This is a genomic window from Leifsonia sp. NPDC056665, from assembly GCF_042791795.1.
Classification (GTDB): domain Bacteria; phylum Actinomycetota; class Actinomycetes; order Actinomycetales; family Microbacteriaceae; genus Leifsonia.
In genome coordinates, this window is sequence record NZ_JBHTXK010000014.1 from 1 (window position 1) to 57153 (window position 57153).

Here is a 57153-nt window from a genome sequence, read left to right on the forward strand (position 1 = left end):
AAGGGCACGTAAACGCCCCTAAAACGCGGTTTTAGGGGCGTTTACGTGCCCTTCGAGGGCGCGGTGGAGGAGTGTGCCCGCGCCGACGGCGTCGCCTCCGTCGGCGCGGGCGGTGACGTCAGCGCGCGCTCTGAAGCACGCCGACGTCGGCCAGGCCGTCCCCCACGACCGTGGTCGGGACGTCGAACACCTGCACGTCGCGCTCCGGCAGCAGGTAGGCCGGCCATCCCGGGTCGCCCGCCGCGATGAACCGCACCGCCGCCCCGTGCACGTCGTCGGCGAGGGAGGCCGGCGGCTGCTCGCCCGCGATGTAGCCCACCCGCTCGCTGCCGAGGCAGTCGAAGAAGAACGGCACGTCGAGGCAGTGCACGGCCGCGCCGAAGGTCGGCGACGTCCACGCGAACCGGTAGACCCAGGCGGGGGCGCCGGCTGCTGCACGGGACTCCGCGATCTCGCGAGCCGGCGCCCGGAACATGGTGTCCGTGACGAACTGCCCGAGGGTTCCGGCGGCGTCCAGCCCCGGGTGGCCTGCGACGTAGGCTCCTGCCGCCACCTCCGGGACACCGATGGAGGCCAGCAGGCCGGCCGGGTCCGTCCTGGCCAGTGCTTCGCGCAGGTCGGCGACGGCCATGTTGAACTCGTTGTCGGTCGCGCCGAGCACCAGCGCCTTGTCCGCGCCGATCCCGTCCGCGATCGCTTCGGCGATGGGAGCGGGAACGAGGTCGCCGTCCACGACCGGAGCCCAGCGCAGCGCCGACCCGGAGGCCAGTGCCCGCAGTGGGGCCATCGGGTCCGCGGGCGCCTCCGGCGAGGTGACCGCGTCCTCCTCGCCCTGCAGCGCCAGGATGCGCTCCTCGGTGAGTGTGGACAGCCCGGCCCGGGTGGGCTCCACTCCCGCGGCGGCGGCGAGGGCGCGACCGTAGCGCTCGGCGTCCTCCAGCCTCACGCTCGCCGTGGTGCCGGAGATCGAGTAGACCCGCTGGAACAGACTCGCCGCGCGCGGCACCGTCAGGAGGGTGAGCACCGCCCCACCGCCGGCCGACTGGCCCGCGATCGTGACCGTCGCCGTGTCGCCGCCGAAGGCTGCGATGTTGTCGCGCACCCACTCCAGCGCCAGGATCCAGTCGAGCACGCCGCGGTTCGCCGGCGCGTCCTCGATCCAGCCGAAGCCGTCGAAGCCGAGTCGGTACGAGACGCTGACCGTGACGACCCCGTCGCGGTTGAAGGCGGCGCCGTCGTACCAGGGGCTGGCGGGCGACCCGGCGACGTAGCCGCCGCCGTGGATGTAGACCAGCACGGGCAGCTTGGCGTCGGCGTCACCGGGGCGCGGCGTGAAGACGTCCACGTTGAGCGTCGACCCTCCGGGGTAGGACGGCTCGGGGATGAGGGTGATCTCCGCGAGCGCCTTGCGCTGCGGGGTCGCGCCGTGCTCGCCGGCGTCGAGAACGCCGTCCCACGGGCGGTGCGGGGCCGGGGCGGCGAAGCGCAGGTCGCCGACCGGCGGCTCGGCGAACGGGATGCCGAGGAAGGCGGCCGAGCCGTCCCGCCAACGGCCGCGCACGCGGCCTCCCGTCGTGGTGACCTCTGGTCGGTCGAGGGTGCTGTCTGTCACGGGGTTCTCCTTCTCAGCGGACGGACTTGATGGGGATGAGGACGAGGGCGGCCAGCGCGACGCAGACCATCGCGAAGACGAACAGCGCGGGATAGCCGCCGACGGCGCCGATCAGCAGCGCAGCGATCGCGGGGCTCAGCGCCTGCGGGATGTTGGTCGCCACGTTGAGGATGCCGAGGTCCTTGGCGGCTGCGACGCCGCCGCCGGGCAGCACCTCGGTCATCAGGGCCGTGTCGCAGGCCATGTAGAGGCCGAAGCCGAAGCCGTTGATCGCGGACATGAGCAGCATCCCGGTGATCGTCGGCATGAGGAGCGGCATGGCGAGTCCGATGATCATCAGCACGGACGCGACGTAGATGAAGACCTTGCGGCGGCCGAGCTTGTCGCTCAGCCAGCCGGCGAGCGCCACCGAGACGACGGTGGTGACCAGCGATGCGATGCTGATCAGGCCGATCTGGGCGTTGGCCTGCTTCAGCGACATCCCGATGTAGTCGGTGAGGATGAAGAGCTGGTAGCTGAAGGCGACGAAGTAGCCGAGGATGAACAGGAACCGCGCCGCGAAGGCCCAGGCGAAGTCCGGGTGCTTGCGCGGGTCGATCCAGAACCCGGCGAAGAACGCCCTCCAGCGGAAGGGCGGCAGCTCGATGTTCTTGCTGGAGTAGTCGCGGTTGAACAGCACGAAGCCGAGCGTGACCAGGAGCACGACGATCCCGAAGGCCGAGTACGCGAGGCCCACGTTCGCGGCGAGGATGCCCGCCACGATGACGCCGATGGTGCTGCCGGCCATGGTGCCGACGCCGACCATGGCGGAGGCCACGCCGCGGCGGCTGCGCGGGAAGCGGTCGGGCGTGATGGCGCTGAGCGGTCCCTGCATCGCGTTGAGCGCCACCTGGATGACGACCCAGAAGACCGTGATCCAGAGGATGGACTGCAGCGAGCCGAGCCCGATCAGGAACGCGGCGGCGACGGCGGTGCCGATCACCATCCACGGCGCGCGGCGGCCCATCCTGGACCGCGTGCGGTCGCTGAACGCGCCCACGATCGGCTGCGCGAACAGCGTGAACACGAAGGAGGTCGTGGTCACGATCGCGAGGTTGGTCACCTTGTGCGCAGGGTCGATGTTCGTGACCTGGTTGGGCAGCAGCACGCTGATCAGGCCGGTGTAGGTCGCGAAGAGCACGAGGGAGGTGATCGCGAGCGAGGGGAGCAGGCCGCGGCGGGCGAGCGGGCTGACGGTGCCCGCGGTGTCCACCGCGTCGGGAGAGGTGTCTGCGCCGACGGCTGCGGAGAGGGGCGCGGGGTCTGGTGAGCTCGATGACATCGTCGTCACGGTCGGTCCTTTCGGGAGGTGATTACCCGCGTAAGCATGACGCATCGCCGCGATTAATTCAAGCGTCGAATCAAATCGTGACGGAAGTCGGACCGGTGGCCGCCAGAGCCAGGGGGTCATCGAGGAGCACGCCCCGGGCGACGCGCGCGGCGCCGATCAGGGCGGCGTCCTCGCCCAGGAGGCCGGGGACCACCGCGATCGGCGTGGCCGTCGAGGCGATCGCCGGGCCGTTCTGCGCGAAGGCCTCCGCAATGGACCCGGCCAACTGCGCCCAATAGCCGCCGAGGACGACGACCTCCGGGTCGACGGTCATCGAGACGATGCGCAGGGCGTGCGCGATCCACGGAAGAGCGGCCTCCCAGGCTGCGCTCGCCGCGGGCTCGCCGGCGTGGATGCGGTCGACCAGCTCGCGCAGCGCCTCCGTCAGCCCGCGCTCGGCGACCTCCGTCGTCAGCCCGGCCGCGGCCAGTACGACGTCGGGGCCGGCGACGGTGACCAGGCAGCCCCGCTGGCCGCACAGGCAGCGGGAACCATGCGGGTCGACCGCGATGTGGCCGAACGCCCCCGCGAACTCGTGGGCGCCCGCGACGAGCGCGCCCTCCGCGACGACCGCGCCGCCGATGCCCGAGTTGCTCTTGGCGTAGACCAGGTCGCGGACTCCCGTGCCCGCGGCCTCCAGCTCCGCGAGCTCGGCCAGCGCGGCGACCGTGCCGTCGCTCGCCAGCGTGGCGGGCGGCAGCTCGGGGACCCGCTGCCGGAGCCCGCCGAGCACGTCGACCTCGCCCCACTCGAAGTCGGTGTCGGCCACCACCACGGGAGGCGTGCCGCCGATCGGGGCGAACACCACCACGGTCAGGTCCACCACGCGCCGGCCGAGTCCGGCGGCGGCGTCGAGGGTGCGGGCCAGCACGCGGGCGAGCACGTCGAGCACCCGCCCGGGGTCGCCCATCGGCCTGCCGTGGTGCTCGGAGGCCCGGAACAGCGCGCGTCCGTCCACCGCCGTGAGCACGGCGGTCGCCTGGTCGGCGTCGAGCTGGAGGACGAGGAGGGCGACGTCGTCGGCCGCCAGGCGCAGCAGCGTGAGCGGGCGGCCACGGGAGGCGGACCCGCGCGGCGCGGCCTCCAGCTCCTCCGACTCGCGCACGACCCCCGCCTCCACCAGCGCGGCGACGAGCGCGGTCACCGAGCCGCGGGCGAGCCCGGTGGTGTCCGCGAGCTGGCTGCGCGACAGCGGGCCCTGCTGCGCGAGCCGGTGCGCCACGAGCGCCAGGTTGTGGCGGCGCACGTCGGCCGAGACGAGGGAGCCGGACGGGGAGGACGCCATGCCGACAGCTTCGCACACGGGGGAGCCGCCGAGTCCGCAGGGGCGCGCATCCCGCCTAGGCTGGAGGCATGCTCCTCGCCATCGACACCTCCGCGGGCACGAGCGTCGCCGTGGTCGACCGTGACGGCGGCATCCTCGCCGAAGTGACGGAGCCGGACACGATGCGGCACGCCGAGGTGATCGGCGACCTGATCGCCGCGGCGCTCGACGCCTCCGGCACGCGACCGGACGCGCTGTCCGGCGTCGTGGCGGGGATGGGGCCCGGTCCGTTCACCGGCCTCCGGGTCGGCATCGCGGCCGCGACCGCCTTCGCGTTCGGCGCCGGCCGCCCGCTCGTCCCCGTCGTCAGCCACGACGCGGTGGCGTTCGAGCGCTACCTGGCCGGTCACGCGGGTCCGCTCCTTGTCGTGACCGACGCGCGCCGCCGCGAGCGCTACTGGACGGCGTATTCGGGCGTGGACGAGCACGGCCTCCCGGTCCGCCTCGACGGCCCCGGCCTGGACAAGCCGGACGCGCTGCCGCATCCCGGCCTGCCGCGCGAGGAGGCCGCTACCGTCTCTGCGGGCCTGCTCGGGATGATCGCCGAACTGCGGTTCGCCGCCGGCCTCCCGTTCGACCGCGACGAGCCGCTGTACCTGCGCTCGCCGGATGTCACGCTCTCGGCGGGCCCGAAGCGGGTGAGCGCGTGAGCGAGCCGAGGCCGAGCGCGCCGTCGTGGCAGCTCCGCCGCGCCACCGAGGCGGACGTCGACGCGATCATGCTGCTGGAGCGCGCAACCTTCGTCACCGACGCCTGGTCGGAGCACTCGATGCGCTCCGAGGTGACCGGAGCGCATGGCTACTACCTGGTGGCCGTCGGGCTCGACGACCCGGATCGCATCGACGGCTACGCCGGCTTGCTCGCCCCGCGCGGCGCGGGCGAGGGCGACATCCAGACCATCGCGGTCGCCCCGCACGCCCGGCGGCACGGCCTCGGGCGCGCCCTCATGCACGCGCTCATCGGGGAGGCGCGCAACCGCGGCGCCCGCGAGGTGTTCCTGGAGGTGCGCGCCGACAACCCCGGCGCCCAGACCCTCTACCGCACGCTCGGCTTCGAGGAGATCGGCGTGCGCCCGCGCTACTACCAGCCGGACGGGGTGGACGCGATCGTCATGCGCCTGACCGTCCCGACCCCGGAGACCACGATCGCATGACCGACGCTCAGGACGCATCGCACGGCGAGGGGCCGCTCGTGCTCGGCATCGAGACCTCCTGCGACGAGACCGGCGTCGGCATCGTGCGCGGCACGACGCTGCTCTCCAACACGATCGCCTCCTCGATGGAGGAGCACGCCAGGTACGGCGGCGTCGTCCCGGAGGTCGCGGCCCGCGCCCACCTGGAGGCGCTCACCCCGACGCTGCGCACCGCGGTCGCGGACGCCGGGATCGAGCTCGCCGACGTCGACGCCATCGCCGTGACGAGCGGCCCGGGGCTGTCCGGCGCGCTCATGGTCGGCGTCGGCGCGGCGAAGGCGCTCGCGCTGTCGCTCGGCAAGCCGCTGTACGCCGTCAACCACCTGGTCGGGCACGTCGGGGCGGACGTCCTCGACGCGGCGGGCGGCCCGGGCCACCCGGTCGAGGTGCCGACCGTCGCGCTGCTGGTCTCCGGCGGCCACACCTCGCTGCTGCTCGTGCGCGACCTGGTCTCCGACGTGGAGCTGCTGGGCGAGACGATCGACGACGCTGCGGGCGAGGCGTTCGACAAGGTGGCCCGCGTGCTCGGCCTCCCGTACCCCGGCGGCCCGCAGATCGACCGCGTCGCCGTGGACGGGGACCCGCGAGCCATCCGGTTCCCGCGCGGCCTGACCAAGCCGAAGGACCTGGAGCGGCACCGCTACGACTTCTCTTTCTCGGGCCTGAAGACCGCGGTCGCGCGCTGGGTCGAGCAGCGCCAGGACGCCGGCGATGAGGTGCCCGTCGCCGATGTCGCCGCATCGTTCCGGGAGGCCGTGGCCGACGTGCTGATCACGAAGGCGATCGCCGCGTGCCTCGACCACGACGTGCCGCGCCTGCTGCTCGGCGGCGGCGTCGTCGCGAACGCGCGCGTACGCCAGCTCGCAGTGCAGCGGGCGGCGGAGGCGGGCGTGGCCCTGCGGATCCCGGCCCTCTCGCTGTGCACCGACAACGGTGCGATGATCGCGGCGCTCGGCGCGCAGCTCATCATGGCCGGCCGTGCGCCGAGCCGGCTGGATTTCGGCGCTGACTCCACGCTGCCGGTCACGGACATCCAGGTCGCGGAGGTCTGAGCCGGCCGGAGATGTGCATGCGTTGACACGCTGTCCCCCCACTGAGACGATGGATTCAGTACAGACATTTCTCAGGAACTCACCAGAGAGGGAGATGGGCAGCATGTCCGATCCGAACACCCCGTCCGGCGCCCCGGAGCCCGAAGGGACGGACGGCAGCACGCCGGCCCAGCCGGTTCCGCCGTCCTCCGACATCCCGCCCGCGGCGGCGCCCGACGGCGTCCCGCCGACGCCCCCGGTGGCGCCTCCCGCGCCGCCCGCGCCGCCGGTCGCGCCGGGGTACGGCGCGCCGCAGCAGCCGTACGGTCAGCAGCCTTATGGACAGCAGCCGCAGCAGCCTTATGGCCAGCAGCCGTACGGACAGCAGCCGCAGCAGCCCTACGGGCAGCAGCCGTACGGCCAGCAGCAGCCCTACGGTCAGCAGCCCGGCCAGCCCGGCTACGGTCAGCCGGCCTACGGCCAGCCCGCGCCCGGCTATGCGCAGCCCTACGCGACGGCGCCCGCGACCAAGTCGCCGATCCTCAGCATCCTGTCGCTCGTCGGCGGCATCCTGGGCATCGTCCTGAACCTCGCGTTCGGGATCGGCGCCCTGTTCGGCGTCGCCGCCATCGTCCTCGGCTTCATCGGCCGCACCAAGGAGCCGCGGGCCAAGGGGTTCTGGCTCACCGGGATCATCCTCGGGTTCGTGTCGGTCGCCATCGCGATCATCTTCTGGATCTTCTGGGGGATCTTCCTGGCCAGCTTCTCGAACACGTACCGGTACTGACCGGTCGGGCTCAGAGGCGCTCGGCGAGCAATGCCGTGTGACGTCCTGCGACCCTGGTCAGGATCAGGGTCGCGGGACGGTCGCCCGACAGCTTGAGGCGCGTCCGGAGCGCGGCAGGGTCGACGTCCACGCCGCGCTTCTTGATCTCCAGCGTGCCGATCCCGCGCGCCCGCAGCGCCTTCTTGAGGTCCTTCTCGGCGAACGGCAGGGTCTCCAGGATGCGGAAGCCCGCCGCGAACGGCGTCGGCGTGGGCTCGTCGGCGGTGATGTAGGCGATGCCGTCGCCGAGCATCCGTCCGTCGAGCCGCCGGGCGAGGTCCCCGATGAGGCGCGCGCGGATGACCGCGCCGTCCGGCTCGTAGAGGTACTCGCCGAGCTCGCCGGTCTCGGCGTCCTCGCTGTCGGCCTCCGCCGTGAGCTCGTTCGCCTCGTCGCCGCGCAGCACCAGGGCGGCACGCCGGATGCCCGTGCGGGCGAGCGCGCCGAACCAGAGCCCGAGCTCCACGACCTGCCCGTCGGCGGACACCCACTGGGCCTCCGCGGTCGACGGGATGAGGTCGCGGTCGAAGCCGGGGCCGAGCTTCAGCCCGACCGAACGGCCGGTCGCGAGTTCGTACGCGAAGCCGAGCGACGGTGTGTAGTCGTCGGGATCGGTCAGCCGGTCGGTGTCGGTGTGGCCGGGCGTCCGCCGCGCGGGATCGAGGAAGACGCCGTCGATCGCGCGCAGGCTCACGTCCTCCGCCCGGCGGTGCTCGACCGTCGCCGAGGGGAAGGGGGCGAGGTTGAAGGCGGCGATCGCGGCGGTCACCTCGTCGGCCTCCACGGCCGTGACCTCCAGCTCCAGCGCCGCGAGGGCGAGCGCGTCGCCGCCGATACCGCAGCCGAGGTCGGCGACGCGGGTCAGCCCAGCCGCCCGGAACCGGCCGGCGTGGCGCGCCGCGACCGACAGGCGCGTCGCCTGCTCCAGCCCCGCCTCGGTGAACAGCATCCGGGAGGCGAACTCGCCGAACTTGCCGACCGCCTTCTTGCGCAGCTTCGCCTGCGTCAGCACCGCCGCGACCAGCCCGGGGGAGTGGCCCTGCTTGCGGAGGTCGGTGACCATCGCCAGCACGTCCTTCTCGGACCGGTACGGGGGAAGGGAGTCGAGCAGCCGAAGGCCTTCGGCGCTCAGCAGCTCGACGAGTTCGGACCGGTCCATGTGGACCACGGTACCTTCTGGCACTCACGTTGCGGGACTGCTAACGCACCCCCTAGACTCGTGTTAGCACTCTCCGTGCGAGTTTGCTAACGCAAGCCGCGCAACGTATTGAGTTCGCAAAGACTGAGTTCACCAAAGAAAGAGGTCAACCGTGTCGGTCTCCATCAAGCCGCTCGAAGATCGCATCGTCATCAAGCAGGTCGAGGCTGAGCAGACCACTGCCTCCGGTCTGGTCATCCCCGACACCGCCAAGGAGAAGCCCCAGGAGGGCGAGGTCGTGGCCGTCGGACCGGGCCGCATCGACGACAACGGCAACCGGGTCCCGCTCGACGTCGCCGTCGGCGACAAGGTGATCTACTCCAAGTACGGGGGCACCGAGGTCAAGTTCGGCGGCGAGGACTACCTGGTCCTCTCGGCTCGCGACGTCCTCGCGGTCGTCGTCCGCTGACGCACCTCCTTTCGGCCGAGGCCCGGGCGCTGTTGCACCTGGGCCTTCGTCGTCCCTGCGGGCCGGCTCGCGCGGCCTCCACCGGATCCGTCCGTGTCCCCGGTTCGGAGTAGTGTCGTGGGAGTGCCGAAGCCCCTCTCCGAACACCGCAGGTCCGGCCTGACCTATGCGATCTCCGCCTACGTCCTCTGGGGCATCCTCCCCATCTACTTCCTGGCGCTCGCGCCGGCCAGTGCCTGGGAGATCGTCGCCTGGCGGGTGCTCTTCTCGCTGGTGTTCTGCGCGATCGCGCTCACCGTCACGCGGACGTGGCGCACGTTCGGCGCCCTCCTGAAGGACCGCAGGGTCCTGTTCACGATGGGCCTCGCCGGAGCGCTCATCTACGTCAACTGGCAGACCTACGTGCTGGCAACGGTCAGCGGTCACGTCGTGGAGGCCGCGCTCGGCTACTTCATCAACCCGATCGTGACCGTGTTCCTCGGCGTGATCGTCCAGCGCGAGCGGCTCCGCGTCGCGCAGTGGGTCGCGGTAGGCGTCAGCGTGATCGCCGTCGTCGTGCTCGCGATCGGCTACGGGCAGGTCCCGTGGATCGCGCTCATCCTCGCGTTCTCGTTCGGCTTCTACGGCCTCATCAAGAAGCGCGTCGGCGGCCGGGTCGACGCCGTCTCCGGGCTGACGCTGGAGACGATGTGGCTGACACCCGTCGCGATCGTGCAGCTCGTGGTCGTCAGCCTCACGGTGGGCCTGACGATCGGGAGCGACGGTCCGTGGCACACGGTGCTGCTCGTCGGCGCCGGCGTGATCACGGCCGTGCCGCTGCTGTTCTTCGCCGCGGCCTCCCGGCGCCTGCCGCTGGTGTACATGGGCTTCATCCAGTACTTCGCGCCGTTCATCCAGTTCATCGTCGGCGTCGCGGTACTGAACGAGGCGATGCCGCCCGAGCGCTGGATCGGCTTCGCGATCGTCTGGCTGGCCCTCGCGATCCTCAGCGTGGACATGATCGTGGCGGCCCGCCAGGGGAAGAAGCAGGCGGAGCTGGATCTCGCGACGGTGGAGTGAAGGGGGCTGCTAGCTCATAATGATCGGCGCGATTTTTATGAGCTAAGGCTTTAGCTCATAAAAGAGGCGCCATGACGTTCCACGCCCGGAATAACCGCCCAGCTTGTGCCGTTACGATGAATCATCCACAACTCGCGCGACCTTGATAGGGGTGAAATGGACCAGGCGGATCCGTTCGGATTCATCGGTTTGACCTACGACGACGTCATGCTCCTTCCCGGGCACACCGACGTCATCCCGAGCGAGGCGGACACCTCGACTCGCCTGACCAAGCGGATCAGCATGGCGACCCCGCTCCTCTCCAGCGCCATGGACACCGTGACCGAGTCGCGCATGGCCGTCGCCATGGCCCGACACGGCGGCATCGGCATCATCCACCGCAACCTCTCCATCGAGGATCAGGCCACCAACGTCGACAAGGTGAAGCGTTCCGAGTCGGGCATGATCACCAACCCGGTGACCACCACCGCGGACGCCACCGTCGAGGAGGTCGACCTGCTGTGCGGGCAGTTCCGCGTCTCCGGCCTCCCGGTCGTGGAGGGCGACGGCAAGCTGGTCGGTATCATCACCAACCGCGACATGCGCTTCGTCTCCCCGTTCGAGCGCTCCACCACGCTGGTGCGCGATGTGATGACCCGGATGCCGCTCATCACCGCGCCGGTCGGCATCGACCCGGACTCCGCGGTCGCCATCTTCGCTGAGCACAAGATCGAGAAGCTCCCGCTCGTGGACGCCGACGGCCGGCTGCGCGGGCTCATCACCGTCAAGGACTTCGACAAGAGCGAGAAGTACCCGAACGCCACCAAGGACGACGAGGGCCGCCTCCGCGTCGGCGCCGCGATCGGCTTCTTCGGCGATGCCTGGGACCGCGCGATGACCCTGGTCGACGCGGGTGTGGACGTCATCGTCGTGGACACCGCCAACGGCGACTCCGCCGGCGTGCTCGACATCATCCACCGTCTCAAGCACGAGCCGCGCGCCTCGCACGTGGACATCATCGGCGGCAACGTCGCCACCCGCTCCGGCGCGCAGGCGCTCATCGACGCGGGTGCGGACGCCATCAAGGTCGGCGTCGGACCGGGCTCCATCTGCACCACCCGCGTCGTCGCCGGCGTCGGCGTGCCGCAGGTGACCGCGGTCTACGAGGCATCGCTGGCCGCGCGCGCGGCGGACGTCCCGCTCATCGCCGACGGCGGCCTCCAGTACTCGGGCGACATTGCCAAGGCGCTGGTCGCGGGCGCGGAGAGCGTCATGCTCGGCTCGCTGCTGGCGGGCACGGCCGAGTCGCCCGGCGACCTCGTGTTCGTCAACGGCAAGCAGTTCAAGAACTACCGCGGCATGGGGTCGCTCGGCGCCCTCCAGACCCGCGGCAAGAAGACCTCGTACTCGCGCGACCGCTACTTCCAGGCGGACGTCCCGAGCGACGAGCAGCTCATCGCTGAGGGCATCGAAGGCCAGGTCCCGTACCGCGGACCGCTGTCGGCCGTGGCGTACCAGCTCGTCGGCGGCCTCCGCCAGTCGATGTTCTACGTCGGCGCCCGCACCATACCCGAGCTCAAGGAGCGCGGCCGGTTCGTCCGGATCACCGCCGCCGGCCTGAAGGAGTCGCACCCGCACGACATCCAGATGGTCGTGGAGGCCCCGAACTACCGCCGCTGATCCACTCCGCCGCCAACGGAGGAGATCCGGCCCACCCGGGCCCGGATCTCCTCCGTTGTCTGCTTTCCGGGGGTGCCCGGACGGTGATCTCCTCCGTTACCGACGCCGGTCGCCAACGGAGGACATCCGGTCGCTGGAGGCCGTGAGCGTCGGGTAACGGAGGAGATCCGGCCGTGGTGGGGTCGGTTGTCCTCCGTTGTCTGCGTTTCGGGGGTCGTGGACGGGGATGTCCTGCTTTGGTGACGGGGTTGGGCCTGGGCGGCGGTTTCGTCTAGGCTGGAAGGCTTTGGTCACGGGGAAGACAGGATTCCGGTCATGGGTCACATCGACGTCTCAGGCGTCTCGTACGCGCTCGCCGACGGGAGGCCGCTCCTGGACGACGTGTCGTTTCGGGTCGGGGACGGCAGCGTCTCCGCGCTGATCGGCGCGAACGGCGCGGGCAAGTCGACGCTGCTGCGCATCATCCGCGGCGAACTGCGGCCGGACGGCGGCGGCGTCGTGATCGACGGCGGTCTCGGCGTGATGGACCAGTTCGTGGGGCACGTCCGCGACGACCGGACGGTGCGCGACCTCCTCGTCCTCGTCGCGCCCCGGGCCGTCCGCAAGGCGTCGGAGGCGCTCGCCGCCGCCGAGGAGGCGATCATCGAGCGCGACGAGACGGACACCCAGCTCCGCTACGCGACGGCGTTGACCGACTACGCGGACGCGGGCGGCTACGACCAGGAGGTGGTCTGGGATCACTGCACGGTCGCCGCCCTCAGCGTCCCCTTCGAGCGCGCCCAGCATCGCGGCGTGCGGAGCCTGTCCGGCGGCGAGCAGAAGCGGCTCGTCCTGGAGGCGCTGCTGCGCGGTCCGGAGCAGGTGCTGCTGCTGGACGAACCGGACAACTATCTCGACGTCCCCGCCAAGCGCTGGCTGGAGGAGCAGCTCCGCTCGACGCCGAAGACCGTGCTCCTGGTCTCCCACGACCGGGAGCTGCTGGCCCGTGCCGCCGACCGCATCGTCACCCTCGAGCTCGGCGGCGCCGGCAACACCACCTGGACGCACGGCGGCGGCTTCGGCGGCTACCACGCCGCCCGCGAGGAGCGGATGGCGCGGCTGGAGGAGCTCCGGCGGCGCTGGGACGAGGAGCACGCCAAGCTGAAGGCCCTCGTGCTGCGGTTCAAGGAGAAGGCGAAGTACAACAGCGACCTCGCCTCCGCGTACCAGGCCGCGCAGACCCGGCTGGCCAAGTTCGAGCAGGCCGGGCCCCCGCAGGAGCGCCCGCGCGAGCAGAACGTGCGGATGCGCCTCACCGGAGCCCGCACCGGCCGCCGGGTGATCGAGTGCCACGGGCTGGAGCTGACCGGCCTGATGCGCCCGTTCGACCTGGAGGTGTGGTTCGGCGAGCGCATCGCGGTCCTCGGCTCGAACGGGTCGGGCAAGTCGCACTTCCTGCGCCTCCTCGCCGCCGGAGGCACCGACCCCGACCCCTCAGCTGGCCACCTCGCCTCTGCGGAGGTCGCGGGCGCGCCGGTGCCGCACTCCGGCGTCGCGAAGCTCGGCGCGCGGGTGGCTCCGGGACTGTTCGCGCAGGCGCACGAGCATCCCGAACTGGCCGGGAGGACGCTCCTCGACATCCTGCACCGCGGCGACGACCGCCGCGCGGGCATGCCCCGGGAAGCCGCCTCGCGCGTCCTCGACCGCTACGGCCTGGCGGCGTCGGCCGAGCAGACGTTCGAGTCGCTGTCCGGCGGCCAGCAGGCGCGCCTCCAGATCCTGCTGCTGGAGCTGTCCGGCGACACCCTCCTGCTGCTCGACGAGCCCACCGACAACCTCGACCTGGTCTCGGCCGAGGCCCTGGAGGACGGCCTCGCCGACTACGAGGGAACGGTCGTCGCGGTCACGCACGACCGCTGGTTCGCGCGCGGCTTCGACCGGTACCTCGTCTTCGGGGCGGACGGGAACGTGTACGAGGCGGACGAGCCCATGTGGGACGAGAAGCGGGTCGAGCGGGTGCGGTGAGCGTGCGCGCCTCCGCCGAGGGGCACGTAGTTGTCACTTTGCACGTCCCTAAGTGACAACAACGTGCCCTTCGGCGGAAGTGGACGGAGCCTCAGCGGAGGCGCGCGATCCGCTCCACCGCCTCCGTCAGCACCTCCGGCGAGCACGCGATGTTCACCCGCGCGAACCCGGCCCCCTCGCGCCCGAAGTCCAGCCCGCGCACCAGCGCCACCCGCGCCTCCTCCAGGATGCGCGCGGCGGGCTCGTCGCCCCAGCCGAGCCCCCGGAAGTCGACCCACGCGAGGTAGCTGGCGTGCGGTTCGCGGTACACGGCCTTCGGGAGGTGCGTAGCCAGCAACCGCCCCAGAAGCGCCCGGTTCGCCTCGATCGACTCCAGCGTGCCCGCCAGCCACTCCCGGCTGTCGTCGAACGCCGCCTCCGTCGCGATCCGGCCGAGCAGGCTCGTTCGCACCTCCACCTCCATCGGGAGGGCGTGGAGCTGCGACGCCCGGGCCGGCGACGCCGCGACCATCAGCGCGCACTTCACCCCGGCGAGGTTCCACGCCTTGCTCGCCGAGTGCGCCGCGACACCGACACGGCGGGCGTCGTCCGACAGCGACAGGAACGGCGTGAAGGTCTCGTCCGAGTGGGTCAGCGGCGCGTGGATCTCGTCGCTCACCACGGCCACGTCGTACCGGGCGGCCAGCGCGGCCACGGCCTCCAGGACCGGCCGCGGGTGGACGAGGCCGAGCGGGTTGTGCGGGTGACACAGCAAAAACGCGCGAGCGCCGCCGGCGAAGGCGCGCTCCAGGCCGTCGAGGTCGAGGGACCAGGCCGTGCCGTCGTCCAGGAGCGGTACCTCCTCGACCACGCCGCCCGCCTCGGGGATGAACTCGTAGAACGGCGGGTAGACCGGCGGCGTGACGACCACCCGGTCGCCCGGCGCGATCAGCATGCGCAGCGCCTCCACGATGACAACGCTCACGTCCGTCGTCGTCAGGGCGGAGCCCGGGTCGACCTCCCAGCCCCAGGTGTCCCGCGCGTACCGGGCGAAGGCGCTCTTGGCGTGGTCGTCCTCGCCGATGTAGCCGGTGTCGCCGCGGTCGATCGCGGCGTGCAGGGCGGCGGCGATCGGCGGGGCCAGCGGGTAGTCCGTCTCGGCCACGAACAGCGGGAGCACGTCGTCCGGATACAGACTCCACTTCTCGCTCGTGCGCTGGCGGAGGCGGGCGAGGGGCTCGGCGTCGACGGTCACCCTGCCTACTCTGCCAGTGCCGCGCCATAGACTGAACCCGTGAGTATGGAGATTGAGATCGGGCGGGCCAAGCGTGCCCGCCGCGTGTACGCCTTCGACGACGTCGCGGTGGTGCCCAGCCGGCGCACGCGCGACCCGGAGGACGTCTCGGTCGCCTGGACCATCGACGCGTACCAGTTCAACATCCCGTTCCTGGCCGCCCCGATGGACTCCGTGGTCTCGCCGACCACCGCGATCATGATGGGCCAGCTCGGCGGCCTCGGCGTCCTCGACCTGGAGGGCGTCTGGACCCGCTACGAGGACCCGGAGCCGCTGCTCGCCGAGATCCGCGAGCTGCCCGCCGACAAGGCGACCCGCCGGATGCAGGAGATCTACTCGGAGCCGATCAAGCCCGAGCTGGTCACCCGCCGGCTCGCCGAGATCCGGGAGGGCGGCGTCACCGTCGCCGGCGCGCTCTCGCCGCAGCGCACGCAGGAGCTCTACCAGACCGTCGTGGAGGCTGGGGTCGACCTGTTCGTCATCCGCGGCACCACGGTCTCGGCCGAGCACGTCTCGAAGAACGTCGAGCCCCTCAACCTGAAGAAGTTCATCTACGAGCTGGACGTCCCCGTCATCGTCGGCGGCGCCGCGACCTACACGGCGGCGCTGCACCTCATGCGCACGGGCGCGGCCGGCGTGCTCGTCGGCTTCGGCGGGGGCGCGGCCTCCACCACCCGCTCCACCCTCGGTATCCACGCCCCGATGGCCACGGCCGTCGCGGACGTCGCCGGCGCGCGCCGCGACTACATGGACGAGTCGGGCGGCCGGTACGTGCACGTCATCGCCGACGGCGGCCTCGGCAGCTCGGGCGACATCGTGAAGGCCATCGCGTGCGGCGCCGACGCCGTGATGCTCGGCACCACGCTCGCCCGCGCCACCGACGCGCCCGGCGGCGGCTGGCACTGGGGTGCGGAGGCGCACCACCCGCAGCTTCCCCGCGGCAACCGGGTCGCCGTGGGCCAGGTCGCCCCGCTCGAGGAGATCCTGTACGGCCCGGCGCCGGTCGCCGAGGGAACTGCGAATCTCGTGGGGGCCTTGCGCAGGAGCATGGCAACGACGGGATACTCGGACTTGAAGGAGTTCCAGCGCGTCGAGGTGGTCGTCGCGCCCTACTTGACTCAATAAACAGAGTCAGACGCACTAGGTCCTGGCCGAAGGCGGCCGGGGAGGAGGAAACGATGGCGACGTCATCCCCGTCCGGCACTACCGCGCAGTCGACAGCGGTGGGCTACCCCTCACGCCTCGGCCCCGCCGAGCGCGCCGCCGCGATCGAGGCGCTCAAGAACACCGAGCTCGACATCCTCGTGGTCGGCGGCGGCATCGTCGGCGTGGGCAGCGCGGTCGACGCGGTCACCCGCGGGCTGAGCGTCGGCCTGGTGGAGGCCCGCGACTTCGCGTCGGGCACCTCCAGCAGGTCGTCCAAGCTGGTCCACGGCGGCATCCGCTACCTGGAGCAGCTCGACTTCGGGCTCGTGCGGGAGGCGCTGATCGAGCGCGGCCTCCTGCTGCAGCGCATCGCCCCGCACCTGGTCAAGCCCGTCCGGTTCCTCTACCCGCTGCACAAGCGCGTGTACGAGCGGTTCTACATCGGCGCCGGCATGATGCTGTACGACATCTTCTCCTACAGCGGCCTGCGCCCGCCGGGGGTGCCGCACCACCGCCACCTCAGCAAGCGGCAGGTGCTCAAGGCCATCCCGAGCATGGCGCCGAGCGCGCTGGTCGGCGGCATCACCTACTACGACGCGCAGGTCGACGACGCCCGGTACACGGCGACACTGGCGCGCACTGCGGCCCACTACGGCGCGCACGTCGCCCCGCGCGTGCGGGTGGAGGGCTTCCTCAAGGTCGGCGAGCGGGTCGTCGGCGTGCAGGCGGTCGACCAGGAGACCGGTGAGCGGTTCGAGATCCGCGCCAAGCAGGTCGTCAACGCGACCGGCGTGTGGACGGACGACACCCAGTCGATGGTGGGGGAGCGCGGCCAGTTCAAGGTGCGCGCGTCGAAGGGCATCCACCTGGTCGTCCCGCGCGACCGCTTCCAGTCGAAGATGGGCCTCATCCTGCGCACCGAGAAGAGCGTGCTCTTCGTCATCCCGTGGGGCCGGCACTGGCTGATCGGCACGACCGACACCGACTGGCACCTCGACAAGGCGCACCCGGCGGCGACGGCGGCCGACATCGACTACCTGCTCGCGCACGTCAACCAGGTGCTCAACGTCCCGCTGACCCGGGAGGACGTGGAGGGCGTCTACGCCGGCCTGCGCCCGCTGCTGGCGGGCGAGTCGGAGGAGACCTCCAAGCTGTCCCGCGAGCACTTGGTGGCCCACTCGGTGCCCGGCCTGGTCGTGATCGCCGGCGGCAAGTGGACGACCTACCGGGTGATGGCGAAGGACGCGATCGACGCCGCGGCGTCCGCGCTCGACGGCAAGATCCCGGCCAGCACGACGATGGAGATCCCGCTCGTCGGAGCGGAGGGCTACCAGGCGGCGTGGAACCGGCGCGGCCGCATCGCGAGCGAGTCCGGCCTCCACCCGGCGCGCGTCGAGCACCTGCTCAACCGCTACGGGACGATGACGGAGGACATCCTGGCCCTCGTCCGCGAGGACCCGTCGCTGGCCCAGCCGCTGCCCGGCGCCGACGACTACATCGGCGCGGAGGTCGTCTACGCGGCCAGCCACGAGGGCGCCCTCCACCTGGAGGACGTGCTCGCGCGCCGCACCCGCATCTCGATCGAGGCCTGGGACCGCGGCGTCTCCGCGGCGCCCGTCGCCGCGTCCCTGATGGCCGGGGTGCTCGGCTGGGACTCCGGCCGCGAGGAGCGCGAGGTGCAGACCTACCTGAAGCGGGTCGCGGCCGAGCGCGCCAGCCAGCAGCAGCCGGACGACGAGTCGGCCGACCGGGTGCGCCTGGAGGCGCCGGACATCGTGGACGTGGACGCCGCGGCGGCGAAGGCGGGCGCTGTCACGCGCACGGCGAGGGCGGCGTCGGGGAAGACGCCGGCCGCGAAGGCGGCGGCGAAAGCCCCGGCAGAGGAGGCCGCCGACGCGCCTCCGAAGGAGGAGTAGCCACCCCGCTCAGCGGTAGATCTCGCGCCGGTGACCGGCATCCACCACGACGACGGTGAGGATGCCGTCCTCGATGCGGTAGAGCACGCGATAATCGCCCGAACGCACGCGCCATTCGACGCGACCGACGAGCTTCTTCGATGCGGGTGGTCGGGGATCGTCGCCGAGAAGCTCGATGACTGCCTGAACCCGGCGCTTGCCCTCGGGCGGGAGCTTCTTGATGGATCGGATCGCGGCGGGGAGGAGCTGTACTGCGTAGGTCACGCGAGTCCGAGCTCGCGCTTGACGTCCTCCCAGGGGACAGGCGTCTCACGAAGCCGTTCCGTCTCCTCCCAGGCTGCGTCGACGGCCCGGATGTCGGCGAGCTCCTCGGCGTCCTCCAGGAGGTGCTTGAGCTGGTCCGCGTCCACGATCGCGGCCACCGCGCGCTCGCGGCGTGTCAGATAGACCGGTTCGGCGTGCGACTCATCGATGAGCGACGACAGCCGGGCGCGGGCCTCGGAGATGGCGATCTGGTTCATGAGGCTGACGATATCACCTGTTTTGTACAGTCTGGTGCAATATGAGCATTTTGTACGACCGGCCACCTCCCTCCGGTAGGCTGTAAGCCAGTGCCCGCGACGGATGGAGACGCAAAATGGTTGACGTTCGACGGGTCAAACTGCCCGGGGTCGGGGTGTTGCACACCTTCGTCACGGACGACGGGGGGAAGGTCGGCGTTATCGCCCACCGCTCCGGGCACAGCGACCTGATCACGTTCTCCGATCACGAGGACGGCGCCGACGTGACCAAGGTCTCGCTGCGCCTCAACGAGGACGAGGCGCACACGCTCGCCGAGCTCCTCGGCGGCACGCAGATCACCGAGTCGCTCACCGCGCTCGACCAGATCCCCGGGCTCAGCATCGACTGGTTCTCCGTCGACTACGAGGACTACATCGCCGGGCAGCAGCTCGGCGCGCCCGGCGACCGCGGCTTCGTCGGCCTCACGGTCGTCGCCGTCGTGCGCGGGGACTCCGCGAATCCCGCGCCAGCACCCGACTTCAAGGTCTTCCCCGGTGACACGCTCGTCGTCGCGGGCACCCCCGAGAAGGTCGCGAAAGCCTTCGCGTTCTTCCGCACCGGTCAGACCGCACGGGCCACGTCCGACGCTCCGCCGGGAGGCTGATCCATGCATCTCGGAGAAGACCTCATCATCCTCGGCATCCTGCTGCTCGTCGCGTACGTGCTCGGACGGCTCGGCAAGTTGGTGGGGCTCCCCGCGATCCCCATCTACATGCTCGTCGGGCTGCTGGCGAGCCCGCACACCGGCTGGTTCCCGCTCGACTTCGAGAGCAACTACATCGAGCTCATCGCGGTCTTCGGGCTGATCCTGCTGCTGTTCAACCTGGGCCTGGAGTTCGACCAGGACGAGTTCTTCGGCAACTTCGGCAAGCTCGTGGTCTCCGGCGGCTCCTACATCCTGATCAACATGGGCGTCGGCCTCGCGTTCGGCTTCTGGGTCGGCTGGGGGACCAGGGAGGCCCTCATCATCGCCGGGATGACGGCCACGTCGTCGTCGGCGATCGTGACCAAGCTGCTCATCGAGCTGCGCCGCCTCCCCAACACCGAGACGCCGATGATCCTCGGCGTGACGGTGGTGGAGGACATCTTCATCGCGATCTACCTCGCGATCGTGTCCGTGGTGCTCAGCGGCGAGACCCAGCTCTGGCCGGTGGTCGGCAAGCTGACGGTCGCGTTCCTGTTCCTGGTCGTGATGTTCACGCTGGCCAGATTCGGCGGGAGGTACGTCTCGCGACTGTTCCGCACGAAGGACGACGAGCTCTTCACGATCCTGTTCTTCGGGCTCGCCGTGCTGTTCGCCGGGATCGGCGAGATCCTCGGCGTCACCGACGCGATCGGGGCGTTCCTGATCGGGCTCGTGCTGGGCGCGACGAAGTACCGCAACAAGATAGAGCACATCGCGATACCGCTGCGCGACGTGTTCGCGGCGTTCTTCTTCCTCAACTTCGGGCTCGAGCTCGACCCGGCGAAGTTCCCCGCTGTGCTCGGCCCGGTGCTCATCGCGGTGGCCATGACGCTCGTGCTCAACATCCTTGCGGGGCAGTTCGTCGCGTGGCTGAACGGCTTCGGTCCGCAGGCGGGCATCAACACCGCGGTCATCCTGCAGAACCGCGGGGAGTTCGCGCTCATCCTCGCGACGCTCTCGCTCAGCGCGGGGCTGGATGCGCGCATCGTCCCGTTCGCGGGGCTCTACGTGCTGATCATGGCCGTCCTGGGGCCGATCCTCGCAGCGAACTCCGAGAAGATCGGTGGGATGATTCTCCGGTCCGGATCGTCCAAGCGGCGCGACCGGCGGAAGCAGCGCGATCCCATGCTCGACGAGGAGATCGCACTCGTCGAGGCGGCCACCGCCGACCTCGACTCCGACACGCGCCGCGACGACAGGCGCGGCGACACGCGCCAGGCTGTGGACCGGATCGTCGAGCAGGCCATGCAGCAGCAGGACACGACCGTCGAACGAAAGCGGGACTGACCCATCGACACCACCCCCGGCAGCCCCGCCGGCGCTCAGGCGCCGCAGGGCGGCACCACCATGCTGCAGATGATGCTGCGTCCCCGCTGGATCGGCGCCCTGCTGTTCGCGCTCGCGCTCGCCGCGGGGTTCGCCGCACTCGGCCAATGGCAGCTCGAACGCGCCATCGAGTCCGGCAAGGCGGTGGTCGCGCCGACCGAGACCGTGCTCCCGCTCGCGCAGGTCGCGAAGCCGAACGGGCCGATGACGGACAAGTCGGTCGGGCAGCTCGTGGAGTTCACCGGCACCTTCGTGGCCGGCGACGACCAGCTCCTGTACGACCGGATCAACTTCGGCAGGTCCGGCTGGTGGGTCGTCTCCCATGTGGACGTGGACGCCGGCGGCGGTCAGCGGATCGCGCTCGCCGTCGCCCGCGGCTGGGCGCCGGACGAGGCGACCGCGAAGTCCGTCATGTCGCAGCTCGCCGAGCAGCCGGAGGCGCCGCAGAAGATCGTCGGCCGCATCCTCCCCGACGAGCAGCCGCAGGTGCCGGGCGACAAGAAGAACCCGACCGCGATGACGACCCTCGGCGTCGGCCAGCTCTACAACCTGTGGACCGGCGTGGACGGCATGGACGTCTACAACGCGTACGTGGTCGACCGGACGCCGCCCGCCGGGCTGGACAAGATCGACTCGCCGCCGCCCATCCAGCAGACCGAGCTCAACTGGTTGAACATCTTCTACGCGGCCGAGTGGATCATCTTCGCCGGGTTCGCGATCTTCCTCTGGTACCGGCTCGTCCGGGACGCCAAGGAGCGGGAGGACGAGGAGCGCGAGCTGGCGGCAGAGGCGGCCGCCGGCGACGGCGCGAGGGCGCACGCCGGGAACGTAGAATAAATCCATGCCCCTCGCTCCCAAACTCGAAGACTTCCCGAAGATCCGCGGGGCGCTGAAGTTCTACCAGGTGTTCGCCTACGTCACCGGCATCATGCTCCTGCTGCTCTGCGTGGAGATGCTCGTGAAGTACGGCCTCGGCTTCCAGCTCTTCGCGTTCAGCAACTACGGCACGCTCACGTTCGTCCCCGTCAAGACCGCGGTCGCCCCGACCGGCGTCGATCTCAGCACCGGCATCCTGATCGCCCACGGCTGGCTGTACGTCGTGTACCTGTTCTCCGACTTCCGGCTGTGGAGCTTCATGCGCTGGCCGTTCTCGAAGTTCATCACCATCGCCCTCGGCGGCGTCATCCCCTTCCTGTCCTTCTTCGTGGAGGCCAGGATCACCAAGCAGGTCAAGAGCTATCTGGCCGGCCGTGAGGCCGAGGCAGCGACGTACGTGGAGGCCGCAAATTAGCACCGACGCAGTGTTCTCGGACATCCTCGGCGGGGCCGACTCGGCCGCGCCGGCCGGCCCGGTCCTGGTGGTCGACTTCGGCGCGCAGTACGCGCAGCTGATCGCCCGCCGGGTGCGCGAGGCGAACGTGTACTCCGAGATCGTGCCGCACACCGTGACGGCGGCGGAGGTCGCCGCCAAGCGGCCCGCGGGCATCGTCCTCTCCGGCGGACCCTCCAGCGTGTACGAGGAGGGCGCGCCCCGTCTCGACGAGGCGATTTTCGAGCTCGGCGTGCCCGTGCTCGGCATCTGCTACGGCTTCCAGGTGATGGCCACGGCGCTCGGCGGCGAGGTCGCCAAGACCGGCCGCCGCGAGTACGGCTCGACCGCCGTGCGCGTCTCGGGCGCCGCGACGGACGGCGCGGGCAGCCTCCTCGACGGCCAGCCCGCCGAGCAGACCGCGTGGATGAGCCACGGCGACTCGGTCTCCCGGGCGCCGGAGGGCTTCGAGGTGCTCGCCTCCACCGACGACACCCCCGTCGCCGCGTTCGCGAACGAGGAGCGCAGGCTGTACGGCGTGCAGTGGCACCCGGAGGTCAAGCACTCCCAGTACGGCCAGGCCGTGCTGGAGAACTTCCTGCACCGCGCCGCCGGCATCCCCGCCGACTGGAACAGCGGCAACGTCATCGCCGACCAGGTCGCGGCGATCCGCGCCCAGGTCGGCGCCGGCCGCGTGCTGTGCGCGCTGTCCGGTGGCGTCGACTCGGCCGTCGCGGCCGCCCTCGTCCACAAGGCCGTCGGTGACCAGCTCGTCTGCGTGTTCGTGGACCACGGCCTGCTCCGCAAGGACGAGGCGCGCCAGGTCGAGGAGGACTACGTCGCCGCCACCGGCGTGCGGCTCGTCACCGTGAACGCGCAGGAGCAGTTCCTGTCCGCGCTCGCCGGCGTCTCCGACCCCGAGACCAAGCGCAAGATCATCGGCCGCGAGTTCATCCGCGTGTTCGAGAAGGCCCAGGCCGACCTGATCGCGGAGGCCGCGAACGACGGCGACCCGATCCGCTTCCTGGTGCAGGGCACGCTCTACCCGGACGTGGTGGAGTCGGGCGGCGGCACCGGCACGGCCAACATCAAGAGCCACCACAACGTCGGCGGCCTCCCGGAGGACCTCCAGTTCGAGCTCGTCGAGCCGCTGCGCACCCTGTTCAAGGACGAGGTGCGCGCGATCGGCCGCGAGCTGGGGCTGCCGGAGGTCATCGTCGGCCGCCAGCCGTTCCCCGGCCCGGGACTCGGCATCCGCATCGTCGGCGAGGTGACGCAGGAGCGGCTCGACCTGCTCCGCGACGCCGACGCGATCGTGCGCGCTGAGCTGACCGCCGCCGGCCTGGACGCCGAGATCTGGCAGTGCCCGGTGGTGCTGCTGGCGGACGTCCGCTCGGTCGGCGTGATGGGCGACGGCCGCACCTACGGTCACCCGATCGTGCTGCGCCCGGTCTCCAGCGAGGACGCGATGACGGCCGACTGGACGCGCCTGCCGTACGACCTGCTGGCCACCATCTCCAACCGCATCACCAACGAGGTGGACGGCGTCAACCGCGTGGTGCTCGACGTCACGTCGAAGCCGCCGGGGACCATTGAGTGGGAGTGACGCTCCCGTAGACGTGAGAAGGGCCGGGATGCTGATGCATCCCGGCCCTTCTGCGCGCGCGACGACTAGTTGCGTGCGATCGCGAGGAAGCGCAGGATCTCGAGGTACAGCCAGATGACCGTGACCATGATGCCGAAGGCTCCTGACCAGCCGTAGACCCGCGGAGCGCGGTTCTTCACGCCGCGCTGGATGAAGTCGAAGTCCAGCACGAGCGAGTACGCGCCCATGATGACGACGAGGACGCCGATGATCAGGCCGAGCTTGATGCCTGTGTTCCCGAGCTCAACGCTGTTGAGGCCGAACATGCCGTTGGTGGCGCCGGTCCACATCAGGACGACGTTGACGAGCGAGTAGGCCAGGTAGCCGAACAGCGCGATGAGGAAGATCTTGGTGGCCTTGGCCGACGCGCGGATCTTGCCCGAGGCGAAGAGCGCGAGGGTCACGCCGACGACCGCGAGCGTGCCGATGACCGCCTGGATCACGATGCCCGGGTAGATCGACTCGAACACCGCGGAGATGCCCCCGACGAAGAGGCCCTGCACGCCGGCGTAGCTCAGGATGAGCGCGGGCGACGGCTTCTTCTTGAAGATGTTGACCAGCGCGAGCACGAAGCCGACGATCGCCGCGGGGAGGGCGAGCCCGGGGACCATCCAGCCGACCACCGCGCCAGCAACGAGGAGGGCGAAGGAGATCGCGCTCTTGTTGATGGTGTCCTCGACGGTCATGCGATCGGTGTCCGCGGAGGTCGCGGACGGCGCCTGATAGATCTGCTCGAGGTTCTCGGCGCTGACCGTGGTGGCCGTCGCCGCCTGCCCGTTGTTCTGGAAGGCCGGATTCGTGGAGAATGCCGGGTTGGTGAGTGCCATGGGTTCCTCGCTATTGTCGGGGACCGCTTACGGTCTCGGTGCGTCCAACCTACCTGGTTGGTTTCTGAGAGTTCTGACAGCTTGCCATGAATCGAGTGCGACCGCTCCGGCGCGGGCCAGCCACGCCGAGCCCACGACGATGACGCTCATGACCAGGATGGTGATCCAGCCCTGGCCATACGTGGTCACGAACAGCGGGAGCACCAGGCTGGCGGCGATCGGCAGCAGCAGCACGGCGAACGTCGGGAGCGGCCGGAGCCGCACGAGCAGCCACGCCGCCAGCACGATGGCGTAGCACCAGGCGAAGCCGGAGCCGCCGAGCATGAGCCAGCTGAAGCCGAGCACCGGGACGACCACGGCCACCCTCCGGCCGATCGTGGACGGCATCACGGCCCACCCCGCCGGCTGCAGGATCGAACCGGCCAGCAGGAACGGCAGGCTGTAGGCGGTCGTCACCAGGACGCAGGCCGTGCCGACGACGATCATCGCGAGCCCGGCGATCCACCGGCCGCGGTAGCTTCCCCAGTGCAGGCCGAGCGAGCGCGTCGGCTCGCGCCAGGCGCCGGGCGCTCCCGAGGTCTCGGGGAGGGGCGCCGGCGCGGTCGGGGTCGGGAGGCCGTCGGGGTCGGGCACACTCCGATTGTGTCACCCGCACGTGCGCATCGGAACGGATTCGACGCCCGGCTAGTATCGCCACATGCGTGCCCGCTCCAGACCGTCCGTCATCGGTCACCGAGGCGCGCCCGGATACCGGCCGGAGCACACGAGGGCGTCGTACGAGCTGGCGTTCGCGCTCGGGGCGGACTCGGTCGAGCCCGACCTGGTCGCCACCAAGGACGGCGTGCTGGTCGTGCGGCACGAGAACGAGATCTCCGGCACGACGAACGTGGCCGAGCATCCCGAGTTCGCCTCCCGCCGCACGACCAAGGAGGTCGACGGGATGCCGTTGACCGGGTGGTTCACCGAGGACTTCACCTGGGCCGAGCTCGCCACCCTACGCGCGCGGGAGCGCGTCCCGCAGCTTCGCCAGGCGAGCTCGACCTTCGACGACCGCTACCCGATCCTGCGTCTCGCGGACGTCCTGGAGGTCGTGGACGCGGCCTCCGACGCGGCGGGCAGGGCGCTCGGGCTGGTGGCCGAGCTGAAGCACGCCACCTTCTTCGAGGCGGCCGGCTTGCCGCTGCACGAGCTGTTCCTGGCCGAGCTCGCCGCGGCGGGCTGGTCCGACCATCCCGGGCTCGTCGCCGAGAGCTTCGAGAAGACGGTGCTCGGGCGGCTTCACGACGGCGGCTTCCGCGGGAAGCGCGTCTACCTGCTCGAGGCGGAGGGCGCACCCGCCGACCGCGTCGCGTCGCTCGGGGCTGCGGCACCCGGCTACGCCTCCGACCTCACCCTGCGCGGGCTCTACGCCCTCGGCTCGGCGGCGTCCCCGGCGGAGCGGGTGGACGGGATCAGCGTGGACGTCTCGCAGATCCTGCACTCGGGCTCGGTGGCGGTGGGCCTGTTCGGCGAGGACGAGGGCGGCGTCGACATCGGTGCGGTCACGTCCGACCTGGTCGACCTCGCGCACTCGGCCGGGCTGTTCGTCTACTGCTGGACCCTCCGGCCGGAGAACGGGATGCTGCCCGCGGAGTTCCGCAGATCCGGCCGCGACGACGAGTGGGGGGACTGGCGGCGGCTGTTCGCGATCCTGCTGCACTCCGGCGTCGACGGGGTGTTCGCCGACCATCCCGATCTGGCGGTGGCGGTGCGCGACGGGCGGTGAGCGCGTCCTGTCGCCCGACTGCGCTGCCGGGCCGCGATGACGGTGGCGGCGGCTAAAATGTCTGGAGACATGACGAGCCTTCCCGACGCCCCCTCCTCCACTTCCGCGGTGCCCTCCTCCGTGCCGATCATCCTCGACGGCTGGGAGGGCGACGTGCGCCCCGGCGACGGCGCGGCCCAAGGTCGTGACGGCGCAAGCGGAGGTCGCGACGGGGCAGGCGGCGGTCGCCGCGGGCCGAACGAGCGCCTGTTCGCGGGGCTCAACCCGCAGCAGCGCGAGGCGGCCGAGTACCGCGGGCCCGCGCTGCTCATCGTCGCGGGCGCCGGCTCGGGCAAGACGAGCGTCCTGACCCGCCGGATCGCCGGGCTCATCGAGAGCCGCGAGGCCTGGCCGAGCGAGATCCTCGCCATCACGTTCACGAACAAGGCGGCGAACGAGATGCGCGAGCGCGTCGAGCAGCTGCTCGGCGGCCGGGCGCAGGGCATGTGGATCTCGACCTTCCACTCGGCGTGCGTCCGCATCCTGCGCCGGGAGGCCGAGACGATCGGCAAGACGCAGAGCTTCACGATCTACGACTCGGGGGACACCCGCGCGCTGCTCAAGCGGATCATCAAGGAGCTGGACGCCGACACGCTCGGCTTCACGGTCGCGGGCACCTCCGGGCGTATCTCCAAGCTCAAGAACGAGCTGACCGACATCGAGACCTACGCGCGCTCGGCCAACCTGAGCGACCCGCAGGAGGTGATGTTCCTCGAGATCTTCCGGCAGTACACCCGGGCGCTCCGCCGGGCCAACGCCTTCGACTTCGACGACCTCATCGCCGAGACGGTGTTCCTCTTCCGGGCCTTCCCGAAGGTCGCGGCGCTGTACCAGACCCGGTTCCGGCACATCCTGGTGGACGAGTACCAGGACACCAACCACGCGCAGTACTCGCTCATCCGCGAGCTGACCATGCCGGTCTCTCCCGACGTCGCGGAGGAGATGGAGCAGCACGGCCGCAACGTGAGCAAGCTGCGCGACGTGGTCGGCGCCATCCCGGGGGCCTCGCTGACCGTGGTCGGCGACTCGGACCAGTCGATCTACGCATTCCGCGGCGCGGACATCCGCAACATCGTGGAGTTCGAGCGCGACTTCAGCGGCGCCAAGGTAGTGCTGCTGGAGCAGAACTACCGGTCGACGCAGAACATCCTGAGCGCGGCCAACGCCGTGATCGCCAACAACTTCGACCGCAAGGACAAGAAGCTGTGGACGGCGGTCGGCGACGGCGACAAGATCGTCGGCTACACCGGCTACTCGGGTCACGACGAGGCGCAGTTCGTCGCGGATGAGATCGAGAAGCTGCACGCCGCGGGCATGGACTACAAGGACATGGCGGTCTTCTACCGCACGAACGCCCAGACGCGTGCGCTGGAGGAGATCTTCATCCGCTCGGCGCTGCCCTACAAGGTGATGGGCGGCACCAAGTTCTACGAGCGCGCCGAGATCAAGGACTCGATGGCGTACCTGATCACGGTCGCCAACCCGGACGACACCCTGGCCCTCCGCCGCATCCTGAACACGCCCAAGCGCGGCATCGGTCCGGCGACCGAGACGCAGCTCGCGAGCTACGCGGAGGACAACGGCTTCACGTTCCGCGATGCGATGCGCGACGCCGGGTCGCTCGGCCTCGGGCCGAAGGTGACCGGCGCCATCCTGCAGCTCTCCGGGCTGCTGGACGAGGCTGCGGCGAAGATCGACCCGGCCAACCCGGCAGGCGCCGCGTCGGTCGCGGACGTGCTCACCTTCCTGCTCGACGGCAGCGGCTACCTCGAGGTGCTCCGCAAGAGCCGCGACCCGCAGGACGAGGCGCGAGCCGAGAACGTGGACGAGCTCGTCGCGGTGACCCGCGAGTTCGCGCGCAACAACCCGGACGGCACGCTGGTCGACTTCCTCACCGAGGTGTCGCTGGTCGCGGCGGCGGACGAGATCGACGACTCCAGCGGCTCGGTTTCGCTGATGACGCTGCACACGGCCAAGGGGCTGGAGTACGACGCGGTGTTCCTGACGGGCATCGAGGAGGACCTCCTCCCGCACCGGATGTCGGCCAACGAGCCGGGCGGACCGGCCGAGGAGCGGCGGCTGTTCTATGTGGGGATCACGCGCGCCAAGAAGCGGCTGTTCCTGTCGCTCGCCATGACGCGGGCGCAGTTCGGCGAGACGGCGGTCGCGATGCCGAGCCGTTACCTGCAGGAGATCCCGGCGGACCTCATCGACTGGCGGCAGTCGCCTGGTGCGGCGAACGGGCGCGGCGGATCGCAGTCGCGCGCGCTGAACGCCCGACGGCCCGGGATCGGCGGCACGGCGGGACGCTGGAACGAGAGCTATCCGGTGGGCGGCAGCGCGCCGGCGGAGCGCCCGAAGGCGGAGTGGCCGAACCGGGTGACCGGCAAGGTCCGAGACAACGGCGACCTGGAGCTCGCGCCGGGCGACCGCATCCGGCACGCGGACTTCGGCGACGGCCGGGTGACCAACGTCACCGGCGAGGGCGCCAAGCGTGTCGCGCACGTCCAGTTCGAGAAGGTGGGCGCGAAGAAGCTCCTCATCAAGATCGCACCGATCGACAAGCTGTGAGGCTGCGGCCGAGGCAGCAGCTGGCCTCCCTGAGCGTCGAGGTCGGCCTCCGGGCCGCCGCCGCAGTGGCGGTGCCGCTGCTGGTCCTGCTCGCTGTCGGACGCCTCGACCTCGCCGCGTACGCCACGTTCGGCGCGTTCACCGCGCTGTACGGACGCAACGAGCCCTATCGGCTCCGCCTCCGCAGCGTCTCGGTGGCGGCGGTCGCGCTTTTGGCGAGCATCGCGCTCGGCGTCCTGGTCGCGGTGCTGGGCGAGCCGCTGTGGCTCGCGGCGGCCCTGCTGGTGGCCGTGGTGGTGATCGGGACCTTCTTCGCGACCGCCTTCCAGCTCCTGCCGGCCCAGCCGCTGTTCTTCGTGTTCGCGCTGCTGGTGTGCGCGGCGATCCCGACGCCGGCAGCAGAGGCCTGGGGCCGGATCGGCCTCGCAGCCGCCGTCGCGGCGTTCTCGTGGCTGCTGACGATGTCGGGCTGGCTGCTGCGCCGCGCGGCCGGCGACCGGGCCGCGCGGACGGGCGCCGTGCTCCTGAAGAAGCTGCACCGCCGCCCCGGCGTCGACACGAGCGTTCTGCGCGACCGCCGGGTCTGGCTGACCGCGGCGCAGAACGGCTTCGGCGTCCTCATCGCGGGAGGCCTCGCCCTCGCGTTCGGGCTGGGCCACGCCTACTGGGCGGTGGTGAGCCTGGTCGCCGTCATCCCTCCCGCGCGCGCCGCGCACTCGATCTCCCGTTCGCTCCACAGGATCCTCGGCACCATCGGAGGCGTCGTCGTGGCGGCGCTGGTCCTGGTGTGGTCGCCGCCTGCCCTCGTGGTGATCGCGGTGATCGTGGTCTGCCAGTTCTTCGCGGAGATGCTGGTCGGCCGCCACTACGGCTACGCCCTGCTCTTCATCACCCCGATGGCGCTCGCGGTGTCGCACCTCGCCTCTCCGGCGCCGCTCGGCACGCTGGTCCTCGACCGCGTGCTCGAGACCGTGCTGGGCGCCTCGATCGGGATCGGCCTGGTGCTGCTGGCCCGCTGGATCGAGCGATCGCGGGGGCTCGCCGGCTAGCCGCGCTCCTCCGTCAGCGACCGCCGCAGCCGGGCCAGGTACAGGTCGCGCGGCCGCTGTCTGAGTCGCAGCGGGAGCCGCGGGTAGACCGCCTCCGCCACCCGCATCCGGCGTTCGAAGCCGCGCTCGATCGAGGGCGTCCACGGCAGCCCGAACTGGTCCCGCACGCTCGGCGGCAGCAGCCCGGCGGTGACGACCCGGGCGTCCGGAAGGGTCGCGCGGAGCCAGAGCGGCACACGTCGCGGATGGAGGATCTGCCCGGCGACCGCGCGGGTGGCGTTCGTCACGCGGAGCCGGCCGACCATGTCGTGCCAGTAGTCCTGGAAGTCGCCCTCGGTGGCGGGCCACTCCTCGGGGCGGAGTTGGAGACCGCCCCCGGAGATGGTCGCCTCGCGGTACAGCTCCTGGCGTGCGGCGGGGCTCAGCGGGCCGAAGACGCGCTCGCCGAGGTCGACCATCGTGGCGTAGAGGGTCGCCGCCACCCAGAGCTGCAGCTCTGTGTCGAAGGCGTTGTACGCCGGCTCCGAGCCGGTGGCCGCGCCGCGCACGGGCGCGTGCGCCCGGTTGACGCGCCGGCGGACCACGGCGAACTCGGCGGGCGTCGCGAAGGTCGCGGCGTAGACGAAGGTCATCGTTGCGTGGAACCGATCCAGCATCCGGTTGGCGAAGTCGCTGTGCTCCACCACACCGCGCCCCACCGCAGGGTGCGCGATCTGCAGCAGGAGGGCCCTGCCGCCACCGGCGAGGCAGAGCGCCTCGCCGGTGAGCTGCAGGTACGTGAGCTGCCCGGTCACCCCGGATCGCGACGAGCCACGGACGGCGCGGGTGGTGGTCATGCGTCCATCCTGCAATGGGAATCTGAGTTCCCGCGACGCAGCCGCCGGCCGAGTGCGGCGGTCAGCACCGCGCCGCCGGCCACCGCGAGGCCGACCGCCGCCGGCCATCCCTCCGCCGCCCAGGAGCCGCCGGTGTCCGCCAGCGCGGCCGGCGCCATCGGCGCCGGCGCGGGCTCCTCGGGCGCCGGGACCACGGGAGCCGACGCCACCGTGATCTCCGTGGCGACGCCGAACGCCGACCGCCAGGGACGGATCCGCTCCCCGCCGTCTCCCGCGGACAGTCGCGCCGGATCGATCTGCTCGACCCAGACGTAGTGCCCTGCGGCGGGAATCGCGCACTCGGACGTGTCGTACTCGCCCGTGCCGTCCACCGTCGTCTCCACCGTGCACACCACCGGCGCGCCGTCTGGGACGTCGGGCGACTCCGACAACGGAGCGGGGAACGGGCCGTACAGCGTGCTCTCGACGACCGCCTCCACCGGCTCGAACCCGTCGCCCACCGCGCGCACGCCCCAGGACGGCAGGAGCCCGTCTCCGGAGTCGACCGCCACGGTGAGCCGGTCGTGGATGAGCGCGCCGGGCAGGGCCTCCGGGTCGCTCGTCACTGTCGAGACGATCGGCTGGAACGGCAGCGGGGACGGACCCGTCGTGGACGCCGCAGCGCGCGCCTCCGCCGTCGCGGGCACAGCGACGAGGACGGCCTGCGCGTCCCCGTGCGGGGCGGCGACCAGCAGCCGGTCGCCGTACGGCAGCCCGTCGAGGGAGGCCGCAGCGCTCACGGTCACGCTCGCCCCGTCGCCGGACGGCATGATCGCCAGGTCCGTCCCGGTCGGGACGTCGGCGTCGGCGGCGCCGTCCGCGAAGGCCGCGCCGTCGAGCGACACCCGTGCCCGGTGTGCACCAGGAGCCAGGAGTTCCGCCCCGGAGGGCCGCACGACGGAGAGCTCGACGCGGACCCGGCCCGGGCCGGTCTCCGCCAGCTCGAGCACGGTGTCCGCCCGCACCGAGGACGAGCCGAGGCGCGCGGCCTCGTCCACCATCTCGTGCGCCCGGGCGAGGACCCGGCCGGCGTCCGACCCGGCGCGGGCGGCGAGTTCCTCCGGTGTGTGACCGCCGAGGCCCGCGACCAGCCAGGTCGCGATCTGCCCCGCGGCGGCGGTCAGCCGGTCGTCGGTGCCCGCCCAGGTGCGGGAGATGTACGCGAGGGAGGCCGACTGCTCCGGCGTGTACCAGCCGAGCGCCGCCGCGTCCGCGTAGTCGTAGCCGTTGCCGGTGGGGCTCGGCTTGCCGGCGTTCAGGCAGAAGCCCTGGGCGCCGTCGTCGAGGCGGTAGGTCCCGAGCCACCAGCCGTCCTGGGAGAGGTAGCCGGGGCCGTGGCCGGCTCCGGTCAGCGCACGGGCGTCGGGGGACGCGGCGAGCGCGTGCAGCATGCCGAGGAAGACGGCGAGGCCGGCGAGGACGAAGACGGTCACGAGGTTCGATATGCGATGTGTCATGCCCTCAACGGTCGCGGCGACGGACCGCCAGCGGACGTCTCGGAGCGAATCCGTGGAGAGATCGTCCTGCGCGTCGCCCTGTGGAGGAGAAACCGATTCGGGCTGTTCAGTCGGACACGCTAAAGTTCTCACTGGCGAATTTATCTCGGCGTCGAGCTATTCTCCCGCCGGACCGCCCAGGAGACAATCGCCGGAGCGCCACGAGCGCGCCGGACATCAGCGGATTGGATAACCGTGGATCTATTCGAATACCAGGCCAGAGACCTGTTTGAGAAGTACGGCGTCCCGGTGCTTCCGGGCATCGTCGCCGACACTCCGGAGGAGGTCCGTGCGGCCGCGGAGAAGCTGGGCGGCGTCACCGTCGTCAAGGCGCAGGTCAAGGTCGGAGGCCGTGGCAAGGCGGGCGGCGTGAAGGTCGCCAAGACGCCGGACGAGGCCGAAGAGGCCGCCAAGGCCATCCTGGGCCTGGACATCAAGGGCCACGTGGTCCGCCGGGTGATGGTCGCCGGCGGCGCCCGCATCGCCCGCGAGTTCTACTTCTCGGTGCTCCTCGACCGGGCCAACCGCTCCTACCTGTCTCTGACCAGCGTCGAGGGCGGCATGGAGATCGAGCAGCTCGCGGTCGAGAAGCCCGAGGCGCTCGCCCGCATCGAGGTCGACCCGCGCGGCGGCCTCGACTCCGCGAAGGCCGTCGAGATCTCGAAGGCCGCGGGCTTCCCCGACGAGCTGGTCGCGAAGGTCGCCGATGTCTTCGTCAAGCTCTACGACGTCTACACGGGTGAGGACGCGACGCTGGTCGAGGTCAACCCGCTCGTCCTCACCGAGGAGGGTGACATCATCGCCCTCGACGGCAAGGTCACCCTCGACGAGAACGCCGGGTTCCGTCACCTCTACCACGAGGCACTCGAGGACGCGGACGCCGCGGACCCGCTCGAGGCCAAGGCGAAGAAGGCCGACCTCAACTACGTCAAGCTCGACGGTCAGGTCGGCATCATCGGCAACGGCGCCGGACTGGTCATGTCCACGCTCGACGTCGTCTCCTACGCGGGCGAGAAGCACAAGGGCGTCAAGCCGGCCAACTTCCTCGACATCGGCGGCGGCGCGTCCGCCGAGGTCATGGCCGCCGGCCTGGACGTCATCCTCAACGACCCGCAGGTCGCGAGCGTCTTCGTCAACGTCTTCGGCGGCATCACCGCGTGCGACGCGGTCGCGAACGGCATCGTCAAGGCGCTGGAGATCCTCGGCGACGAGGCGAACAAGCCGCTCGTCGTCCGTCTCGACGGCAACAAGGTCGAGGAGGGCCGCCGCATCCTCACCGAGGCGAACCACCCGCTGGTCACCCTCGCACTCACCATGGACGAAGGCGCCGACAAGGCCGCCGAGCTGGCCGCGAAGTAAGCAAGGACGAATCAGAGAATGTCTATCTTCCTCAACAAGGACTCCAAGGTCATCGTCCAGGGCATCACCGGCGGCGAGGGCACCAAGCACACGGCGCTCATGCTGAAGGCCGGCACCCAGGTCGTCGGCGGCGTCAACGCCCGCAAGGCCGGCACCACGGTGACGCATGGCGACGTCGAGCTCCCCGTCTTCGGCACCGTCGTGGAGGCGATCGAGAAGACCGGCGCGGACGTGTCGATCATCTTCGTGCCGCCGGCGTTCGCGAAGGACGCGATGGTGGAGGCCATCGACGCCGAGATCCCGCTGCTCGTCGTCATCACCGAGGGCATCCCGGTGCAGGACTCCGCCGAGGCCTGGGCCTACGCCAAGGAGAAGGGCAACAAGACCCGGATCATCGGCCCGAACTGCCCCGGCATCATCACCCCGGGTGAGTCGCTCGTCGGCATCACCCCCGCCACCATCACCGGCAAGGGCCCGATCGGCCTGGTCTCCAAGTCCGGCACGCTGACGTACCAGATGATGTACGAGCTGCGCGACCTGGGCTTCTCGACCGCCATCGGCATCGGCGGCGACCCGATCATCGGCACCACGCACATCGACGCGCTCGCCGCGTTCGAGGCCGACCCGGAGACCAAGGCGATCGTCATGATCGGCGAGATCGGCGGCGACGCCGAGGAGCGCGCTGCCGACTTCATCAAGGCCAACGTGACCAAGCCGGTCGTCGGCTACGTGGCCGGCTTCACCGCGCCCGAGGGCAAGACGATGGGCCACGCCGGCGCGATCGTCTCCGGCTCGGCCGGCACGGCGCAGGCGAAAAAGGAGGCGTTGGAGGCCGCGGGCGTGAAGGTCGGCAAGACCCCGTCCGAGACCGCCGCGCTGCTCCGCGAGGTCTACGCGGCGCTCTAACGGCACCGCTCGAACCGCCGATCGGGGCCGGACTCCTCCACGGAGTCCGGCCCCGATCCGTCTCTCCACAGCCTGGTTTCGAGGCTGCCCGCACCCGCGGCGACGGCGCTACAGTGAGCGCACCACCGTCCGGGAGGGGGAGGCGATGCCACGTCTGACGAACGCCGATCTGGCGCGCAGGGTCGCAGCACTGGAGTCCGAGAACGCCGCGCTCCGGAGCCGGCTCGACGAGAACGCGACCGAGCCGCTGCCGGACTTCGCGACCGCGCCGGAGCCGAAGCACAAGCGCGGCTGGGGCTGGACCCTGCTCGCCGTCGTGCTCATCGTGATCGGCGCGATCCTGGCGCCCGTCGCGGTGGTGGCCTCCTGGGCGAAGGTGCAGCTCACCGACACGGACGCGTTCGTCGCCACCTACGCGCCGCTCGCGAACGACCCGGGTGTCCAGGCGTACGTCACGGATGAGACGGTCAAGGTCATCCAGCAGCACGTCGACATCCCGCAGCTCACCTCGCAGGTCATCGACGGCATCACCGGCCTCGGCACCGGGCCCGTGGCGACGAAGGCGCTCGACGCTCTCAAGGCGCCGCTCTCGCAGGGCATCGTGTCGCTGATCCAGACCGCCGTCGGCCGGTTCGTGGCCTCCGACGCGTTCGCCCAGGTGTGGCAGGACGCCCTCCGGGTCAGTCACACCCAACTCGTCGCGACGATGCAGGGCAATCCGCAGGCAGCGGTCGCGATCGGCAAGGACGGATCGGTCGGCGTCCAGCTCGGGCCGATCATCGACAAGGTGAAGCAGGTCCTCGTGGACCAGGGGATCACCTTCGCGTCGCGCATCCCGACGATCGACAAGACGATCACCGTCGCGCAGAACTCGTCGATACCGACCCTCCAGGTCTTCTACAACCTCGCCGTCGTCGCGGGCGCCTGGCTCCCCTGGGTCTCGATCGGCCTGCTCGCGCTCGGGGTGATCGTCGCGCGCCGCCGCGCCCTCGTCCTGATCGGGGCGGCGTCGGCGCTGGCCATCGCGATGATCGTCGTCGTGTCCGGCATCGCGATCGGCCAGATCGTGTTCATCGCCTCTGCCTCCCCCGGACTGGTGCCGGCCGGTGTCGCGACGACGCTCTACACGACGGTCTCGACGGCGATGAAGGACACCGGTGTCGCCGTGCTGGTGCTGGCGATCGTCGTCGCGCTGGTCGGCTGGTACTCGGGGCCGTTCGCGGCGCCGCGCAAGCTGCGCGGGTTCTTCGGCTCCGGGGTGACCTGGGTGCGGGAGTCCGCCGAGCGGCACGGGATCACCACCGGCCGGGTGGGGGAGTGGCTCTACGCCCAGCGGGTGCTGCTCCGGGCCGCGGTCGCGGTCATCGCGGCAGCGGTGGTCCTGTTCGTGCGACCGCTCACCCCGTCGCTCATCATCTGGACGCTGGTGATCGCGGCCGTCGTCATCGCCATCCTGGAGCTCGTCCAGCGACCGGTCATCACGGTGCCGGAGGACGCCGACGACGACACCCCGGTGATGACCGTCTCCTGAGGCCCGAAGTGTCTGCGGTGCGGGCGACCCTGCGCCCGGTAGGCTCCATCCGGTCATGAATCGCACAACCGTCGCCCTGCTCGCCGCACTCGAGGCGGTCATCGTCGCGGCGATCGGGCTCGCGATCTGCCTCGTCCCGCTCACCATTCTCTGGGCGGCCCAGTACCATCTCGCCGGGGACTTCGCGATCGTCTGGCGCGCGACGGCGGACATCTGGCTGCTCGGGCACGGCGTGAACCTCACGGTGACGCTGGACCCGCAGCTCGTCGGATCCCTCGGCCTCCCGGCCGCCGCCGCGCCGTTCCAGGTGACGATCGCGCTCCTGGGTTTCGCCGCGCTCACCGCCGGGCTCGGCGTGCGCACCGGGCTGCGCGCGGCCGAGACGCCGTACCGCACGACCGGGGCCGTCTCCGCGCTCGCGGTGTTCTTCCTGATCTCAGTCGTGGTCACGGTGACCGCGGGCAACGAGCTCGTGCAGCCGTCGCTCTGGCGGGGGTTCGTGCTCCCGACCTTCGTGTACGCGCTCGGCATCGGGATCGGCTTCGTGTTCGCGGCGCTCCGTGGGGTGCGTGAGCCGGCCACCGATCACACTGGCGACCGGACGGGCGACGAGCGTGCGACCTCGGCGCCCGGCCGCGGCGCCGCAGCGCCGGTCGGCGTCGCGGTCCGCTCGCGGGTCGCGGCCGTCCCCGCCCCCGTCCGCACCGCGGTCCTCGGCGCCCTGCGCGCCGGCAGCGCAGCGACCGCCATCGTCATCGGCCTGTCCGCGCTGCTCCTCACGCTGCTCATCTTCGGCAACTACGGCATGATCATCGGCCTCTACGAGCAGCTCCAGACCGGTGTCGCCGGCGGCATCGCGCTGACCGTCGCCCAGCTCGCCTTCCTGCCGAACCTCGTGATCTGGCTGATGTCCTGGCTGGTCGGGCCGGGGTTCGCCATCGGCACGGGGTCCACGGTCAGCCCGATCGGGACCGCGCTGGGGCCGCTCCCCGGCGTCCCGCTCTTCGGCGTCATCCCGGCCCACGGCTACACCTTCGGGCTGGCGGGTGTGATCGTGCCCCTGCTCGCGGGCTTCCTCGCCGCCGCCCTGCTGCGCGCCACGAGGAAGGCCCAGCCCGACGGAGCGCTGGCCCTCATCCTCACCGCGCTCGGCATCGGCGTCGTCGCGGGCATCGAGCTCGGCCTCCTCGCCTGGTGGTCCTCCGGCGCGCTCGGCCCCGGCCGGCTGCACGACGTGGGTCCGAATCCGTTGCTCGTCGGCGCGCTCGCGGCGGGCGAGGTGGCGGTGGCCGCCGTCATCGGGCTGCTGGCCGGAGGCCGCGCCCGGCGCTGAGCCGGAGAGCGCTCCCTCACCGGTCGGGGCCCGCCCCGGCGGTGGGTAGGCTTGTCGCGTGCTCTCGATCGTCGTGCTGATCTCCGGTGGTGGCTCCAACCTGCGTGCGCTGCTGGAGGCCGCCTCCGACGCCGAGTTCCCTGCCCGCGTCGTGGCGGTGGGGGCCGACCGCGACGCCGACGGCCTGGACCACGCCGAGGAGTTCGGCATCCCGTCGTTCACGGTGCCATTCACCTCCTACGACGGCCGGGAGGAGTGGGGCGACGCCGTGCTGGAGCAGATCCGGCTCTGGGAGCCCGACCTCGTCATCCTGTCCGGCTTCATGCGCCTGCTGCCGCCGCGCGTGGTCGACGCGCTCTCGCCGCACCTCATCAACACGCACCCGGCGTACCTGCCCGAGTTCCCCGGCGCGCACGGCGTGCGCGACGCGCTCGCCGCCGGAGCCACCCAGACCGGCGCCAGCCTGATCGTGGTCGACAACGGCGTCGACGCCGGACCCGTGATCAGCCAGGAGCGCGTCCCGATCGTGCCGGGCGACACCGAGGCCAGCCTGCACGAACGCATCAAACCCGTGGAGCGACGGCTGCTGATCGACGCCGTCCTCGACATCGCCAACGGACACATCGACCTCAAGGAGCTCTCCCGAGTATGAGCGGACCCCGCCACGACGCCAGCCTCTACCGCGAACGGGACGTCGTCCCGATCCGCCGCGCACTGATCTCGGTCAGCGACAAGACCGGCTTGCTCGACCTCGCCGCGACTCTGGCGGAGGCCGGGGTCGAGATCGTGTCGACCGGCTCCACCGCGCAGACCATCCGCGACGCGGGCCACGCCGTGACCGACGTCGCGAGCGTCACCGGCTTCCCGGAGTCGCTGGACGGCCGGGTCAAGACGCTGCACCCTGCCATCCACTCCGGTCTGCTCGCCGATCTGCGGCTCGCCTCGCACGAGGAGCAGCTCAAGGACCTCGGCATCGAGCCGTTCGAGCTCGTCGTCGTCAACCTCTACCCGTTCGTCGAGACCGTCGCCTCCGGCGCGGTCGGCAACGACGTGGTCGAGCAGATCGACATCGGCGGCCCGGCGATGGTGCGCGCGTCGGCCAAGAACCACGCGAACGTCGCGATCGTCGTCTCGCCGGACGACTACGCGGAGGTCACCGCGGCAGTCGTGGCAGGCGGCACGAGCTTCGACCAGCGCCGGGCGCTCGCCGCGAAGGCGTTCGCCCACACCGCCTCGTACGACGGCGCCGTCGCGGCGTGGTTCGCGGGGGAGGCTCCCTCCACCGCCGACTTCGCGGAGCGCTTCGAGGTGCGCGCCGAGCTGAAGCAGACCCTCCGCTACGGCGAGAACTCGCACCAGGCCGCGGCGCTCTACGCCGACCCGGCCGGCCGCGGGATCGCCCAGGCGACGCAGCTCGGCGGCAAGGAGATGTCGTACAACAACTACGTGGACGCCGACGCCGCGCTGCGCAGCGCGTACGACTTCGCCGAGCCGGCTGTCGCGATCATCAAGCACGCCAACCCGTGCGGCATCGCGGTCTCCGACGACATCGCCGACGCCCACCGCAAGGCGCACGAGTGCGACCCGGTCTCCGCCTACGGCGGCGTCATCGCCGCGAACCGCACGGTGACGCTCGCGATGGCCGAGACCGTGAAGGGCATCTTCACCGAGGTGCTCATCGCCCCGGACTTCGAGCCCGAGGCGCTGGAGCTGCTGCAGACCAAGAAGAACCTCCGCATCCTGCGGCTGCCCGAGGGCTACGGCCGGTCGGTGACCGAGTTCCGGCAGCTCTCCGGCGGCGTGCTGGTGCAGGACGCCGACCGCTTCGATCAGTTCGACTCCAGCGGCTGGACGCTCGTCTCCGGCGCGGAGGCCGACGACGCCACGCGCGCCGACCTCGAGTTCGCCTGGAAGGCCTGCCGCGCGGTCAAGTCGAACGCCATCCTGCTCGCCACGGGCGGCGCCTCCGTCGGCGTCGGCATGGGCCAGGTCAACCGGGTGGACTCCTGCAACCTCGCCGTCAGCCGCGCGGGCGACCGCGCAGCGGGCTCGGTGGCGGCCTCCGACGCGTTCTTCCCGTTCGCGGACGGCCCGGAGATCCTGATCGCCGCGGGCGTCTCCGCGATCGTGCAGCCGGGCGGGTCGATCCGCGACGAGGACGTCATCGCCGCGGCGAAGGCGGCCGGGGTGACGATGTACTTCACCGGAGAGCGCCACTTCTTCCACTGAGAAGAATGAGCCACCGACCCGGCACTGACCGGCTCGCCGGATTGCATCCCCTCGCGGGGTCGCGGAGAATAGACGACGGTCCACAAGACCCTCAGCATTCACCGCGATCCCACGAGGAGACACCGATGTCCGTCCTGCCCACCGAGCTTCCGCACGAAACACTGCATGTGGTGAAGGGGAGGCGGAGCGGCCTCACCATCAGCATCGCGGTGCACTCCACCGTCCTCGGCCCCGCCCTCGGCGGCTGCCGCGTGTGGAACTACGACTCCTGGCAGGAGGCCGTCGCCGACTCCCTGCGCCTGGCCGAGGGGATGACGTTCAAGAACGCCGCCGCCGGCCTCAACCGCGGCGGCGGCAAGGCTGTCGTCTACCTGCCGCGCGGCAAGCAGCTCAGCCCGACCGAGCGCTACGAGGTCATGCTCGACCTCGGTGACGCCGTCGAGAGCCTGGGCGGCAGCTACATGACCGCGGAGGATGTCGGCACGAGCGCCGAGGACATGTCCGTCGTCGCGACCCGCACAGCCCACGTGTGCGGCCTCCCGCCCGCGGAGGGCGGTGTGGGCGAGCCGAGCGACGCGACTGCCGCCGGTGTGTACGCCGGTCTGCTCGCGACCCTGGAGCGCGCCACCGGCAGCCGCGACGTCGCCGGCCGCCGCGCCACCGTGCTCGGGCTCGGTCACGTCGGCTCGATCATCGCCATGCGCCTCGCGAGCGAGGGCGCGGTGCTCACGGTCACCGACGTCAACCCGGCCAAGCGCGCCCTCGCCGAGGCCCTCGGCGCGGCCTGGGTGGAGCCGGGCGAAGCGCACCGCGTGGAGGGCGACCTCTTCGTCCCCGCCGGTGTCGGCGGCGTCCTGACGGACGCCGTGATCGACGAGCTGCGCGTCAAGGCGGTCGTCGGACCGGCGAACAACCAGCTCGCCGAGCGTGCAGGCGCCGAGCGCCTCGCCGCCCGCGGCATCCTGTGGGCGCCCGACTTCGTCGTCAACGCCGGCGGCGTCATCTTCCTCGCGATGATGAACGAGGAGCAGCCGTCGGCCGAGGCAACGCGCGAGCGCGTCGAGGCCATCGGCGACATCGTTGCGCGCGTCTTCGACGTGGCCGCCGAGCGCGGCATCACCACGCTGGCGGCCGCCGACGAGATCGCCCTGGCGCGCCTGCGCGAGCCCGCGCACGCCTGAGTCGTTCCCGCGTCCCGCTATCGGCCGCTGCGGCCGATAGCGGGACGCTCTGCGTCGACGTATGCCAGCATTCCCATAGGGAGCGGTCGGATAGGCTTTTGTCCCATGACTTCCTCCTGGGCCCGCCGGCTCGTCGCCTCCCTCGTGTCCGCTGTCGCCGTGGCCGCCATCGGCCTCGTCGCGAGCACCGTCGTGCTGCTCGTCGCGAACCAGCTCAACACGCAGGTGCTGGGGAGCATCACGACATACGTGGTCTGGCCGACGCTCACCGCGTTCGTCCTCTCGGCAGTGGCGGCGCTCCTCGGAAGCATGGACCGCCGCTGGATCGCCGTCGTCGCGGGCATCCTGGTCGCGGTCGTGAGCACGGTGATCGGGATGCTCATCCTGTTCTCGACGCTCAACGCCCCGATCAACGGGACGGCGTGGGGCCAGATCGCTCAGTCCTTCATCTCGATCAACCTCCCGTTCTGGCTCGCGGTCTCCATCGCGTTCCCGACCGCCGGCTACGCCGTGTTCGGCGCCATCGAGTCGCAGGCCGGCCCGGTCTCCCGCAAGATCGCGCTCGTGCGCATCCCCGCAGGCGACCTCAGCGAGGGCCTCGTCACCCACATCGACCGCGAGGCCGTCGACAGCGAGGTCGCCGACTCCCAGTGGGACGCCTACGTCGCCGCGCTCTCCGCCGCCGGCTGGCAGACCGTGGAGGTCGCCAGCGCCGACCAGCTCGCCGACTCCGTGTTCGTGGAGGACACGGCCGTGGTCTTCGGCGACACCGCCGTCATCACGCGCCCCGGCGCGGACTCGCGCAAGCCCGAGATCGCCGGCACCGAGGCCGCGCTGCGCGCGCAGGGCCTCCGCCTGCTGCGTATTGAGGAGCCGGGCACCCTCGACGGCGGCGACGTCCTCAAGGTCGGCGACACCGTCTACGTCGGCCGCGGCGGCCGTACCAACGCGGAGGGCATCCGCCAGCTCCGCGCGCTCGTCGCCCCGCTCGGCTACACCGTCGTGGCGGTGCCGGTCACCAAGGCGCTGCACCTGAAGACCGCCGTCACCGCCCTCCCTGACGGCACCGTGATCGGCTTCGAGCCGCTCGTGGACGACGCGCGGATCTTCGAGCGGTTCCTGCCGGTCCCGGAGGCGCACGGCACCGCCGTCGTCGTCCTGGACGACGAGACCGTGCTGATGTCCTCGTCGGCGCCCGGCTCGGTCGCGCTGGTGGAGGACCTCGGCTACACGGTGATCCAGGTCGACATCTCGGAGTTCGAGAAGCTCGAGGGCTGCGTCACCTGCCTCTCGATCCGCATCCGCTAAGGCCCGACATTCGTCACGAATCGCGGCAATAGCGCCGCGATTCGCGACATTCGTCACGAATCCTCGTGTGTCGAATGAAAAAACTTCTTGCGCTCTGAGGGATCCTGGGAATATTCTGTAGGGCTGCCTTGTCGCAGCATTCGGAAGACGCATCGGGCTACTGGGAGGACGCCATGACAACGACTGAGAACACACGAACCGTGACCGTGTTCGGGCTCGTCGCCGCCGCGTACGCGTCCCCGGAGCCGGCCCCCGCCTGGTAGGTCCCAGGCAGGTACGCGCTTCCGGCTGACTGTCGCCGGCACCCGCACAGGGCATCCGTAGCCCTGGCACGTCACGCTCTCGTCGACGCATCCTTTGGCGACCTCTCAGCACGCCGCATCGGGTCGGACCGACCCCGCACCCAACCACGAAGACAAGAAACGCACGAAGAGAAAACGGAACTCATGTCTATCGCTGAAACCCATCAGCACCCTCCGCAAACAGAAGAGAAGAAGCGCTCGGGGACCGTCCGCACGCTGCTCCGCATCCTGCCGTTCGCCACGTCCGCGGCGCCCCGCATCCTGCTCGGCATGGTCGCCGCGCTCCTGGCGAGCCTGGTCGCGCTGAGCATCCCGCAGGTGCTCCGCTGGCTGGTCGACGGTCCGCTCTCCACGGGCGACCCGTCGGCCGTGTGGCCTGCGGCGCTGCTCGTCGTCGGGCTGGGCGCGGCAGAGGCCGTGTTCATCTCGCTGCGACGCTGGTTCGTGCTCACCCCGGGCACCCACGTCGAGGCGCGGATGCGCAACGCCCTCTACGAGAAGCTGGAGGACCTGCCCGTCTCGTTCCACGACAAGTGGCCGAGCGGTCAGCTGCTCTCGCGTGCCGTCAGCGACCTCAGCCTCATCCGGCGCTGGCTGTCGTTCGGCATCGTGCTGCTCGTCGTCAACATCGTCACGATCATCGTCGGCTTCGCCATCCTGATCGGCTGGAACTGGATCCTCGGCCTGATCTTCCTGGTGCTGTCCGTGCCGCTGTGGATCTACGGCTTCGTCTTCGAGAAGAAGTACTCGGTCGTCGCGCGCCGCAGCCAGGACCAGGCCGGCGACCTGGCGACCGCCGTCGAGGAGTCGGTGCACGGCATCCGCGTCCTCAAGGCGTTCGGCCGCGGCAAGCACGCGCTGAAGAAGTTCGAGTCGCAGGCCGAGGCGCTGCGCGGCACGGAGATCGAGAAGGCGAAGGCCATCGCGGGCATCTGGCTGTGGCTACTGCTCATCCCGGACGTCGCGTTCGGCATCTGCCTGGTGGTCGGCGTGTGGCTGGCCGCGCAGGGCGAGCTGACCGTGGGCGAGCTGGTCGCGTTCTTCGCGACGGCGACCGTGCTGCGGTTCCCGATCGAGTCGATCGGCTTCCTGCTCTCGATGACGTTCGACACGCGCACCGCGGCCGACCGCTTCTTCGAGGTCATGGACGAGGTCAACACGATCACCGACCCGGCCGAGCCGAAGCGCATCGCCGAGCCCCGGGGAGAGCTCGTCTTCGACGACGTGCACTTCCGCTACCAGGACTCGCCGGAGCGCTACCCCGACCTCCTGAACGGCATCGAGCTCACGGTGCGTCCGGGGGAGACGATGGCCCTGGTCGGCCTGACCGGCAGCGGCAAGTCGACGCTGACCGCGCTCACCACCCGCCTGTACGACGTGACAGGCGGAGCGGTGAAGGTGGACGGCGTGGACGTGCGCGACCTCACCCGCTACGACCTGCGCAAGGCGATCGCGATGGCGTTCGAGGACGCGACCCTGTTCTCGGCCTCCGTGCGCGACAACGTGCTGCTCGGCCGCGACGGGCTCGACCCGGCCTCGGCCGAGGCGGAGCGCATCCTGACCGAGGCGCTGGAGATCGCGCAGGCCGGCTTCGTCTACGAGCTCCCGGAGGGCGTGGAGACGAAGGTCGGCGAGGAGGGCCTCAGCCTCTCCGGCGGCCAGCGTCAGCGTCTGGCGCTCGCGCGGGCCGTGGCCGCGGCGCCCAGCATCCTGGTGCTGGACGACCCGCTGTCCGCGCTCGACGTCGACACCGAGGCTCTGGTGGAGGCCGCCCTCCGCCGGGTGCTCGCCGCCACGACAGCGCTGGTCGTCGCGCACCGTCCGTCGACGGTCATGCTCGCCGACCGGGTGGCGCTGCTGGAAGACGGCCGGATCACGGCCGTCGGCACCCACCACGACCTGCTCGTGAGCAACGAGCACTACCGTTTCGTCCTCTCCTCCCTCGAAGAGGACCGCGACGAGGAGATCCTTCAGGAGGTGAACCTGTGAGCACCGCGACTGTACTGGGCGTCGAAGGCGAAGAGCGCAACGACCTCAACAAGGAGGAGAGCCGGCAGATCCGCCGGCGCTCGCTCCGCCTGCTCGGCTCGCTGCTGCACCCGATGCGCACGCGGCTGGTGCTGACCGCGATCGTCGTCGTGATCAGCACGGCCGGCCAGGTCGCCGGACCGGCGATCATCGCGTTCGGCATCGACAACGGCCTCAAGGCGCTGCAGAACCAGAACTGGCTCCCGGTCGCCGCAGCCGGCCTCGCGTACCTGGTCACGGGCGTCATCGGCGCCGTGCTGATCGCCTGGTACACGGTGCTGAGCGCGCGGATCAGCCAGGCGATCCTGATCGACCTGCGCAAGCGGGTGTTCCTGCACACCCAGAGGCTCTCGCTGGAGTTCCACGAGTCGTACACGTCCGGCCGCATCATCTCGCGGCAGACGAGCGACCTGGACTCGATCCGGGAGCTGCTGGACTCGGGCATCAACCAGCTCGTGCAGGGCTTCCTGTACATGCTGTTCATCGCGATCGCGCTGTTCTGGCTCGACTGGGTGAGCGGCGTCGTGCTGCTGTGCTCCCTGGTGCCGCTGTACTTCCTGACCCGCTGGTTCCAGAAGCGTTCGCAGGTGCTGTTCCGCATCTCGCGGGTGGCGTCGGCGAAGCTGATCGTGCACTTCGTGGAGACCATGACCGGCATCCGCGCCGTCAAGGCGTTCCGCAAGGAGAAGCGCAACGAGAAGGAGTTCGGCGGCCTGGTCGAGGACTACCGCGACGTCAACGCGCGCGTCATCCAGCTGTTCGGGATCTTCGATCCGGGGCTCGTGATGATCGGCAACGTCACGGTCGGCGCCGTGCTGCTCGTCGGCGGCTTCCGGGTCGCGGACGGTCAGCTCGCGATCGGCGTCCTGCTGGCGACGCTGCTCTACACCCGCCGGTTCTTCGACCCGATGGAGGAGATGGCGATGTTCTACAACTCCTACCAGTCGGCCGCTGCGGCGCTCGAGAAGATCTCGGGAGTCCTGGAGGAGGCGCCGAGCGTTCCCGACCCGGTGCGCCCGACCGACCTGTGGACGGCGGAGGGCCACGTGCGCTTCGACGACGTGACCTTCGCGTACAAGCGGGACCGGGTCATCCTGCCGGAGTTCAGCCTGGACATCCCGGCCGGGCAGACCGTCGCGCTCGTCGGCTCCACCGGGGCGGGCAAGTCGACGCTGGCCAAGCTGATCTCGCGGTTCTACGACCCGAGCGAGGGCGAGGTCACGCTCGACGGCGTGGATCTGCGGGACATGCACCCGAAGGACCTGCGCCGGGCGATCGTCATGGTCACCCAGGAGGCGTACCTGTTCAGCGGCTCGGTCGCCGAGAACATCGCGCTCGGCAAGCCGGACGCGACGCGCGATGAGATCGAGGAGGCCGCTATCGCGGTCGGCGCCCACGAGTTCATCGCGGGCCTGCCGAACGGCTACGACACCGACGTGAACAAGCGCGGCGGGCGGGTGTCCGCGGGTCAGCGGCAGCTGATCTCGTTCGCCCGGGCGTTCCTGGCGAACCCGGCGGTGCTGATCCTGGACGAGGCGACCAGCTCGCTCGACATCCCGAGCGAGCGCCTGGTGCAGGAGGCGCTTCAGACGCTGCTCTCCGACCGCACCGCCGTGATCATCGCCCACCGCCTGTCGACGGTGGCGATCGCGGACCGGGTGCTCGTCATGGAGCACGGCCGCGTGGTCGAGGACGGCTCGCCGGACGAGCTCATCGCGGGCACCGGCCGGTTCGCCCAGCTCCACGCCGCGTGGCGGGACTCGCTGGTCTGAGTTCGGTGCGGTGAACGACGGACAAGCCCCGGCTCCCTCGGTGAGGGATCCGGGGCTTGTCGCCGTGGTCGGGACGGGCCAAGGGGTTGGATACGGGTTGGGTTGGCGGCCCGTCGCCGGCCAGGTCTGTGCGGATCAGCCGCGTTGTGCTCGTCGGACGATCCGGTGCTCGGAGCCGCCGCCGCGCAGGAGCGGGAGGCGGAGCAGCGGGAGGCGGTGCGGCGAGGAGTCGGTGTCGAGCACCACGACCTCCGCCCCCGCGTCGATCAGCTCGCCGGCCGTCGCGAGGTCGACGTCGCTTCGGCTCTCGTCCGTGACCACGGCCACGCACCCCGCCGTGACCGCGCGCCCGGCCGCGGCAGTGACCGTCACGCCGGAGGTCGCAGGGGCGACGATGCCGCGGATCGCGCGGGCGAGCTCCGCCTGCTCGGCGGGGCGCTCGCCGCTGCGGCCGGGGAAGCCGCCGCCGAGGTCGAGGATGCACAGCCGGAATCCGGTCGCCGCTTCGATGTCGGCCGCGACGCCGACCGACCGGACGATCTCGGAAACGTACTCGGCCGGGCTGCCGTCCTCCGGGAGGGTGAGGGAGAGCCCGGCGATCCGGACGCCGAGCCCGCGCGCCGCCGAGGCTGCGGACACCGCCTCCTCCGGGGTCATCCCGCCGAGCGCGCGGTGCGCTGGGCGAGGCGCGAGCTCCGGTCGCAGCCGGAGGAGGACGCGCAGGTCGTCTGGCGCCCCCGCGAAGCCCTCCACAGCGCGCGATCCGTCGACCACGAAGTGCCGGACGCCGGCGTCGTACGCCGCGCGCGACCCGTGCGGGTGGGCGACGGGCATCGCGTGCAGGATGCGCCGGCCGCCGACACCGGCGGCGAGCAGCGCGGGGAGTGCCTCGTCGTGGGTCACGGCGAAGCCGCCGTCGGCGCCCGCGAGCGCCGCGAGCAGCCGTGGGTGCGCGAGCGCGCTGACGTCGTACAGCACGTCGACCCAGGGGAACGCCTCCCGGAGCGCGGTGTACCGGCGGCGGGCGCGGTCGAGGTCGAGGACGACGAGCGGGAGGCCGTCGAGGTCCGCCGCGACCGCCTCGGCTGCCGTTCGGGCGGCGCCGTTCGGGAAGGCGGTTCGGGTTGCGGCGGGCATCGCGTTCTCCTCGGGTTCCTCTGGCTCGGCCGGCGGGCGTCCCGGCTTTGTGAGCTTGACTCATATACTCCCGCCGCCGGCCCACGGCCCGCATCCGGGGGGCCACCCGTTTGCCGATGCGTGCTGGCACGGATGCGACCCCGCGGCGGCGCCGGAGAGAATCGAGGCATGTGCCTCCGTGTTGTGATCGTGGACGACCACCCACGGTTCCGGGCCCAGGCGGCCGAGCTCCTCACGCTGGAACGCTTCCGGGTCGTCGGAGACGCCGAGACCGGCGCCCGCGGGGTCGAGCTCAGCCGCACCCTCGCCCCCGACGTGGTGCTGATGGACGTCGGCCTCCCCGACGCCAACGGCTTCGACCTGGTGACCGCGATGCACGAGACCGGGGCCGTGGTCGTGCTCACGTCGAGCCGGTCGCTGCGCGACTACGGGACGCGCGTGTCCGACAGCGGGGCGGACGGTTTCATCACCAAGGCGGAACTGACCGGTGAGGCGATTCGCAGCCTGCTAAGGTAAGCGCGTGGTCGGGGGAGACAACTCGGGTTCCCGTCCGCTCCGGGTGGCAGTCGCCGATGACGCTGTGCTGCTTCGCGAGGGGATCGGGCAGATCCTGCGCGCGGGCGGCGTGGAGGTCGTGGCGTCGGTGGACACCGCCGAGCAGGCGCTCGACGTGCTCGCGGACGACGACACTGTCGACGCCGTGGTGCTCGACATCAAGATGCCGCCGACGCACACCGACGAGGGCCTGCGCGCGCTCGAGACGCTGCGCGCGTCCGGGTCGCAGGTCGGCGTCCTCCTGCTCTCGATGTACACGACGGCCGGGTACGCGATCCGCGCCATGAGCGCGGGCAGCGGCACCGGCTATCTGCTGAAGGACCGCGTCGCCGACGCCGACGCGCTGGTGAACGCCGTGCGCACCGTCGCGGCCGGAGGGTCGGTCGTCGACCCCGAGGTCGTGCAGGCGCTCGTGTCCGCGCGCTCGACCGAGGCCGCGATCGAGTCGCTGTCCTCGCGGGAGGTCGATGTGCTCCGGCTGATGGCGGAGGGCCTCTCCAACGCGGGCATCGCCGCGGCGCTGCACCTCAGCCTCCGCACCGTCGAGTCGCACATCGGCCACATCATGGCCAAGCTCGACATCGAGGAGACCACCGAAGGCCACCGGCGCGTGCTCGCGGTGCTGCGCTTCCTCGGCCGGGACGTCTGAGGCGATCATGGGGGCCGGGCGCCTCTGGGTGCGGGCCGCCGCCGTCACGGTGACGATCGCCGTCAACGTGCTGGCGCAGGTGATCAGCGCGCTGACCGGCGACTACGGCCCGCGGCCGCAGGGCGTCGGCTGGGCCATCGTGTTCGTCGCGGTCGCGCTGGACTACGTCGTCTGCGCCGTCATCGCCTGGCGTGCGATCCGCAGCTCTGCGCCCGGCTGGCTGATGGTGGGCGCCGCGTTCTTCTGGGCGGCGGGCGCCTGGTACCCGCTCACGCGCGACCTCGGCTGGCTGTGGCCGCTGGTGGAGGGCGTGACCGACCTGTGGGCCGTGCTGGTCGGCATCCTGGTGCTCACGTATCCGGGCGGCCACCTGGTGTCGCGCTTCGACCGAGTCGTGGCGTACACCCTGAGTGGCGCGTTCCTGGTGCGGTTCCTCGGCATCCTGCTGTTCTCGTCGCCGGCGCCGGGCGACTGCGGCTGCGTGGCGAACCCGTACGCGATCCTGCCGAGCCCGGACGCGGACTACTGGCTCGGGGTCGCGTGGCGCATCGTCGGCGTGGTGCTGCTGCTGACCGTCGCGGGGAGGCTGGCGGTGCGCTGGGTCACGAGCTCCCTCCCGGCCAGGCGGGTGTCGTTCGTGATGCCGCTCGCGCTGCTGCTGTGGTGCTACGGCACGGTGCAGGACTCGGTGAGCTTCGCCCTCGGCTGGGACAGCGGCTGGCTGCAGTTCGTCCCGCCGATCGCGATCGCGCTCATCCCGCCGTCCTTCGTCGGCGGCGTCTTCTACGCGCGCGGGCTGCGGTCGCGCGTGGCCGACCTGGTCATCGTCGCGCGCGACAAGGTGGACAGGGCGCTCTGGGAGTCCAGCCTCGCGCGCACCCTGCACGACCACTCGCTCCGGGTGTTCTGGTGGGACGAGCACCGTCGCGCGTACCGCACGAGCGCCGGGGACGCGGTGCCGGACGGCGACAGGCCGGAGCGGCCCGGCCGGTCGACGATGGCGATCGACTCCGATCAGGGCCCGATCGCCCTGATCGAGCACGACGTGGCCCTCGGTCAGGACGACCGGCTGCTGGACGCCGTGTCGTCCGCGTTGCTGCTCTCCGTGGACAACGACCGGCTGCGCGGCCGGCTCGAGCAGACCATCCAGGAGCTGCGCGAGTCGCGCCTGCGCATCGTCGAGGAGGGCTACCTCGCCAGGCGGCGGCTGGAGCGCGACCTGCACGACGGCTCGCAGCAGCAGCTCGTGTCGCTGGCCATCGGCCTCCGCATCGCCGCGACGAAAGCCGGCGCCGCCGGAGAGACCGAACTCGTCGGCGACCTGGAGAAGGCGTCGGCGCAGCTCGCCGACGCGCTCAGGGAGCTCCGCGAGCTCGCGCGCGGCATCCACCCGACAGTGCTGACCGACGGCGACCTGCGCTCGGCGCTGGAGGAGCTCGCGCAGCGCAGCACGATCCCGGTCGAGGTGCGCGTCGAGCCGACAGAGCGCCTGCCGGACGTGGTCGAGGAGACGATCTACTACTGCGTCTCGGAGTGCCTGGCGAACGCCGCCAAGCACGCCGGCGCCCGCAGCTGCGCGGTGCTCGTCGCCCGTGACGACGACGGAGACGAGGTGACCGTGACCGTGAAGGACGACGGCCGCGGGGGAGCGCGCATCGAGCCGGGCGGCGGCCTGGAGGGGCTGCGCGACCGGGTGGAGACCGTCGGCGGGCACGTCGAGGTGCGGTCGGTCGCCGGCCTCGGGACGATCGTGGAGCTCGTGCTCCCTGCTCAGGTGGCCGAGGGCAGCAGGCCCTGACCGGCGGTCCGTCAGCGGGCGCGGGCCGTCACCCGGCGCGGGCCGTCAGCGGGCGCTGACGGTCACTTGGCGGTGCTGGCCGAGGCGGGCCGGACCGCGTACACCTGTGCCGCGATGGTGAAGGCGCTCCAGCCTCCCGGGCACGAGTACGACGCGTTCGCGGGGATGCCCGAGATCGGCCACCAGCTGTCCTGGATGGTCGGCTTGGGCGGGGCGACGGTCGTCAGCTTGCAGACATCCTTCTTGAGCAGCGTCGGCGAGGTGAAGGTCATGATCGACTCGCCGCTCTGCGTGTCGTAGTCGACCCGGATCAGCGTCGCGTCGGCTGGAACGAACGACGGCGAGCCGATGCGCGTGGTGTCCGCCGCGTCGAAATCCTTGGCCGTGTCGTAGATCGAGGGATCGACGTGCGGGGTGAACGCCGCCACGACCGAGCACCCGGAGAGGGCGGCGACGAGGGGGACGGCGGCGACGGCGAGGCCGAGTCGACGGGTACGGGGCACGGACGCTCCTGGACGGGTTCACATGGACAGACCCGTCCAGTCAACACCATGAAGCTGAGCACTTGCATCGATCGGGAGGATGATCTCAGCGTGTGTCGTGCCGCGCGGCTCTCAGATCCACCCGGTACGGCGACCTCCCGCCGCCGAGCAGCGGCGTCCCCTCGGCGCGGTAGTGCTCCAGCGCGATGTGCTCGTGGTTCGCCGGAGGATGCCCGCTCGCGCGTACGACGCGCCACCACGGCACCTCGCCGCCGGAGTACGCCATGACCTGGCCGACCATCCGCGCGGCGCGCGATCCGAGCGCCGCGGCGACGTCCCCATAGGTCATGACCCGGCCGGGCGGGATGCTGTCCACGACCGCGAGCACGCGCGAGGCGAAGTCGTCGCCGGGCGCCGGCTCGGACCCGGACCGCTCAGAGGTCGAGGGCACCGATGGTCTCGCCGTACTGCGTCTCTCCGACCGGCGCGAAGCCGGTGCGCAGGAAGAACTGCTCCGGGCCTAGCTCGCCGGACTCCCAGATCACGTAGAGCCGCGCGACGCCGCGGTCGCGCGCCTCGGAGGCGAGCGCCTTGACCGCGAAGGTGCCGATGCCGCGGCCCTGGTCGTCGGCGTCCACGTTGATGCGCCAGAGGATGGCCTTGAACTCGTCGTGCTCGGCGTAGGGGTTGAAGTCGCCCATGATGAAGCCGACGACGTCCTCGCCGTCGAGCACGACCCGCTGCCACGAGGTGGAGGGGTCGGCGACCGCGGCGGCGGCCGAGTACGACACCGGAGCGATGAACTGCTCCTGGCCGGGCTTCAGCGACAGCGCGTTCGCCGCGACGACGGTCTTCGCGCTCAACTCTTCCAGTCTCAACTCAGCCATAACGAAAGGGTAACGTGCGAGGCGACCCGCGCATAGTCGGCGGGGTGCGGCTGACCGGCCGCTGACAAAACTGTCTCGATGTCAAGATAGTTGCCTGACTCGGGTAAGCTGTCTCCGGCTGAAAAACGGCACAGACCTCAGGAGAACCAGTGGACAAGATCAAGGTTGAAGGAACGGTCGTCGAGCTCGACGGCGACGAGATGACGCGGATCATCTGGAAGGCGATCAAGGACTCCCTGATCCACCCGTACCTCGATGTGAACCTCGAGTACTACGACCTCGGCATCCAGAAGCGCGACGAGACCGACGACCAGATCACGATCGACGCGGCGCACGCCATCCAGAAGCACGGCGTCGGCGTCAAGTGCGCGACCATCACCCCGGACGAGGCCCGCGTCGAGGAGTTCGGCCTCAAGAAGATGTGGCGGAGCCCGAACGGCACGATCCGCAACATCCTCGGCGGCGTCGTGTTCCGCGAGCCGATCATCATCTCCAACATCCCGCGGCTCGTCCCGGGCTGGAACAAGCCGATCGTCATCGGCCGTCACGCCTTCGGCGACCAGTACCGCGCCACCGACTTCACCTTCGACGGTCCCGGCACGCTGACCATGAGCTTCCAGCCCGCCGACGGCGGCGAGGCCAAGTCGTTCGAGATCTACCAGGCTCCGGGCTCCGGCGTCGCAATGGGCATGTACAACCAGGACGACTCCATCCGCGACTTCGCGCGCGCGTCGTTCAACTACGGCCTCGACCGCCAGTACCCGGTCTACCTGTCGACCAAGAACACCATCCTCAAGGCCTACGACGGCCGGTTCAAGGACCTCTTCCAGGAGGTCTTCGACACCGAGTACAAGGAGAAGTTCGACGCGGCCGGCCTCACCTACGAGCACCGCCTGATCGACGACATGGTCGCCTCCAGCCTCAAGTGGGAGGGCGGCTACGTCTGGGCCTGCAAGAACTACGACGGCGACGTGCAGTCCGACACCGTCGCGCAGGGCTTCGGCTCGCTCGGCCTGATGACCTCCGTGCTCACCACTCCGGACGGCTCGGTCGTCGAGGCGGAGGCCGCGCACGGCACGGTGACGCGCCACTACCGCCAGTACCAGCAGGGCAAGCCGACCTCGACCAACCCGATCGCCTCGATCTTCGCCTGGACGCGCGGCCTCGCGCACCGCGGCAAGCTCGACGGCAACCAGGACCTGATCGACTTCACCCACACCCTCGAGGACGTCGTGGTGAAGACGGTCGAGCAGGGCAAGATGACCAAGGACCTCGCCCTCCTGGTCGGCCCGGAGCAGGAGTTCCTGACGACGGAGCAGTTCCTCGACGCGATCAGCGAGAACCTGAAGACGCGCATGGCGTAACGCTCTGCCCTTCATTCGTGCCGAATGTCGACTCCGGCGGTGCTGGAGGCGACATTCGGCACGAATGTTTAACGGGGATGGTGCTCAGCGCACGGTCCAGCCGCCGTCGATCGCGAGGGTCTGTCCGGTGATGAGCGACGCCGCCGGCGACGCCAGGAACGCGACCGCGCCCGACACCTCCCGCGGCACCCCGATCCGGTGCAGGGCCGCGATGCGCTCGATCGTGTCGGCGCGGAATGCGTCGTCGGAGAGGGCGTCGGCGGTGCCGTCCGTCTCGATGAAGGTCGGCGCCACGGCGTTCACGCGGATGCCGTACCCGCCCCACTCGACCGCGAGGCAGCGGGTGAGGTGCACCACCGCGGCCTTGGCCGTGCAGTAGGACGACTCGAGGGGGAGGGCGACCAGCCCGGCCTGCGACGCCACGTTCACGATCGCGCCGCCGCCGTTCGCCCGCATGCTCTTCGCGACGTGCTGCGCGAGGAAGAACGTGGACCGGGTGTTGAGCTGCCAGACGCGCTCGAAGTCCTCCTCGGTGACGTCGATCGCGGGCGCGTTGATCCCGCCGCCCGCGTTGTTCACGAGGATGTCGATCGGGCCGAGCTCGGCGGTGACCTCGTCGATGGCGGCGCGGCAGGCCGCCAGGTCGAGCACGTCCATCCGGGTCGCCCGCGCCGTCACGCCGAAGGCCGCGAGCTCTGCCACCAGCTCCGCCGAGCCGTCGGGGTCGCGCACGCCGAGGACGACGTCGGCGCCCTGGCCGGCGAGCTCGAGGGCGATCTCCCGGCCGAGGCCGCGGCTGGCGGCGGTGACCAGGGCGCGGGAGCCGGTCAGGGCGAAGGGGGTGCGGGTGGCGGGAGTGGGGGATGGGGTGTTCACGAGCAGGAGTGTACCGACTCCGGGCGGGCAGTTGCGAAACGTTTAAAAGCAAGCATTTACAACTGACATTGTGCAGGCATAGGGTTTTTATGCCACAGGTCCAAACGCCCAGAAGGAGAACGAAGAATGGCCCACATCACGCGATGGCGAATCGGGGTGCTGCTCGCGGCCGCCTCGGTCTGCGTCGGCGTCCTTCCGACGACCGCCGCTACGGCTGATGCGAACGGCCAGGACGTGCCGCCGGAGATCGGGGCTCCGCCGTCGGCGGCCGTCGACTCATTCGGCGAGGAGGATCATCTCACCTTCGACTTCCAAACGGGCGAGCTCATCGAGAGCCCGCCGACGGGACTGTCGGCCCCCTCGGGCTTCAACACCGATGCTGCCGTCAACGCCTTCAGGTTCACCGTCAAGCTCGCGTCGTCGCCGCGGGTGGAGCAGTATCGTCCCACGCTGCAGGCCGTCGCGGATGAACTTCGGAGGGCCGGAGTCGCCGACCTGACGATCGCGCCAGGACAGGTCTCGGTAGCAGATGACGCCACCGCGCCCGGCGCGCACGAGATCGTCTTCTACGCGACATCCAAGACGCCCTGCAGTGGGGCCGCGGTCTTGGGGTGCGCCACCACGTACATGGATAAGCGTGCTGATGAGACCAAGCTCGTTGCGGCCGGCAAGGTGTGGGCCCCACCGGTCCTCGACGCGAACTCGGCGGCGTACAAGCATCACGTGGTCTCGCACGAACTCAGCCACGCCCTGGGGCTCCTGCATTACGACGAGCCGTTCGAGGGGAACCGTCAGCTGATGCACTCGATAGTCCAGACCCCGCTGACGTTCCGATCGGGCGACCTCAACGGGCTCCGGTACCTCGCCAGAGACTTCACGCCGGTCGGTCGCATCGACTCCGTGACGGTGCCCCTTGCAGGAAAGCTGCGCGTGACCGGGTGGACCTTCGACCCCGACGACTTCCATGCGGCGACCCTGCGGATCAGCATCGACGGAGCGACCGTGCTTCAACGTGCCACCGATGTCTATCGAGCGGACGTTGACGCGGCGTACGGGCTGTCGAACCGCGCCAGCCGTGGTTTCGACGTCACGGTAGGTGCTTCAGCCGGATCGCATGTGGTCTGCCTGACGGCGCTGAACCACCCTCGCAGCAACTACACCCAGGTGGGCGACTGCCGGGCGGTGACCTCGAACGGCGCCGTGGGCTCTGCTCGCATCCAGGGCGGCGACAGGTACGAATCGGCGGCCGCGGTGTCGCGATCGGGCTTCCCGACCACCGCCCCCACAGTGGTCGTGGCGAGCGGTGAGTCGTTTCCCGACGCCTTGGCCGCAGGGCCGGCGGCCGCCCGGCTCGGCGGCCCGTTGCTCCTGACACAAGGTGGGGTTTTGCCGGCCACGACGGCCTCGGAGATCGCACGGCTCAAGCCCGGAACGATCGTTGTGGTCGGCGGCCCGGCGACGGTCGCCGACCAGGTCGTGACCTCCTTGAAGGGTCTGGCGGGAACCGTAGTGCGGGTGTCCGGCGCGGATCGCTACGAGACGTCGCGGAAGCTCGCTTCGTACGCGTTCCCGAGCGCATCGATGGCGTTGATCGCGTCGGGCGATGCGTTCCCGGACGCGCTCTCTGCCGGGGCCGCTGCGGCCGAGGCTGGAGCGCCGCTGATCCTGGTCGGCTCGGGCTCGAGTGCGGCGGACGCGCCGGCGGCGAGTCAGGCCAAGGCGCTGAAGGCCACCGCGATCCGTGTCGTCGGCGGCACCGCTGTGGTGTCGGACCACACGATAGCCGCGCTGAAGGCATCGGTGGCGGACACGATTCGAGTGGCCGGAGCCGACCGGTTCCAGACAGCCGTGGCTGTGTCGAAGAGTCTCTTCTCCGCTGCGACGGAGCAGGTCTTCGTCGTCAACGGGCTGAACTTCCCGGACGGCCTCGTCGTCGCACCGCTGGCCGGTCGCTCGCATTCGCCCGTGTTCCTCTCGCCCGGCGACTGCGTGAACCGAGAGGTCGTGAGCGAGATGGATCGGCTGGGCGCCAGCCGACTGACACTGATCGGCGGCACAGCAGCGCTGACCGCCGGTGCCGCTGCCGTACGAGTCTGCGCCTGAGCGCGGCCAAGCCGAAAGGATCGGAAGATGAAATCGACACGACACGCACAGATCGGGGCGGCCATCGCGGTGACGGCCGCCCTGGCCCTGGGGGCTCCCGCCACTGCCGAAACAGTCTCCGCCCCGCCGGGAGGAAACGTGGAGGGACGACTTGCGGGCGCGGACCGGTTCGGAACGGCGGTCGCGGCGTCGCAGCACGCGCATCCCGGGACGGTCCCCGTCGTCTACCTGGCGAGCGGGGTCGATTTCCCCGATGCGCTCTCCGCGGGCCCGATCGTGGCGAAGGAGGGTGGTTCGCTGCTGCTGACCGGGCGGAACGAGCTTCCCGCTGAGGTCGGCGCCGAGATCCAGCGGCTCCAGCCGGGGCGGGTCGTACTGGTCGGCGGCACCGCGGCGATCGGTGACCGCGTCGAGAACGCAGCGCGCGCGCTCGTGGCGGACGTGGTGAGGGTCGCGGGTGCCAACCGGTACGAGACCTCCCGCGCCTTGGCGGAGGCCGCGTTCCCGGAAACGGCGCCAGCGGTCTTCATCGCCACTGGACGCGGTTACGCGGACGCCCTCTCGGCAGGGGCGGCCGCGGCCAAGGCCGGGGCACCAGTGCTGCTGGTCGAGGGGAATACCGCGGGCCTGGACGCCGCATCCACGGCCCTGGTTGAGCGACTCGCCCCCAGCAGCATCACCGTTGTCGGCGGTACGGCGGTGGTCTCCGACCGCGTCCTCCGTGGCGCGGAGAAGCTCGCGGGCACGGTGACGCGCATCGCGGGTGACGACCGGTTCGCCACATCCGCCGCCATCGCCTCGACCTGGGGCACCGCCCCGCGGGCCTACGTCGCGTCGGGAGAGAACTTTCCCGACGCGCTCGTGGGTTCCGCCCTGGCCGGCGCAGAGGGTGTGCCGCTCTTCGTGATCAGGAAATGGTGCCAGTACGACTCGACCTTCGACAGTCAGGGGTCGCTCGGCACTGCCTCTGTCACGCTGTTGGGAGGACCGGAGTCGATCAAAGACGGATCGACCACCTTGAACTGCGCCAACATACATTCTTAGCGGCATCAGCAGACGGGCCGGCCTCGCCTTCACGGCGAAGCCGGCCCGTTTCCGTGTAACGAGTTCGTCTCGCTGCTTGCATTTCTTTTGTTCGTAAGCTTTACTAACAAACATGACCACGACGGATGTGCTCGGAAGCGCTG

At 70.8% G+C, this 57153-nt stretch carries 51 protein-coding genes (1 of these 51 only partly in view); 35 read left to right on the forward strand and 16 right to left on the reverse strand.

Translation table 11 applies throughout. From position 1 onward, the window contains the following. Nucleotides 1-118: 118 nt before the first annotated feature. From ACFQ9V_RS13620 to ACFQ9V_RS13630, 3 genes are all read right to left on the reverse strand, one after another. Nucleotides 119-1612, reverse strand: coding sequence for a carboxylesterase/lipase family protein (locus ACFQ9V_RS13620; protein ID WP_382459671.1), 1494 nt, complete (start codon nt 1610-1612; stop codon nt 119-121). Nucleotides 1613-1625: 13 nt separating this feature from the next. Further along, nucleotides 1626-2933, reverse strand: coding sequence for an MFS transporter (locus tag ACFQ9V_RS13625; RefSeq protein ID WP_382459753.1), 1308 nt, complete (start codon nt 2931-2933; stop codon nt 1626-1628). Between the two features lie 79 nt (nt 2934-3012). Then, nucleotides 3013-4266, reverse strand: a complete 1254-nt coding sequence (locus tag ACFQ9V_RS13630) for an ROK family protein (protein ID WP_382459672.1) — start codon at nt 4264-4266, stop codon at nt 3013-3015. A 68-nt stretch (nt 4267-4334) separates the two neighbouring features. On the opposite strand from ACFQ9V_RS13630, the gene tsaB reads away from it, so the two are divergent. The 4 genes from tsaB to ACFQ9V_RS13650 all read left to right on the forward strand — a co-directional run bounded on the left by tsaB (nt 4335) and on the right by ACFQ9V_RS13650 (nt 7315). Next, nucleotides 4335-4955, forward strand: coding sequence for a tRNA (adenosine(37)-N6)-threonylcarbamoyltransferase complex dimerization subunit type 1 TsaB (tsaB, locus tag ACFQ9V_RS13635; protein ID WP_382459673.1), 621 nt, complete (start codon nt 4335-4337; stop codon nt 4953-4955). Nucleotides 4956-5023: 68 nt separating this feature from the next. Further along, nucleotides 5024-5458 (forward strand): ribosomal protein S18-alanine N-acetyltransferase, encoded by a 435-nt coding sequence (rimI, locus tag ACFQ9V_RS13640; protein ID WP_382459754.1) that lies wholly within the window; start codon nt 5024-5026, stop codon nt 5456-5458. Continuing rightward, the gene (gene tsaD / locus ACFQ9V_RS13645) at nt 5455-6549 is read left to right on the forward strand and encodes a tRNA (adenosine(37)-N6)-threonylcarbamoyltransferase complex transferase subunit TsaD (RefSeq protein ID WP_382459674.1); all 1095 of its coding nucleotides are present in this window, start codon (nt 5455-5457) and stop codon (nt 6547-6549) included. The genes rimI and tsaD overlap by 4 nt, the downstream gene beginning before the upstream one ends. A 103-nt stretch (nt 6550-6652) precedes the next feature. Continuing rightward, nucleotides 6653-7315, forward strand: coding sequence for a DUF4190 domain-containing protein (locus tag ACFQ9V_RS13650; RefSeq protein ID WP_382459675.1), 663 nt, complete (start codon nt 6653-6655; stop codon nt 7313-7315). A gap of 10 nt (nt 7316-7325) precedes the next feature. Here the strand turns inward: ACFQ9V_RS13650 and ACFQ9V_RS13655 are convergent, their stop codons facing one another. Next, nucleotides 7326-8513 (reverse strand): SAM-dependent methyltransferase, encoded by a 1188-nt coding sequence (locus tag ACFQ9V_RS13655; protein WP_382459676.1) that lies wholly within the window; start codon nt 8511-8513, stop codon nt 7326-7328. 151 nt (nt 8514-8664) lie between these two features. Between ACFQ9V_RS13655 and groES the strand changes: the two genes are divergently transcribed. From groES to ACFQ9V_RS13675, 4 genes are all read left to right on the forward strand, one after another. After that, nucleotides 8665-8961, forward strand: coding sequence for a co-chaperone GroES (gene groES / locus ACFQ9V_RS13660; protein ID WP_055894868.1), 297 nt, complete (start codon nt 8665-8667; stop codon nt 8959-8961). A gap of 123 nt (nt 8962-9084) precedes the next feature. Continuing rightward, on the forward strand, nt 9085-10020 hold the full coding sequence (rarD, locus tag ACFQ9V_RS13665) for an EamA family transporter RarD (protein ID WP_382459677.1): 936 nt from the start codon (nt 9085-9087) through the stop codon (nt 10018-10020). Between the two features lie 156 nt (nt 10021-10176). After that, a complete protein-coding gene (gene guaB / locus ACFQ9V_RS13670) occupies nt 10177-11679 on the forward strand; it encodes an IMP dehydrogenase (RefSeq protein WP_382459678.1) in 1503 nt (500 codons plus the stop codon). Nucleotides 11680-11994: 315 nt separating this feature from the next. Continuing rightward, nucleotides 11995-13683, forward strand: a complete 1689-nt coding sequence (locus ACFQ9V_RS13675) for an ABC-F family ATP-binding cassette domain-containing protein (RefSeq protein WP_382459679.1) — start codon at nt 11995-11997, stop codon at nt 13681-13683. Between the two features lie 91 nt (nt 13684-13774). Here the strand turns inward: ACFQ9V_RS13675 and ACFQ9V_RS13680 are convergent, their stop codons facing one another. Then, nucleotides 13775-14917 carry a MalY/PatB family protein gene (locus ACFQ9V_RS13680; RefSeq protein WP_382459680.1) on the reverse strand — a complete coding sequence of 381 codons (1143 nt, stop codon included), beginning with the start codon at nt 14915-14917 and terminating at the stop codon, nt 13775-13777. 45 nt (nt 14918-14962) lie between these two features. On the opposite strand from ACFQ9V_RS13680, the gene ACFQ9V_RS13685 reads away from it, so the two are divergent. Together ACFQ9V_RS13685 and ACFQ9V_RS13690 are read left to right on the forward strand one after the other, a co-directional pair. Then, entirely contained in the window at nt 14963-16081 is a 1119-nt protein-coding gene (locus ACFQ9V_RS13685; protein ID WP_382459755.1) for a GuaB3 family IMP dehydrogenase-related protein, read from the forward strand. Between the two features lie 53 nt (nt 16082-16134). Next, on the forward strand, nt 16135-18018 hold the full coding sequence (locus ACFQ9V_RS13690; protein ID WP_382459681.1) for a glycerol-3-phosphate dehydrogenase/oxidase: 1884 nt from the start codon (nt 16135-16137) through the stop codon (nt 18016-18018). A gap of 9 nt (nt 18019-18027) precedes the next feature. Here ACFQ9V_RS13690 and ACFQ9V_RS13695 read toward each other — a convergent pair whose 3' ends face one another. Both ACFQ9V_RS13695 and ACFQ9V_RS13700 read right to left on the reverse strand, forming a co-directional pair. Continuing rightward, entirely contained in the window at nt 18028-18282 is a 255-nt protein-coding gene (locus ACFQ9V_RS13695) for a type II toxin-antitoxin system RelE/ParE family toxin (RefSeq protein WP_370054562.1), read from the reverse strand. Continuing rightward, the gene (locus ACFQ9V_RS13700) at nt 18279-18539 is read right to left on the reverse strand and encodes a type II toxin-antitoxin system Phd/YefM family antitoxin (protein WP_370054561.1); all 261 of its coding nucleotides are present in this window, start codon (nt 18537-18539) and stop codon (nt 18279-18281) included. Before ACFQ9V_RS13700 ends, ACFQ9V_RS13695 begins: the two co-directional genes overlap by 4 nt. A gap of 116 nt (nt 18540-18655) precedes the next feature. Here ACFQ9V_RS13700 and ACFQ9V_RS13705 point away from each other — a divergent pair, with 116 nt between their 5' ends. The 5 genes from ACFQ9V_RS13705 to guaA all read left to right on the forward strand — a co-directional run bounded on the left by ACFQ9V_RS13705 (nt 18656) and on the right by guaA (nt 23505). Continuing rightward, nucleotides 18656-19183, forward strand: a complete 528-nt coding sequence (locus ACFQ9V_RS13705; RefSeq protein ID WP_179605055.1) for a cation:proton antiporter regulatory subunit — start codon at nt 18656-18658, stop codon at nt 19181-19183. A gap of 3 nt (nt 19184-19186) precedes the next feature. Then, nucleotides 19187-20551 (forward strand): cation:proton antiporter, encoded by a 1365-nt coding sequence (locus ACFQ9V_RS13710; RefSeq protein ID WP_382459682.1) that lies wholly within the window; start codon nt 19187-19189, stop codon nt 20549-20551. 69 nt (nt 20552-20620) lie between these two features. Further along, nucleotides 20621-21427, forward strand: a complete 807-nt coding sequence (locus ACFQ9V_RS13715) for an SURF1 family cytochrome oxidase biogenesis protein (protein WP_382459683.1) — start codon at nt 20621-20623, stop codon at nt 21425-21427. Nucleotides 21428-21431: 4 nt separating this feature from the next. Continuing rightward, on the forward strand, nt 21432-21881 hold the full coding sequence (locus tag ACFQ9V_RS13720; RefSeq protein WP_382459684.1) for a DUF3817 domain-containing protein: 450 nt from the start codon (nt 21432-21434) through the stop codon (nt 21879-21881). Nucleotides 21882-21891: 10 nt separating this feature from the next. Then, a complete protein-coding gene (gene guaA / locus ACFQ9V_RS13725) occupies nt 21892-23505 on the forward strand; it encodes a glutamine-hydrolyzing GMP synthase (RefSeq protein WP_382459685.1) in 1614 nt (537 codons plus the stop codon). A 65-nt stretch (nt 23506-23570) separates the two neighbouring features. Here the strand turns inward: guaA and ACFQ9V_RS13730 are convergent, their stop codons facing one another. After that, entirely contained in the window at nt 23571-24371 is an 801-nt protein-coding gene (locus ACFQ9V_RS13730) for a Bax inhibitor-1/YccA family protein (protein ID WP_382459686.1), read from the reverse strand. Between the two features lie 27 nt (nt 24372-24398). Further along, nucleotides 24399-25004: a hypothetical protein gene (locus ACFQ9V_RS13735; protein ID WP_382459687.1), complete on the reverse strand. Its 606-nt coding sequence runs from the start codon at nt 25002-25004 to the stop codon at nt 24399-24401. A 64-nt stretch (nt 25005-25068) separates the two neighbouring features. On the opposite strand from ACFQ9V_RS13735, the gene ACFQ9V_RS13740 reads away from it, so the two are divergent. The 3 genes from ACFQ9V_RS13740 (at nt 25069) to ACFQ9V_RS13750 (ending at nt 29795) form a co-directional block, all read left to right on the forward strand. After that, entirely contained in the window at nt 25069-26136 is a 1068-nt protein-coding gene (locus ACFQ9V_RS13740; protein WP_382459688.1) for a glycerophosphodiester phosphodiesterase family protein, read from the forward strand. Between the two features lie 69 nt (nt 26137-26205). Then, entirely contained in the window at nt 26206-28746 is a 2541-nt protein-coding gene (locus ACFQ9V_RS13745) for an ATP-dependent helicase (protein ID WP_382459689.1), read from the forward strand. Beyond that, the gene (locus ACFQ9V_RS13750) at nt 28743-29795 is read left to right on the forward strand and encodes an FUSC family protein (RefSeq protein WP_382459690.1); all 1053 of its coding nucleotides are present in this window, start codon (nt 28743-28745) and stop codon (nt 29793-29795) included. The genes ACFQ9V_RS13745 and ACFQ9V_RS13750 overlap by 4 nt, the downstream gene beginning before the upstream one ends. On the opposite strand, the gene ACFQ9V_RS13755 is transcribed toward ACFQ9V_RS13750, so the two are convergent. After that, entirely contained in the window at nt 29792-30631 is an 840-nt protein-coding gene (locus ACFQ9V_RS13755; RefSeq protein ID WP_382459691.1) for an oxygenase MpaB family protein, read from the reverse strand. The two genes, ACFQ9V_RS13750 and ACFQ9V_RS13755, sit on opposite strands and share 4 nt — an antisense overlap. Further along, the gene (locus tag ACFQ9V_RS13760) at nt 30628-32127 is read right to left on the reverse strand and encodes a hypothetical protein (RefSeq protein ID WP_382459692.1); all 1500 of its coding nucleotides are present in this window, start codon (nt 32125-32127) and stop codon (nt 30628-30630) included. Before ACFQ9V_RS13760 ends, ACFQ9V_RS13755 begins: the two co-directional genes overlap by 4 nt. 234 nt (nt 32128-32361) lie before the next feature. On the opposite strand from ACFQ9V_RS13760, the gene sucC reads away from it, so the two are divergent. The 10 genes from sucC (at nt 32362) to ACFQ9V_RS13810 (ending at nt 46115) form a co-directional block, all read left to right on the forward strand. Continuing rightward, nucleotides 32362-33525 carry an ADP-forming succinate--CoA ligase subunit beta gene (sucC, locus tag ACFQ9V_RS13765; protein WP_382459693.1) on the forward strand — a complete coding sequence of 388 codons (1164 nt, stop codon included), beginning with the start codon at nt 32362-32364 and terminating at the stop codon, nt 33523-33525. An 18-nt stretch (nt 33526-33543) separates the two neighbouring features. Next, a complete protein-coding gene (sucD, locus tag ACFQ9V_RS13770; RefSeq protein ID WP_179605066.1) occupies nt 33544-34431 on the forward strand; it encodes a succinate--CoA ligase subunit alpha in 888 nt (295 codons plus the stop codon). 145 nt (nt 34432-34576) lie between these two features. Further along, nucleotides 34577-35962, forward strand: a complete 1386-nt coding sequence (locus ACFQ9V_RS13775; RefSeq protein ID WP_382459694.1) for a hypothetical protein — start codon at nt 34577-34579, stop codon at nt 35960-35962. Nucleotides 35963-36017: 55 nt separating this feature from the next. Next, on the forward strand, nt 36018-37295 hold the full coding sequence (locus ACFQ9V_RS13780) for a DUF6350 family protein (RefSeq protein ID WP_382459695.1): 1278 nt from the start codon (nt 36018-36020) through the stop codon (nt 37293-37295). Nucleotides 37296-37353: 58 nt separating this feature from the next. Then, nucleotides 37354-37947: a phosphoribosylglycinamide formyltransferase gene (gene purN / locus ACFQ9V_RS13785; RefSeq protein WP_382459696.1), complete on the forward strand. Its 594-nt coding sequence runs from the start codon at nt 37354-37356 to the stop codon at nt 37945-37947. Then, nucleotides 37944-39524, forward strand: coding sequence for a bifunctional phosphoribosylaminoimidazolecarboxamide formyltransferase/IMP cyclohydrolase (gene purH, locus ACFQ9V_RS13790; RefSeq protein WP_382459697.1), 1581 nt, complete (start codon nt 37944-37946; stop codon nt 39522-39524). Before purN ends, purH begins: the two co-directional genes overlap by 4 nt. Nucleotides 39525-39649: 125 nt before the next feature. Beyond that, the gene (locus tag ACFQ9V_RS13795; RefSeq protein WP_382459698.1) at nt 39650-40705 is read left to right on the forward strand and encodes a Glu/Leu/Phe/Val dehydrogenase dimerization domain-containing protein; all 1056 of its coding nucleotides are present in this window, start codon (nt 39650-39652) and stop codon (nt 40703-40705) included. A gap of 105 nt (nt 40706-40810) precedes the next feature. After that, nucleotides 40811-42013, forward strand: coding sequence for a dimethylargininase (ddaH, locus tag ACFQ9V_RS13800; protein WP_382459699.1), 1203 nt, complete (start codon nt 40811-40813; stop codon nt 42011-42013). 446 nt (nt 42014-42459) lie between these two features. Next, nucleotides 42460-44304, forward strand: coding sequence for an ABC transporter ATP-binding protein (locus ACFQ9V_RS13805; RefSeq protein ID WP_382459700.1), 1845 nt, complete (start codon nt 42460-42462; stop codon nt 44302-44304). Continuing rightward, nucleotides 44301-46115, forward strand: a complete 1815-nt coding sequence (locus tag ACFQ9V_RS13810; RefSeq protein ID WP_382459701.1) for an ABC transporter ATP-binding protein — start codon at nt 44301-44303, stop codon at nt 46113-46115. Before ACFQ9V_RS13805 ends, ACFQ9V_RS13810 begins: the two co-directional genes overlap by 4 nt. 135 nt (nt 46116-46250) lie before the next feature. Here the strand turns inward: ACFQ9V_RS13810 and ACFQ9V_RS13815 are convergent, their stop codons facing one another. Then, the gene (locus ACFQ9V_RS13815; RefSeq protein WP_382459702.1) at nt 46251-47252 is read right to left on the reverse strand and encodes a hypothetical protein; all 1002 of its coding nucleotides are present in this window, start codon (nt 47250-47252) and stop codon (nt 46251-46253) included. A 168-nt stretch (nt 47253-47420) separates the two neighbouring features. Between ACFQ9V_RS13815 and ACFQ9V_RS13820 the strand changes: the two genes are divergently transcribed. Genes ACFQ9V_RS13820 through ACFQ9V_RS13830 form a run of 3 tightly spaced genes read left to right on the forward strand, consistent with a single transcriptional unit; the run spans nt 47421 to nt 50254 of the window. Further along, nucleotides 47421-47768: a response regulator transcription factor gene (locus ACFQ9V_RS13820; protein WP_382459703.1), complete on the forward strand. Its 348-nt coding sequence runs from the start codon at nt 47421-47423 to the stop codon at nt 47766-47768. Between the two features lie 43 nt (nt 47769-47811). Beyond that, entirely contained in the window at nt 47812-48456 is a 645-nt protein-coding gene (locus tag ACFQ9V_RS13825) for a LuxR C-terminal-related transcriptional regulator (protein WP_382459704.1), read from the forward strand. 7 nt (nt 48457-48463) lie between these two features. Beyond that, nucleotides 48464-50254, forward strand: a complete 1791-nt coding sequence (locus tag ACFQ9V_RS13830) for a sensor histidine kinase (RefSeq protein ID WP_382459705.1) — start codon at nt 48464-48466, stop codon at nt 50252-50254. A gap of 62 nt (nt 50255-50316) precedes the next feature. Here ACFQ9V_RS13830 and ACFQ9V_RS13835 read toward each other — a convergent pair whose 3' ends face one another. From ACFQ9V_RS13835 to ACFQ9V_RS13845, 3 genes are all read right to left on the reverse strand, one after another. Next, nucleotides 50317-50757, reverse strand: a complete 441-nt coding sequence (locus tag ACFQ9V_RS13835) for a hypothetical protein (RefSeq protein WP_382459706.1) — start codon at nt 50755-50757, stop codon at nt 50317-50319. An 85-nt stretch (nt 50758-50842) separates the two neighbouring features. Beyond that, a complete protein-coding gene (locus ACFQ9V_RS13840; protein WP_382459707.1) occupies nt 50843-51187 on the reverse strand; it encodes an MGMT family protein in 345 nt (114 codons plus the stop codon). Next, the gene (locus ACFQ9V_RS13845; RefSeq protein WP_382459708.1) at nt 51171-51623 is read right to left on the reverse strand and encodes a GNAT family N-acetyltransferase; all 453 of its coding nucleotides are present in this window, start codon (nt 51621-51623) and stop codon (nt 51171-51173) included. Before ACFQ9V_RS13845 ends, ACFQ9V_RS13840 begins: the two co-directional genes overlap by 17 nt. Nucleotides 51624-51772: 149 nt before the next feature. Between ACFQ9V_RS13845 and ACFQ9V_RS13850 the strand changes: the two genes are divergently transcribed. Further along, entirely contained in the window at nt 51773-52987 is a 1215-nt protein-coding gene (locus ACFQ9V_RS13850) for an NADP-dependent isocitrate dehydrogenase (protein WP_382459709.1), read from the forward strand. Between the two features lie 84 nt (nt 52988-53071). Here the strand turns inward: ACFQ9V_RS13850 and ACFQ9V_RS13855 are convergent, their stop codons facing one another. Continuing rightward, nucleotides 53072-53863 (reverse strand): SDR family NAD(P)-dependent oxidoreductase, encoded by a 792-nt coding sequence (locus ACFQ9V_RS13855; protein WP_382459710.1) that lies wholly within the window; start codon nt 53861-53863, stop codon nt 53072-53074. Nucleotides 53864-53989: 126 nt separating this feature from the next. On the opposite strand from ACFQ9V_RS13855, the gene ACFQ9V_RS13860 reads away from it, so the two are divergent. The 3 genes from ACFQ9V_RS13860 to ACFQ9V_RS13870 all read left to right on the forward strand — a co-directional run. After that, nucleotides 53990-55966, forward strand: coding sequence for a cell wall-binding repeat-containing protein (locus tag ACFQ9V_RS13860; protein ID WP_382459711.1), 1977 nt, complete (start codon nt 53990-53992; stop codon nt 55964-55966). A 27-nt stretch (nt 55967-55993) separates the two neighbouring features. Continuing rightward, the gene (locus ACFQ9V_RS13865; RefSeq protein ID WP_382459712.1) at nt 55994-57010 is read left to right on the forward strand and encodes a cell wall-binding repeat-containing protein; all 1017 of its coding nucleotides are present in this window, start codon (nt 55994-55996) and stop codon (nt 57008-57010) included. Between the two features lie 112 nt (nt 57011-57122). Next, nucleotides 57123-57153, forward strand: the beginning of a protein-coding gene (locus tag ACFQ9V_RS13870) for an ROK family protein (RefSeq protein WP_382459713.1). The gene runs 1181 nt beyond the window's last position; only the first 31 of its 1212 coding nucleotides appear in the window; its start codon is at nt 57123-57125; its stop codon lies off the right edge, out of view.

Coding starts and splice junctions, on each gene's coding strand:
- ACFQ9V_RS13625 (WP_382459753.1), bottom strand. CDS start 2,933: ATGTCATCGAGCTCACCAGACCCCGCGCCCCTCTCCGCAGCCGTCGGC.
- ACFQ9V_RS13630 (WP_382459672.1), bottom strand. CDS start 4,266: ATGGCGTCCTCCCCGTCCGGCTCCCTCGTCTCGGCCGACGTGCGCCGC.
- tsaB (WP_382459673.1), top strand. CDS start 4,335: ATGCTCCTCGCCATCGACACCTCCGCGGGCACGAGCGTCGCCGTGGTC.
- rimI (WP_382459754.1), top strand. CDS start 5,024: ATGCTGCTGGAGCGCGCAACCTTCGTCACCGACGCCTGGTCGGAGCAC.
- tsaD (WP_382459674.1), top strand. CDS start 5,455: ATGACCGACGCTCAGGACGCATCGCACGGCGAGGGGCCGCTCGTGCTC.
- ACFQ9V_RS13650 (WP_382459675.1), top strand. CDS start 6,653: ATGTCCGATCCGAACACCCCGTCCGGCGCCCCGGAGCCCGAAGGGACG.
- ACFQ9V_RS13655 (WP_382459676.1), bottom strand. CDS start 8,513: ATGGACCGGTCCGAACTCGTCGAGCTGCTGAGCGCCGAAGGCCTTCGG.
- guaB (WP_382459678.1), top strand. CDS start 10,177: ATGGACCAGGCGGATCCGTTCGGATTCATCGGTTTGACCTACGACGAC.
- ACFQ9V_RS13675 (WP_382459679.1), top strand. CDS start 11,995: ATGGGTCACATCGACGTCTCAGGCGTCTCGTACGCGCTCGCCGACGGG.
- ACFQ9V_RS13685 (WP_382459755.1), top strand. CDS start 14,963: ATGGAGATTGAGATCGGGCGGGCCAAGCGTGCCCGCCGCGTGTACGCC.
- ACFQ9V_RS13690 (WP_382459681.1), top strand. CDS start 16,135: ATGGCGACGTCATCCCCGTCCGGCACTACCGCGCAGTCGACAGCGGTG.
- ACFQ9V_RS13700 (WP_370054561.1), bottom strand. CDS start 18,539: ATGAACCAGATCGCCATCTCCGAGGCCCGCGCCCGGCTGTCGTCGCTC.
- ACFQ9V_RS13705 (WP_179605055.1), top strand. CDS start 18,656: ATGGTTGACGTTCGACGGGTCAAACTGCCCGGGGTCGGGGTGTTGCAC.
- ACFQ9V_RS13710 (WP_382459682.1), top strand. CDS start 19,187: ATGCATCTCGGAGAAGACCTCATCATCCTCGGCATCCTGCTGCTCGTC.
- ACFQ9V_RS13715 (WP_382459683.1), top strand. CDS start 20,621: ATGATGCTGCGTCCCCGCTGGATCGGCGCCCTGCTGTTCGCGCTCGCG.
- ACFQ9V_RS13720 (WP_382459684.1), top strand. CDS start 21,432: ATGCCCCTCGCTCCCAAACTCGAAGACTTCCCGAAGATCCGCGGGGCG.
- ACFQ9V_RS13730 (WP_382459686.1), bottom strand. CDS start 24,371: ATGGCACTCACCAACCCGGCATTCTCCACGAATCCGGCCTTCCAGAAC.
- ACFQ9V_RS13740 (WP_382459688.1), top strand. CDS start 25,069: ATGCGTGCCCGCTCCAGACCGTCCGTCATCGGTCACCGAGGCGCGCCC.
- ACFQ9V_RS13745 (WP_382459689.1), top strand. CDS start 26,206: ATGACGAGCCTTCCCGACGCCCCCTCCTCCACTTCCGCGGTGCCCTCC.
- ACFQ9V_RS13755 (WP_382459691.1), bottom strand. CDS start 30,631: ATGACCACCACCCGCGCCGTCCGTGGCTCGTCGCGATCCGGGGTGACC.
- ACFQ9V_RS13760 (WP_382459692.1), bottom strand. CDS start 32,127: ATGACACATCGCATATCGAACCTCGTGACCGTCTTCGTCCTCGCCGGC.
- sucD (WP_179605066.1), top strand. CDS start 33,544: ATGTCTATCTTCCTCAACAAGGACTCCAAGGTCATCGTCCAGGGCATC.
- ACFQ9V_RS13775 (WP_382459694.1), top strand. CDS start 34,577: ATGCCACGTCTGACGAACGCCGATCTGGCGCGCAGGGTCGCAGCACTG.
- ACFQ9V_RS13780 (WP_382459695.1), top strand. CDS start 36,018: ATGAATCGCACAACCGTCGCCCTGCTCGCCGCACTCGAGGCGGTCATC.
- purH (WP_382459697.1), top strand. CDS start 37,944: ATGAGCGGACCCCGCCACGACGCCAGCCTCTACCGCGAACGGGACGTC.
- ACFQ9V_RS13795 (WP_382459698.1), top strand. CDS start 39,650: ATGTCCGTCCTGCCCACCGAGCTTCCGCACGAAACACTGCATGTGGTG.
- ddaH (WP_382459699.1), top strand. CDS start 40,811: ATGACTTCCTCCTGGGCCCGCCGGCTCGTCGCCTCCCTCGTGTCCGCT.
- ACFQ9V_RS13805 (WP_382459700.1), top strand. CDS start 42,460: ATGTCTATCGCTGAAACCCATCAGCACCCTCCGCAAACAGAAGAGAAG.
- ACFQ9V_RS13815 (WP_382459702.1), bottom strand. CDS start 47,252: ATGCCCGCCGCAACCCGAACCGCCTTCCCGAACGGCGCCGCCCGAACG.
- ACFQ9V_RS13820 (WP_382459703.1), top strand. CDS start 47,421: ATGTGCCTCCGTGTTGTGATCGTGGACGACCACCCACGGTTCCGGGCC.
- ACFQ9V_RS13830 (WP_382459705.1), top strand. CDS start 48,464: ATGGGGGCCGGGCGCCTCTGGGTGCGGGCCGCCGCCGTCACGGTGACG.
- ACFQ9V_RS13845 (WP_382459708.1), bottom strand. CDS start 51,623: ATGGCTGAGTTGAGACTGGAAGAGTTGAGCGCGAAGACCGTCGTCGCG.
- ACFQ9V_RS13860 (WP_382459711.1), top strand. CDS start 53,990: ATGGCCCACATCACGCGATGGCGAATCGGGGTGCTGCTCGCGGCCGCC.
- ACFQ9V_RS13865 (WP_382459712.1), top strand. CDS start 55,994: ATGAAATCGACACGACACGCACAGATCGGGGCGGCCATCGCGGTGACG.